The sequence below is a fragment of the Roseateles sp. genome (assembly GCF_965262435.1).
In the GTDB taxonomy this organism is placed as follows: Bacteria; Pseudomonadota; Gammaproteobacteria; order Burkholderiales; family Burkholderiaceae_C; genus Paucibacter_A.
Genome location: NZ_OZ253537.1, coordinates 973682 through 1029883 on the forward strand (window position 1 = coordinate 973682; position 56202 = coordinate 1029883).

Here is a 56202-nt window from a genome sequence, read left to right on the forward strand (position 1 = left end):
ACCTTCGTCTCTTTCCTGGTGATGATTTTCTTCAGCCCGGGCATCGGCATGCTGGTGCCTTTGAAAGTCCAGTCCCTTGGCCTGTCCGGCGCCTGGTTGGGCGTGTGTGAAGCGGGGCTGTCGGCCGGCATGCTGCTGGGCTCGCTGGGCGGCTCGGTCTGGGTGGCGCAGCGCATCGGGCGCTTCAATGCCAGCGTCTGGGCCATCTTGATCGAAGGCATCAGCATGCTCGGTATCGGCCTGACCCATCAGCCGCTGCTGATCGTGCTTGGTTTTGCCGTGTTCGGCGCCTGCATTGCCACCGTGCAGATGGTCGGTCATACCCACCGCATGCTGGCCATCCCGCAGGCCTACCGCTCACGCATGACGGCGGTGAACATGATGGTGATGCAGGTTTCCGGCGTTCTGGGGCCAGGTCTTGCCGGTGTGGCCCTGCTGCAGATCGGCGTCGACTGGATCTACGCTGTCTTCGGTCTGGGCCTGTTCCTGGTCGGTCTGGGCTATCGCTGGGTGCCGGGCTACCGCGATTTCCTCAACCTGCCGCATGAGCAGGCCGAGGGCCTGTATGCCCGGCAGCACCCAAGTTTGTTTCGCTGAGTTCAGCTCTTGGACGCCGGCAGTGTGCTCATGATGAGTTCGCTGCTGCTGTTGTCGCTGACACGCAGCGACTGCTGATCCTGTTGTTGATGATGCTGCTGCAGCGCGGCCGGTTCGGCCTGGCTCAAGGCCAGCACGGCGGAAGCGGCGACGGCGCCCAGGGCGGTCAACAAGGTGGTCAGAAGGCTGGTGTTGCGGGTGTCCATGATGCATAACTCCTTGGGTGTGAGGGGGCTCCTCTGTTTCGATGTTTGAAGTGTCGGCATTGCGGCCGCGGCTCGCCAGCCTTAGGCGATGAGTTGCGGCTTTGGCCGCGCGAATCGCCGGCGGCCGCGACGAAAGGTGGCCTCCTCCTTAGAAGTCCCGAGGACAGAAGCGCGGCCAGACCCTATGGTCTGCGGTGCGCCCGGGGCTTGTCATCGGCCTGTCGTGCGCAGCCACCAACCTCGCTTTTTTTCAGGGAGCGCGCATGCCAGCCAGCCGCCAGGACACCCAGTTGCAGGGCATCACCGATCTGTGCCTGCTCACACCGATCAAGCCCGGCTTCGTTAACGCCTTCGAGACCATTACCCACCTCGACCGTTTGCGCCGCGTGCTCAAGACGCTGAACGCCTTGCGCCAGTCGGCGCGCGAGTCGAGCGAGACGCCCGAGCTGTTCACCGATGTGGTCAGCCGCTTCCGCATCGTCCATTCCTTCCGCTGGGCCATCGTCGAGCCGCGCCCGGGCATCGATGCCGAAGGCACGCCGCACAAATTCCTGCTCAATGTCTGTTTCGACGGCGGCTGGGAACCCTATATGCGCGTCATCTGGGATGACCTGGGCAGCATGCTGGATCTGATGCTCTGCCACTGCGAGGGCTACCGCCTCTCGCGCGAGACCTCGTTCGAGCGCTACATCGAATGGGTGCGGGCCAACGAGTTCTCGGCCGACTTCCTCTACCTGGAATCGGGCCGTAGCTGTGGCGACCACGACTACCTGGCCGAGCTGGAGCGCCAGGGCCGCCTGCATCCCGAGGGCGGTGATCTGGCCGTGACCCGGCTGCGCCGGCCGCTGCCGGGCGAGAGCAAGCCCCTGCCCAGCGACCCGCGTGCGGCTTTCGACATGGCGGTGCGCGGCCTGCCGGCGCTGGCGGCGCTGTACTCGCTGGAGCGCTACTTCCTGCCGAGCGCGCCGGATGGGTATTGCCTGCTGCGCGCCAGCCGCGATGTGCTGTTCGAGCTGCGCGGCCTGGACACCCTGCAGCGCTTCCCCCTGCTGCCGCCCACGCCCGAGCAGGCCCAGGCCAACCCGCTCTTGGCCGCCGGCTATGCCTTGCGCGCCACGCATTACAAGATGCTCGCCTGGTTCGAGACCGTGCCGCCGCAGCCCGAGGTCAAGCCGCGCGCCCTGGCCTACCGTGATGCCGACATCCAGGGCGGCATGCTCAGCGCCTACCCCGATCTGGTCGGTGGCGCCCTGGTGCTGCTGCGCGTGACCCATCGCAGCCAGGCGGTGGCCTGGCTCAGCCAGCAGTTCAAACCCAGCAGCGAGGCCCAGACCCTGCTCGGTGAAGCCCCGGTCGGCGGCTTCTACCGCAATGTCGCCCTGAGCCTGGCCGGGCTGCGCGCCCTGGGCGTGCCGGCCTCGCGCCTGGCGCGCTTCCCGCAGGCCTTCCAGGAGGGCATGGAGTCGCGTGCCGGCGTGCTCGGCGATCTGCGCCACAACCACCCGCGCTACTGGAAGCTGCCCGAGCGCAACTGGCCGCGCGGCGCGGCCGAGCGCGCCAGCCCGGCGGCGCGTGTGGACCTCAATACCGTGCACCTGGTGGTGCAGCTGCGTTTCGGTGCCGGTATGAACGCAGCCACGGTGGATGCCGAGATCGCCAGCCTGGAGCGCGACAGCGGCCTGCAGGTGCTGGCCGTGCAGGACATGCGCCGCAATTCCGACCCGAGCAGCGGCGCCACGCGCGAGAGCTTCGGTTTCGTCGACGGCATCAGCCAACCCCAGGTGGACCCGCAGCGCGCCGGCGGCCCGCTGGCCAACCCGCCCACGGCCCCGGGCAAGCTCTGGTCGGACGCGGTGCCGCGCGGCGAGGTGGTGCTGGGCTTCCCCACGTCGCGCGACCGCCATGCCGTGCCCGAGAAGGCCGATGCCCTGCTCGACCTGGGCAGCTTCCTGGTCGTGCGTAAGCTGCGCCAGCATGTCGGCCGCCTGCAGCGCCGCGTGCAGGAGCAGGCCCAGATCCACGGCCTGGACCCGCAGCGCGTGCTGGCCAAGATGATGGGCCGCAGCCTGGATGGCGAGCCCCTGGCCGCGCCCGGCAGCGGCGCCAGCAATGGCTTCACCTACCAGCAGGATTCAGCGGGCAGCGCCTGCCCCTTCCACGCCCACATCCGCCGCGTCAACCCGCGCGAGGGTGCGGTGCCGCGCGTGCTGCGCCGGGGCATGTCTTACGGCCCGGTCTATACCGGCAGCCCGGCGCAGCCGGCCAGGGAGGACGATGAGAAGGATCAGGACCGCGGTCTGATCTTCATGGCCTACAACGCCCATCTGGCCGAGCAGTTCGAAACCCTGCAGCGCTGGATCGCCGGTGGCAATGCCAGCGGTGGCCTGGCCGAGCAGGCCGACCCCTTTCTGGCCGTGGCCACCCAGGGCAAGCCGCGCATCTATCGCTTTGAGGAGCAGACCGAAGCCGGTCCCCGCAGCGTGCACCTGGACCTGGGCGAACAGCCTTTTGTCGAGCTGCAATGGGGCGCTTACTTCTTCGCGCCCTCCCTGCCCGCCCTGCGCCATCTTCCGGCCTTGGTGGAGCAGCCCCTGCCGGCCGCCGCCCTGGCGCCGCAGCGCGCGCCGGCTTTGGACAACGCTTCCGCCTGGCAGCAATGGATGGAAGACCCCAGCAGCCGCGACGCCGCCTGGGCGTACGTGCGGGCCCAGCCCGGTGGCGTGCTGCGCACTGCCTACGGCGTGCTGGTCGGCGAGGCCTCGGCCGTGCTCGAAGTCTTCCGCGACACCCAGCAGCGCTACTCGGTGCGCGGCTATGGCGAGCGCATGCAGCGCTCCATCGGCCTGGGCTACCTCGGCATGGACGAGGACAGCGGCCACCGCGAACAGGCGCCAGCCATCAATACGGCGATTGAGAGCATCAGCGAGCCCGAAGCCTTTGCCGCCAGCTACCGCGTGGCGCGCGCCTACCTGGCCGCGCTGAAAGAGGGCAACCAGAAGCTGGGCCAGCGCGAGGCCTTGCTGGACACTGAGAAGCTCTCCGAGGTGGTGCTGGACAAGCTCTGCACCGTCTGGTTCGGCCTGCCCAATGATCAACAGATGCTGGGCACCGGCTATGTGCCCGGTGCGGCCAACAGCGCGCCGCGCTGCCCGCGCGACTTCTTCGCCGTGTCGCGCTATGTCTTCGGCCCGCAGCCCGGCCCGGTGGTCGAGCAGGTGGCCAGCGCCAAGGGCCAGGGCCTGCAACGCGCCGTGCGCGAGTGGCTGGAGACCAACCCCGCCTTGCCGGCCATCAGCCAGGCCATCAAGGACTCGCTGAGCGAAGCTTCCAAGCTGGACCCCGACATCATTCCGCGCACCCTGGCCGGCATCATGCTCGGCTTCCCGCCCACCGTGCATGGCAACCAGGTCTCCAGCCTGGCTGCCTGGGTGGTGAGCAAGAAACTCTGGGATCTGCAGCAGGATTGGCTGGGCGGCGCGCCCGCGGCTGCCGATCAGGTCTACGCGCGCGCCGTGGCCACCCTGCGGCCCACCCTGCTTGCCACCATGATGCGTCAGCCGGTACCCGCCGCCGTCTGGCGCCGCGCCCGCGTGACGCACCGTCTGCGCGGTGTCGAGGTGCAAGAGGGCGACAAGATCATCGTCGGCATCGTCTCCTGCGCCGCCCAGAACCCGGGTGACCACACCATCATGTTCGGCGGCGACCGCTACGACGCCGTCGACCCCGCGCCCCTGCACGCCTGCCCTGGCTACGCCATGGCCGTGGGCGTGATGCTCGGTGTCGCTGTCGGCCTGCTGGAAGCCGGCGTGCTGCGGGCGACGCCGTCGCCGACGGTGTTGGCGGTGCAGCTGGGTTGAGATCGCGCGGATTGGGGTCCCTCAGCGTCCAGCCCTTCAAAGCTGCTGCCGCAAGCCCCGCGCCTTCGCCAAATGCCAATCCATGTCCATGGTAAAAAGCGCCGATTCGGCTTCATCGAGCAGGCCGCGGGCGGCCGCTGATTCGCCGCGCTGCAGGGCCAGCTCGGCGGCGCAGAGTTCGGTCACGGCGCGTTCGTGCATGGAGCCGCGGCGTTGCGCCACGGCTTGGGCGGCAGCCAGGTAATGCGTCACTCGCTCGGTCTGGCCCTGGCTTTGCGCCAGGCGTGCGGCGGCGCGGTAGGCCATGGCCACGCCGATCCAGTCGCTTTGCCGGCCACGGCGCAGGGCCAGGGCCATGTGCCGGCGGGCCAGATCCGCCTCGCCTTGCTGCACCAGGATTTCGGCCAGCCAGCCGTGGTTGAGTGAGCTGAACAGGCCGCCGCCGCGCGGGGCCAGCCAGGCCACGGCTTCTTCCAGGGCCTGGCGCGCGAGCGGGCAGCGGCCGCCCATCCAGGCGCCGTAAGCCCCGGCGGCGTGGCCCATGGCAAAGGTGAAGAGGCTGCGCACCTGGGCGCCGATGCGGTGGGTCTCGGCGGCGCAGACTTGGGCCTCGGCCCAGCGACCCTGCCAGAGCAGCACGGCGGCGCGCCAGCCCTGGATGGAAGCCTCGACGGCATGATTGCTGCCTTGCATCAGACTCAGCGCTTCGTCGAAGGCCGCTTCGGCGGTGCGGAAATGGCCTTGGTCGCCCAACACATAGGCGCGGCAGGCCAGGGAGTAGGCCAGGCCGATGGGCGGGCGGCGCGAGACATGGCCGTTCTGGCGCGGGCGAAGCTGAGCGATGGCCTGATCGAGCAAATGAAGCGCCGGCCCGTACTCGGCCGTGGCGGCGCGGATCTGGCCCAGGGTGCCGGTCATCTGTGCCAGCAGGGTCTGGTCTTGCAGGCGTTGGGCCTGGTCCAGGCTGCGCAAGCAAATCTGCAAGCCGGCGCGGGCCTCGCCCAGGGCATAGCGCACATAACCGAGCCAGTACTGGGCACGCGCCATGGCCGCGGGGTCGCCGCTGAGGGCGGCCAGGCCGGTGGCGTGCTGCAGCACGCGCAGGTCGGCTCTTGAAGCGTCGAACACGCAGGCCATGCCGAAGCGCTGGGCGATGGCGATCCAGCGTTGGTGCACCTCTTCGCTGGGTGGCAGGTGCTCCAGGGCGGCCAGGGCGGCGCGGTATTGCTTTTTGGCCCGGTCCAGGGCCGAGCTGGCCAGGGCCTGGTCTCCCGCTTGCTCGGCATGGTGGGCAGCGTCTTGCCACTGTCCGGCAGCGCCCCCGTGGTAGGCCAGCAGCTCGTGCGCGGGCTCCTGGCCGCCCAGGACCAGCTGGGCGCGCAGCTCGGCCGTGATGTGTCGGTGCAGGGCCTGGCGCTCATGCAGGCCGGTGCTGTCGTAGATGACGTCGCGGGTGATGCCGTGCTTGAAGCGCAGCAGGCCCGGTTGTTCGGCCGGGAAGATGAAATCCAGCTCGGCCAGCTCCAGCACCACCGGGTCTTTCTCGCAGCAGCCGCTGATGCGCTCAAACAGCCAAGTCGGGATGACCGCACCGATCACCGCCGCCACACGCAGCAGCTGGGCTTGCGCCGGCGGTAAACGGGCCACCCGCGATTCGATCAGCGCGGCCAGCCAGGCATGGCCGCCACTGGCCGGATTCAGGGTCGACGGCGCTTGTTCCTCGGCGGCACGCAGGCCGGCATGGCCGCGCTGGTGTGCCAGGGCGTGGCACAGCTCTTCGATGAAGAGCGGGTTGCCGCCGGCATGGCGCTGCACCTCGGCGCTGATGAAGGGGTCGGTGCCGGGCAGCAGCTGGGCGATGGCCTGGCCTGCCTCCTCCTCGCTGAGGGGCAGCAGCTCGTGGTGGTGCAGGGCCTCGGCGGCCTCGTGGCCGTGGTGGATGGGCAGCAGCAGGGCCGGGGTTTCGGTCACCACCGCAGGCCGGGTGGCGCTCAGCAGCATCAGCGGCAGGCTGCGACGCTCGGCCTCGGCACGCAGGCGGTGCAGCAGGGCCAGGCTGGCGTCATCGGCCCATTGCAGATCGTCGATCAGCAAGAGCAGCGGCCCCTGGCTGGCCAGCTGGAGCAGCAGCTGCAGCACGGCCTCCTGCCGTTCTTTGGCCGGGCCTCGCAGCACAGCGTCGGCCTCGGCGGAGCCTTGGCGCTGCAGGGTGCGCAGCATTTGCAGATAGGGCTGCAAGGGCTCGGCGCTGAGGTAGCTCTCGCAGTAACCGCGCAGCACGCGGCAGTCGCGATCGGCGGCGCGGCGCAGGAATTCTTCGGTCAGCCGGGTCTTGCCGACGCCGGCGCTGGCGCGCAGGCTCAGCCATTGCGGCTGGCCGGCGCAGGCTTGATCGAGGCGCTGCTCCATCAAGGCGAGCTCGGTGGCGCGTCCGACAAAAGGCGCCAGGCCGCGGCGCTTGCTGGCCTCGAAGCGCCGGCCGATGCTGACCTGGCCCAGGATGCTGTAGACCGCCAGCGGCGTGGCGCGGCCTTTGAGCGGCACCAAGCGGCGCTCGCTGGTCTGGAAAAAGGGGTGCAGCGGGCCCAGGGTTTCGGCGCTGACCAGGATCTCGTCCGCGCAGGCCTCGTCGGCCAGTCGAGCGGCGACATTGGGCGTGTTACCGAGCAGTTCGAAGCGGCCGCGCATGGCGTCGCCCTCCTCGATCAACACCATGCCGGCATGGATGCCGGTGTGCAGGCTCAGGCCCTGCGCGTCAGGCCAGGCGGCAGCGGCCGACTGGGGTTGCATCAGGCGAACCGCCTTGTGCAGTTCCAGGGCAGCTTCGGTCGCGCGCCGGCCGTCGTCTTCGCGTGCCTGCGGGTGGCCGAAGATGGCCAGCACACCATCACCCTGGATGCGTACCACCGTGCCGCCATGTTTGGCGATCAAGTTCTGGTAGAGGCCGCGCACCTCGGCCAGCATGGCGGCGTAATGCTCTGCCTCCATGGCATCGGACAGCCGGGTGGATTCCGACAGGTCCGAAAACAGGACGGTGAGATGGCGTCGCAGGCCCAGCGCGGGTGGCGTGGGCGTGCGAACGGAGGTGTCGGTCATGGCCTGGGCGCTCTTCGACGTCGCGGGTTCAGGCCATCCTACCGCTTGAGGATGATCCGCAGTTAACAAACCGTAACAGGTGCAGGGAATGCGGGCAGGTCTTCCTCGCGCAGGCCCAGGTAAATCGGCTCGCCGGCGCGCCGGTGGATGTTGATCTTGGCGTTGTAGACGCGGTGGGCCCGGCCATGCTTGTCGAGGATCTCGAACTCGCTGATGCCGAACTCGCCCTGGGCGTTGCGGCGGCCGGTCAGGTAGCAGGCGATTTCGTCGATCTCGGCGCCGGCCAGGCTCAGGCCATTCAAGGCCTTGAGCGGGCGGCGGGTGCGCTCGACGAAGTCGATGCTGGCGATGCGCTGTTCTTCGCCGCTGTGCTCGTCGCGCATCAAGGTGTTGAACTTGCCCAGCAGGATCTGGCCCGGCAGGGCGCGGTCGATCATGCGCGCCAGCTCGATCGTGACCTGGCCGACCAAGTAGCTGAAAGAGGTCGGATTCAGGCCCTCGGATTGGTAGAACTCATAGTGCGAGCCGACATGGAAGGCCGCACGCAGCAGGGGCACCGAGTCGGGCCGGCTGGCGCGCTCACGGGCCAGGGCGTTGTCGGCCAAGATGAACTGCAGCAGCTGGTAGAGCTCGACATTGGCCTCGATGCCGCGCATGCGGTTCCAGATGTAGAAGCCGTCGCCGGTGGTGGTGCGGGCGAAGTTGATGTTGATCTCGCGGTCCAGCAGCTTGGCATAGGCCGCATTGACCGAGCAGGACAGGCTGTTCAGCTGCACCACCTGTTGCAGCGGGCTGAGCAGGGAGAAGCCGACCGCGTCGAACAGGATCACCGCCCGGTCTTCCACCAGACGGATGCCGTAGCGGGCAATGATGGCCGCCACCAGATCCAGGCCCAGACCCGCGTCGGGGGCGAAAGGCAGGCTGATGTGCTGGGGCGTGATGCCCAGCTCGGTCGCGGTCTGTGCGAACTGTTCGGCACTCAGGTGGTTCTGGTGGGCCAGCAACTCGTCCAGCAGCTGGGCCCGGCGCTGTACTTCGGCCGCGGCTGTGCCGGCGGCTTGGGTGAATTCGGTCAGCAGGGGGTGAGGTGCGACCAGCAGGCTCAGGCCTTGTGGCTGTGGGGTCCAGGCGAATACCAGGTTTTCGCCCAGATTCCACAGGGCGTAGAGCAGCTGGTCGAGCACGACGATGTTGTCGCGCACCTGGGCTTCGGCCAGCCCAGTGGGCAGGGCATAGGCCATGAAGCCGTCAAGCCATGATCTGCGCTTGCGGGATTCTTCGCTCACTCCATCACCTCCAACGATTGTTGGCGGCATTGTCGGAGATGTGGCTCGGCAAAACGCCAAGCCGAGGCAGAGAAACACGGTTCGCGGACGTCCATTCAGGGGGGACGGCGGCGTTCCATGCGTCTATGGCTCGGCTCGGCAGGTTTCAGAACGGGGGGTGGGGCAGCTGCCTCTGGCGGGGCATCGCTTCTGCATCACAAGCGCCCGTCTCAGCTGTTGCGGCCTGCGGTCTTGCCATCGCTCTTGGCGGCGGCCAGCATCAGCTGTTGCATCTGGGTGTTGATGCTCAGGCCCGAGACGACGACGCGCGGCAGTTGCTGCACGACCGGGGCGGGGCCGGCGGACTTACCGGTTACGACGACGCGCGGCAGTTCGGTCTTGACGGCGCTGTCGGCAGCGGAGGCGGCCGTGGCGGCGAACAGCAGGCTGGTGGCCAGGGCGGCGCCGGCGATACGAATCAGGTTGGTGGTGGTCTTCATGATGTGGCTTCCTTGCGGTTTGCGAAGCGGCCCATTGCTGCTTCGATGGACTCAGTATCGAAAACCCGGGGGCCATCGGCCATGGCAGTGCGACGAACTGCGGGCGCGAGCGATTGAATCGCCGCCGGCGCCGACAAGGGGTTAACCCTAGGCGTGAAAGACGGACGCAATCGGGCTATTTCCGGCCTGGAGTCGCCCGCCCAGAACGCAAAGGGGCTGTTTTGACCCGCCCGACCTATGATGGTGGGTTTTCCCGTACAGCAGCCGCCTACCATGACCCACGCACACGACCCCGCCGAGACGCAACGCCTGGCTGCCGAAGCCCCGGCCGAGGCCGGCGGCGTGCTGGACGGGCCGCTGATCCGCGTGCGCGGCGCCCGCACCCACAACCTCAAGAACATCGATGTCGACCTCCCGCGCAACAAGCTGGTGGTCATCACCGGCTTGAGCGGCTCGGGCAAATCCAGCCTGGCTTTTGACACCCTCTACGCGGAAGGCCAGCGCCGCTATGTGGAAAGCCTGTCGGCCTATGCCCGGCAGTTCCTGCAGCTGATGGACAAGCCCGATGTCGATGTCATCGAAGGACTGTCGCCGGCGATTTCCATCGAACAGAAGGCGACCAGCCACAACCCGCGCTCGACCGTCGGCACGGTGACCGAGATCCACGATTACCTGCGCCTGCTCTACGCCCGCGCCGGCACGCCGTTTTGCCCCGACCATGACTTGCCGCTGGAAGCGCAAAGCATCGGCCAGATGGTGGACGCGGTGCTGGCCATGCCGGAAGACAGCAAGCTGATGCTGCTGGCGCCGGTGGTGCGCGACCGCAAGGGTGAGTTCCTGGACCTCTTCGAGGCCATGCAGGCCCAGGGCTATATCCGCTTCCGCGTCGATGGCGCGACCATCGACGCGCCCGACTTCCCGGCGCTCAAGAAGGCCGAGAAGCACGACATCGATGTGGTGATCGACCGCATCAAGATCCGCGCCGACAACGCTGACCAGCTGCGCCAGCGCCTGGCCGAGAGCTTCGAGGCGGCCCTGCGCCTGGCCGAGGGCCGCGCCCTGGTCGTCAATATGGACAGCGGCGTTGAGCAGATCTTCTCCAGCAAGTTCGCCTGCCCGATCTGCAGCTACTCGCTGCCCGAGCTGGAGCCGCGCCTGTTCTCCTTCAACTCGCCGGTGGGTGCCTGCCCGTCTTGCGAAGGCCTGGGACAGATGACGGTGTTCGACCCCGAGCGCGTGGTCGCCTTCCCGACGCTGAGCCTGGCCAGCGGCGCCGTCAAGGGCTGGGACCGGCGCAATGCCTACACCTTCTCCATGCTGGAGGCGGTGGCCGCGCACTACAAGTTTGATATCGACCTGCCTTTTGAGGAGCTGCCCGAGACGGCCCGCCAGGTGCTCCTCCATGGCTCGGGCGCGGACGAGATCCAGTTTGTCTACCAGGCCGAAAGCGCTGCGGCGGCCGGCGGCACCAAGAAGCGCTCGGTCAAACGCTCGCATCCGTTCGAAGGCATCCTGCCCAATCTGCAGCGACGCTTCAAGGAAACCGATTCCAGCGCGGTTCGCGAGGACCTGGCCCGCTATATGGCGCCGCGCTCCTGCCCGCATTGCGAGGGCTCGCGCCTGCGCCGTGAGGCCCGCCATGTGGTGCTGCAGCCGCATGACGCCGCGCCCGGCGCCAAGGGTCGCCCCATTTACGAGGTGGAGCATTCCACCCTGCGCGACTGCCTGGACTATTTTGAAGGCCTGAAACTCAAGGGTGCGAAGGCCGAGATCGGCGACAAGGTGATCCGCGAGATCAGCTCGCGCCTGCGCTTCCTCAACGATGTGGGCCTCAACTACCTGAGCCTGGACCGCAGTGCCGACACGCTCTCGGGCGGCGAGGCCCAGCGCATCCGCCTGGCCAGCCAGATCGGCTCCGGCCTGACCGGTGTGATGTATGTGCTGGACGAGCCCAGCATCGGCCTGCACCAGCGCGACAACGACCGCCTGATCGCCACCTTGCGCCGCCTGCGCGACCTGGGCAACACGGTGATCGTGGTCGAGCATGACGAAGACGCCATCCGCGCTGCCGACTATGTGCTGGACCTCGGCCCCGGCGCCGGCGTGCATGGCGGCCGCATCATGTCCCAGGGCACGCCCGACCAGGTGGCAGCCGATCCAGCCTCGTTGACCGGGCGCTATCTCTCGGGCGCCGCCTGCATCGAGGTACCGCGCGAACGCCATCGCGTGCCGGCGACGGCAGTTCACAAGAGTCTCAAGATCGTCAACGCCCGCGGCAACAACCTCAAGGGCGTGACGGTGGAGATTCCGGTCGGCCTGCTGACCTGCGTCACCGGTGTCTCCGGCTCCGGCAAGAGCACCTTGGTCAATGACACGCTCTACACGGCCGTGGCCAAGAAGCTGTATCAAAGCCATGCCGACCCGGCGCCGCATGACGAGATCGAAGGGCTGGACGCCTTCGACAAGGTCATCAACGTCGACCAGTCGCCCATCGGCCGCACGCCGCGCTCCAACCCGGCCACCTACACCGGTTTGTTCACGCCCATCCGTGAGCTCTTTGCCGAGATGAACACCGCCAAGGAACGCGGTTACGGCCCGGGCCGCTTCAGCTTCAATGTGGCCGGTGGCCGTTGCGAGGCCTGCCAGGGCGACGGTGTACTCAAGGTCGAGATGCACTTCCTGCCCGACGTCTACGTGCCTTGCGACACCTGCCATGGCAAGCGCTACAACCGCGAAACCCTGGATGTGCTCTACAAGGGCAAGAACATCACCGAAGTGCTGGCCATGACGGTGGAGGACGCCCACCCCTTCTTCAGCGCCGTGCCTTCGCTGGCGCGCAAGCTGCAGACCCTGCTCGATGTGGGCCTGGGCTATGTCAAGCTGGGCCAGAGTGCGACCACACTCTCAGGCGGCGAGGCGCAGCGGGTCAAGCTGGCGCTGGAATTGAGCAAGCGCGACACCGGCCGCACGCTCTACATCCTCGACGAGCCGACCACCGGCCTGCATTTCGCTGACATCGCGCTCTTGCTCAAGGTGCTGCACCAGCTTCGCGATGCGGGCAACACCATCGTCGTCATCGAGCACAACCTCGACGTCATCAAGACGGCTGACTGGCTGGTGGACATGGGCCCCGAGGGCGGCTCAGGCGGCGGACAGCTGCTGCTGGCGGGCACGCCGGAGGAACTGGCGGCGCACGAGGGCAGCCACACCGGGCGTTATCTGAAGCACTTGCTGCCCAAGCACTGAGCTGAAAAAAGAAAAAGCCGGCCCATCACGGGGCCGGCTTCCGAGGCGTCAGCGCTGGATTCAGCGCTTGCGGCGCTTGGCCAGGAAAGCCAGGGCCAGCAGACCACCGGCGAACAAGGCCCAGGTGCTGGGTTCCGGAATCGCCGGCGGGTTGTTGACCACCACGCTCGGTGGCAGCGAGGGCACGCTGAAGCCTCCCGCTGTGGGGCCGGCAGTGTTGCCGCTGAAGCTGGGCGGGTTGCTCGGCATCACGCTGCCGGGGGTGGCGCCGCTGCCGCCGTCGAGGCCGCTGTTGGCGCCGCTGGCCAGCTGGGAGAAGCTGTTGCGGCCGCTGTCGGGCCCACCGCCGCCAAGCGCACCGGCCGAAGGCGGGTCCATCTCGAGCTGGCTTTGCGGGTCGTCAAGTTCCTGGGCTGCCGAAGCGACGTTGACCGCTGCTGCCGGTGCCGAGGCACGCGGGGTCAGGCGCTGGATGCGGCTGACGTTGCGGCAGACCGTGGGCACCAGAATGCACTGGCCTTCTTCGCAATAGACCAGACCGCGTTCTTCGTATTTCTGCGTCCATTTGGCGCGGCTGACCGTCTTGCAAACATTGTTGGCGCCGAAGTGCATCTCGCTGATGGCACTTCCATACATGGCCTTGCTGCCCTTGATCTCGTCGCGCTGGATGCTGACGATTTCGTCGTAGTCGCGCTTTTGCATGCGCGCCTTGAGCGTGGCACGCACCGCAGCTGGGATGTCCTGATAGCGATCCACCGCCGCGACCACATCGCCCATGAAGGGGTTCACGCCCGGCCTGTCCCATGAGCAATGGGGCAGCGTCGCGCCGGAGGCAGCAAGAGCGAGAGCGGCAATAAGGGGCATGAAACGTGGTCCGTCTGTAGGGCTGCGGGCGTTCGGTCACCGCCCGGGACTCTGCCCCGGATGCTGGGGCGGATCTCCATGTCAAGAGTGTAGTTTCCCTAGGGGCTTGTTCGGGCCATGCGGCCCCCTCAATTGCTGGGGACAGCTGATGTGGATTTCACGAACCGAGCCCGCTTGTGGGTTCTCTTCCACGGCGGGCCTGCTCGCGCCTGGATTTTTTACCGTAGCGCAGGCCCGCTGCGGGTCGCGGCCGGTTTCGCTGCTATCGTTCGCGACAGCAACGTAGTTTCTTGCCCTCCCAGCCTTCCCCATGTCGCCAGCCCCCGCCCTTCAGGTGCTCTACGTCGAAGACGATCGCATCAACATCGTCTTGATGGAAGAGGTGTTCCGGCGCCTGCCCGACTGGCGGTTGCGCTGTGCCGAGGACGGCGAGCAAGCCCTGACCCTGCTGGCCGAGTCGGCCGCGGGCGGTTTGCCCGATCTGCTGTTGATCGACATGAATCTGCCTGATATGAGCGGCCTGTGCCTGATCGAGGCCTTGCGCGCCGACCCGCGACTGGCGCTTCTGCCCTGTGTGGCCCTGTCGGCCGATGACCATGCCAGCCAGGTCGAGGCCGCACGTGCCGCTGGTTTCAGCGATTACTGGGTCAAGCCCATCGATGTGTTGCGTCTGAGCGAGGCCTTGCAGGCCACGGCTGCGCGCATGGCGAGCTGAAGCGCGGCCTCCGTCGGAGGGACGAAAAAAAGCCCGGCATGCCGGGCTTTGTCATTTTCTGCAGTGCCGCGGCGGTGGCCGGGCTTGCCGGCCGCCACCGAAGCTGCATCACTTCAGGTGGCTGTTGATCAGCTTGGTCATCTCGAACATATCGGCCTTGGCCTTGCCGAAGATTTCCTTCAGCTTGGCATCGGCGACGATGATGCGCTTTTGCACTTCGTCCTGCAGCTTGTTGGCCTTGATGTATTCCCAGACCTTCTTGGTCACATCGGTGCGCGGCAGCGGTGCTGCGCCGACGATGGCGGCCAGGGCGGCGCTGGGGGTCAGTGCCTTCATGAAGGCCGCGTTGGGCGTGCGCTTCTTGGCAGGCGCTGCAGCCTTCTTGGCCGCAGGTGCCTTCTTGGCCGCCGGTGCAGTCTTCTTCGCAGGAGCTGCCTTCTTGGCCGGCGCAGCAGCCTTCTTGGCGGCAGGCGCCGCGGCTACTTTCTTTGCCGGAGCGGCCTTGGTTGCCGGAGCCGCCTTCTTTGCGGGTGCGGCCTTCTTCGCAGTTGCCATTTCAATTCTCTCCATCAAAAGTTGTTGATGTGCCGGGTCCGGGTGAAGGCCGCATAAGCCTTCAATTCTCTCTAGCACCGAGCAGGGATGATGGTACTGCGCACCTATGGCATTGAGAAGGCTTTGCCAGGGGCTGGCACTCGGTTCTCACGCGGAAATGCCGCTTGTTTACCCTTGGTGTCGCGGCCTTGCGTCACTCATGACCCGCCAGTGCGCGTAAACCCGGCGTCGAGCTCGGCGCGCCAGAGCTGCGCAGGGCCGATGTCAGCGAGGGTCTTGCAGCCGCACAAGGCCATGGCGATCTCGAATTCATCGCGCAGCAGACGCAGCGCGCGCGCCACGCCGAGCGCGCCGGCGGTGGCCAAGGCATGGATATAAGGTCGGCCCAGCAGCACCGCATCCGCCCCCAAGGCCAGGGCTTTCAGCACATCGCTGCCGCGGCGGATGCCGCCGTCGACCAGCAGGGGCAGCTCGGGCCCGACCGCAGCGCGCACACGCGGCAGCAGCGCGGCCGTCGGCGGCAGCGTGTCCAGCGTGCGGCCGCCGTGGTTGGAAACGATCAGGCCGGCCACGCCGCGCGCCACCGCTTCGCACGCGTCCTCCGGGTGGTTGGCGCCCTTGAGCAGCAGCGGCAGATGGCTGTGCGCGCGCAGCCAGTCGATCTCAGCCCAGGTGGCGGCGCGCGGCATCAGGCCGTCGAACAGCTCGCTCTGGCCCGGCTGCAGGTTCAGCGGCTTCTTGATGCCGCCGAGGTTGACCGCTCGGATCTCGGCCGGCAGCTGAAAGCCGGCGCGCCGTTCGCGGTCGCGTGCGCCATGCACGGGCGCGTCGACGGTCAGCACCAGAGCCTGAAAGCCGGCCGCCTCAACCCGGCGCAGCAGCTGCAGCATGAAGTCACGGTCATCGCGCCAGTAGAGCTGGAACCACAGCGGGCCGCTGCTCGGCTCGTCGTGAAAGGCTTTGGCGATGGCCTCCATCGGCATGCTGGACTGGGCGCTCAGCACCATGCCCGCTTGCTGCGCGGCCGCGGCGTAGGCGCTGGCCAGCTCGCCATCGGCATGGGCCAGGCGCTGGTAGGCGATGGGCGCCAGCAGGATGGGGTGGGCCAGCGTGCGACCGAGCAGCTGGCTGCGTGTGTGTCCGCCTGCCAGATCGCGCAGCACGCGCGGCTGCAGCTGGATGGCATCCCAGGCGCTGCGGTTGCCGCGCAGCGTGATTTCATCGCCAGCGCCGCCGTTCAGATAGGCCCAGTGCTCGGGCGCAACGGCGGCCTGGCCATGGGCTTCGAAATCGGCCAGGTTGGCGATGCCGGCGGGAATGTCTTGCAGCGGCGAGAGGCTGGGTTTTGTGTCGCTCATGTGTCGGCCCACATGCGCAAGAGGTTGTGGTAGGTGCCGGTCAGCTGGACGGCGGCGTCACCATCGCCGTGCTCGCTGCGCAGCTGCATCAAGGCCTGGTCCATGTCGAAGAGCAGGCGGCGCTGTTCGTCGCTGCGCACCATGCTCTCGATCCAGAAGAAGCTGGCCAGGCGGGCGCCGCGCGTGACCGGCTCGACCCGGTGCACGCTGGTGCCGGGGTAGAGCACGGCGTCGCCGGCGGCCAGCTTGACGCGCTGTTCGCCGTAAGTGTCGGCAATCACCAGCTCGCCGCCTTCGTACTCCTCGGGGCCGCTGAGGAAGACGGTGCAGGAGATGTCGGTGCGCACCCGCTGGCCCGTACCGGGCACATAGCGAATCGCCTGGTCGATGTGGTCCCCGTAGGTGTTGGCCGCGCCGGCGTAGCGGTTGAACATGGGCGGCAGCAGGCGCTTGGGCAAGGCGGCGGAGAAGAAGGTCGCGTGGCCCTCGAGGGCCTTCAGCAGCAAGGCTTGCAGCGCACGCGCCGATTCGCTGCCAACCGGCAGCTGCTGGTTGTTCTTGACCTGTGCGGCCTGCGCGCCGGCCGTGAGGCGGCCGTCCTGCCAGTCGGCCTGGTCCAGCAGATCGCGGGCCTGCTTCAAGTCAGCGGGGCTGAGGAGCTCGGCGATTTTCAACAGCATGGTGGTCAGGGTAAAAATGAAAAAAGGCCCGAGCGAACCCGGGCCTGTCAGATCACAAGCGGACCATCGGTCAGAACTTGTAGCTGCCGGTCAGGGCAAAGGTGCGGCCCTCGCCTGGCACATAGTGTCCGGTGTAAACCGTTTCGGCGTAGAGCTTGTCGGTGACATTGTTGACGTTGGCGCGCAGCGTCAGTTTGTCCTTGAGCAATTCGTACTCAGCCAGCAGGCTCAGGGTGGCGAACTTCGGCACGTAGAAGCCCGGGTTGCGGTTGGGTTGGTAGCCGCTGCGTGCGGTCACGCCACCGCCGACACGGATCTGCGGCGTGATCTTGTAGGTCGTGAACACGGTGCCCGAGTGGCGCGGCGTCATCGAAGGGCGGGTGCCCTGGCCTTCGGCGCCGGGCGCGCCGATGTCGATGTTGGCGTTCGGGATGAAGGTGTAAGACGCGAAGATTTCCCAGTCGTTGTTGATGCGTCCCATCACGTCGTACTCAAAGCCCGAGGCATGGCGCTTGCCCGACAGCGTGACCAGATTGGTCAGCGGGTCGGTGTTGCGCTCATGGGTTTTGGTGCTGCGGAACAGGGCGAAACGATGGCTGAGCTTGCCGTCGTTGGTCTCGATCTTGGCGCCCAATTCGATATTGACGGCCTTCTCGGGCGGGATGCTGGCGTTCTGCGCGCTCAGCGAATAGGTGTCACCCGAGGTGTTGAATGAGGTCGCACCGCCGAAGTGGAAGGACATGGTTTCGGTCGGCTGGAACAGCACGGCCGCACGCTGGCTCCACTGGCTGATGTTCATGCGGTAGCTGGCCGTCGTTTCCGGGCCGGCGGCCTGGCCGGGGATGCTGAAGGTGTCGTAGTCGCCACGTACCTTGTCGTAGCGCAGGCCGGCCAAGAGCTTCCATTGCGGGGTCAGCGCCAACAGATCCTGGGCGTACACACCGTAGGCACGCGAGGTGTACTCGTTGGCCTTGCGCATCACGCGTTGCGATTCGTCGATCCAGGCGCCGTCATTGGGCTTGCCGATGGTGGTGTTGGGCTTGCTCAGATTGACGCCACCTTGTGCGGCGCTGCGGGCGGCGAAGACTTGCTTCTTCTCTTCCGCGGCGTCCGCACCGGCTTGCACCTTGTGCTCCAGGCCCAGCCATTTGAACTTGCTGTCCAGATCGCTTTGCACGCTCAGGGTCTGCATGTCCTGGGTTTTCAGGAAGGTGCCACGACCGACCACGGTGTTCGGACCGAAGGTTTCGAGCGTGGCAGGCTTGCCACCGGGCTGCAGGCTCGCGCCGGCAAAGCGCACCGTGCCCGAGCGCTGGTCGCGGGTGTAGTCGGCCTTGCGCACGGTGGTCACCAGCTCGGTGTTCTGGTCGAAGCGGTGGATGTGCTTGAGCACGGCCCAGCCGGCGCTGCCCTTGTTCACATCGCTGGCCATGCCGTAGTAGGAGGCGGGGTCGATGGGCAGCAAGGTGGTGTCTGCCGTCGGCGAGGTGGCGGTCGGGCGGATCCAGGGCATGCCGTAGTTCATGCCGTTCTCGTTGTTCAGGTAGTAGGCGCTGAACGAGAACTCGTCGCGCTCGCCAATGCCCATGCGGTAGTTGCCGGCGATGCCCTGCTTGTCGATCTTGGCGCCGGCGCCGTCGTTCTCGGCGGCGTTGAACATCACGCCGACCCGAGCCGCGGAAGAATCGCCCAGGCGGACGTTGAAGTCGCCGACCGTGCGGACCAGGCTGTTGCTGCCAAGGCTGGCGCTGATTTCGTTGGCGTCGATCAGGCGGGCTTCCTTGCTGACCTGGTTCACTGCACCGCCGGTGGAGCCGCGGCCGAACAAGAGCGAAGCCGAGCCGCGCAGCAACTCAACGCGGTCCTGGAAGAAGGTGTCGCGCTCGTAGAAGGCCGGGTCGCGCATGCCGTCGATGAACACATCGCCGCTGGCCTGCAGCGAGAAGCCGCGCAGCTTGATGTCCTCTTCGCCACCCTCGGCGGCCATGAAGGTGATGCCAGCCGTGTTCTTCAGCACGTCCTTCAGATTGTCCAGATTGCGGTCATTCATCAGCTTCTCGGTCACCACGGTGACGGATTGCGGAATGTCGCGCAGCTCTTGCTTGCCCTTGCCGATGCGGGTGTCGGTGGCTTGGTAGGCGTCCTTGCCGGTCGGTTCGGCGCTGGCCTTGGTGCGCACGATGGGCAGGGCGTTCTCGGCCTTGGCGGGCTCGGCCGGGGCGGCGGTCTGGGCCAGGCTGGCGCTGGCCAGGCCGAAGCCGGCGGCCAGGGCACCCAGGGGCAGCAGCGCTTGACGGGACTTGAGGCGGGTCATGGGAGGTACTCCTGAATCAATCGATCAATCAATGTGGAACATGGCGCAGCCCAGACCCGAGGCTTGTTGGCCTCGGGCGAGCGGCGAATCCGTGAGGTGTGGCGGGCTGGCTCGCAGGCGCGAGTTGGCTGGCTGCAGAAAAGAAAGCAAAGGGGTGGCGCCGCAGGCTGCGGGCCGGTCGAGCGGCGCTGCTGCGGGCTAACGCTCCAGCTCGTAGGACAGCTGGGCGGTGGTCTCCCACTCGACCGGCTGGCCTTGCAGCAGGTAGGGCGAGAAGCGCGCGCTCTTGATGTCTTCCAGCGCCGCCTTGTCCAGGCGCTCGAAGCCGGAACTCTTCTTGACGGAGGCTTCCTTGAGCCGGCCTTGGGCGTCGACCAGGATGCGCAGCTGCACAAGGCCTTGCTCACCCGCGCGGCGCGACAGCAGGGGCATGTTCAGCCGCGGCTCGGCCAGGTAGCGCACGGCGTTGGGGGGAATCTGGTGCACGGCGGGTGGCGCTGGCGGGGTGACCACAGCCAGCACCGGTGCCGGGTTCGGCGCGGCGGCGGGCGCTTGCGTCGGCGTGCGTGCGGCCGGCGGCTCGCTGCTGATGACTTGTGCGGCCATGGGCGCCGGCGCGGTGATGGGCGGCGTCACCAGGGGTGGGATCACAGGCGCCGGCATGGGCGCCAGCTTGGGCAGATGGGGGGCCGGCGGCGTGGGCAGCGGTGCCGGGGCCGTGGGCTTGGCGGGGGTGGCGATCAGGCTGACCTGAATCGGCGCGGGCTTTTCCGGCGCGGGCAGGGCCCGGCGCACCATCAGCCCGGCGCCGAACAGCAGATGCAGGCCCAGCACGGCGAGCAGAAAGCCACGCTTGCGGCGTGCGGCTTGCGGGTCGACGGGCAAGCCCATGGACTGCAGCATGGGTGGGCCGGCCGGCTTTGTGGGCTTGCTGGCTGAGGTGCTCGACTTGTGACCCGCCACAAAGCCGGCCTGACCGGCCGACGCGGAGGCGCCGAGGGAGATGGGGCTGAGGAGGGCGGAGGTCACAAGGTGGAGGCCGCGCGAGGCTGCGGCAGATCAATCAAACTGATGAAGATCTTAACACTAATGAGAACAATTCTTATTTGATTTTGTTGATTGAATGGATTGGGCGGGCATGAAAAAACCCCGGGCGCGGGCGGCGGCCGGGGTTTTTTTGAGGCCGGCCACCGCAGGGGTGGCGCGGGCGCTCGGGCCGGGGATTACTCGGCCTTGGGGCTGATGCGTGGTGCGGTGCGCAGGCTCCAGACCATGGTCACGGCCAGGATGGCCACCACCACGCCGAGGGACAGCAGCACCGGGATCTTGATCACGTCGATCAACATCATCTTGGTGCCGATGAAGGCCAGCACCACAGCCAGGCCGTAGCTCAGCAGGTGGAACTTCGTGGCCATGGCCGCCAGCAGGAAGTACATGGCGCGCAGGCCCAGGATGGCGAAGATGTTGGAGGTCAGGACGATGAAGGGGTCGTTGGTGATGGCGAAGATGGCCGGGATCGAGTCGACCGCGAAGATCACATCCGTCATACCGACCAGGGCGATCACCAGCAGCAGCGGCGTGGCCATGCGCTTGCCGTTCTGCACGGTGAAGAAGCGCTCGCCGTCAAAGCGGTCGCTGACCGGCATGGTGCGGCGCAGCAGCTTCAGTGCCGGGTTGGCTTCCAGGTCCGGCTCTTGGCCGGCGGCCCACCACATCTTGATGCCGGTGATCAGCAAGAAGGCGCCGAACAGATAGAGCACCCAGTGGAACTCGGCAATCAGCCAGCCGCCCACCAGAATCATGACCGTGCGCAGCACGATGGCGCCGATGATGCCGTACATCAGCACCCGCTTCTGATACGCCGGGGGCACCGAGAAGTAGGTGAAGATCATCAGGAAGACAAAGATGTTGTCCACCGCCAGCGACTTCTCGATCAGATAGCCGGTCAGGAACTCCAGCGCCTTGGTGTTGGCCATGGCCACATCGCCGGTGGTGTCCTTGACGGCCCACCAGAACAGGCCGTTGAAGGCCATGCTCAAGGCCACCCAGACCAGAGACCAGTTGATGGCCTCCTTGACCGAAACTTCATGCGCGCCCTGCTTGCGCAGCACCACGAAGTCGACAAAGAGGGCGACCAGGACGGAGCCGCCAAAGAAAAACCATAGCCACAGGGGCGCAATCGTGCTCATGAAGAAGAGACTCCCGCAAGAAATGTTGAACTCAACTGCTCACCGCTTCGGTGGGGCCCAAGAATAGAGCCAAACCAAGGCTGGAACAGCGCGTGTTGCACCGGAAGGTCTTGCGGGACGGGAGGTGTTTGTTGGACCAGGGCGGTCTCACCTTCCAGCTGCGGGGCCCGGGTGTTCTTGGCAGAAGCACCGTACTGACGGACCGTCGCCACGGCATGGCGCCGTGTAGCTACTCCCCTTGCGGATGGCCACATTGTGCCAGGGTTGGGCAAGATCTGACCCCACCATGTGGACATTGCCTGTACAAAGTCATGATTCTTGCGTGGCAATGGGTTTAATCTCGCGGCCATCGCAGCTTGCCTGCCTCGGCCTCACCCTCGTACCCAGACCATGTTCAAAACCCTGATTCGCTGGCTCCTGCTCGCTGCTGCCCTCTTGCTGGTGGCGCATCTCTACCCAGGTGTTGTGGTCAAGAGCTTCAGCTCCGCCCTGATCGCGGCTTTGGTGTTGGGCTTGCTCAACACCTTGTTGCGGCCGATTCTGGTGCTGTTGACCTTGCCGGTGACGGTCATCAGCCTGGGGCTGTTCCTCTTCGTCATCAATGCGCTGATGTTCTGGTCGGCCGCACATCTGCTGGAAGGGCTGGCGGTCGAGAGCTTCTTCGCCGCCCTGGTCGGCTCCTTGATCTACAGCCTCTGCGGCATGGGCATTGATGTTTTGATGGAGCGCATCTTCCCGCCCCAGGATTGAGAGGGTCAGAACTTTTTGCTGCGCGGCCGCCATACGTCGTTGGCCGAATGCTCGGAATCCTCACGTACACAGAGTACGTTCCGGTTCCTGCGCTCCGCCCGACTCGGCCAGAGGCTGAGTCCTTCGCCAGGCAGATCCAGTCCTCAGGACTGGATCAGTCCGGGCTCAGCCTAGTCTGACTGCCGCTCGCTACAAAAGTCCTCACCCTCTGTCAGGGCAACTCGGCGCCGGGCGGAATGCCGCGCGGGTACATATCGATGAGTATCTGCCGCCGTTCGTACAACATGGTGCGCAGGCGTGCATCGATGACGGAGGCCTCCACCGGGTCGGCGTCGCGGCCGCGCGACTGGCGCAAACCCGAGCGCATGCGGTCGATGGCGCCGCCCAGGTCGCCCATGGCATAGCGTGCTTCTCCCAGGGCACGCACGGCGCGCAGGGGCTGCTCCAGCTTTTCCCACAAGAGGCCCAGCTGGCTCCAGGCCAGCACATCCTTGGGGTTGAGGCTGACCCAGGTTTGCAGCGCATCGGCCACTTCGCGGGCTGATTCGGGCCCGCGCGGGTCCACCAGGGCCAGGCGGCTGCGCTCCATCAGCAGCGGCCGGCTCTTTTCCCGGGGCAGCGTGTCCAGCGCCGCGAAGCCTTCGCCCGTGCGCGCCTGGGCTTGGGCCAGTTCGGCCCGCAGATAGCGCAGCAGGCGCAGCGCTTTCGGGTCGTTGCCCAGCAGCTGCAGCTGCTGTTCGGCGCTCTCCAGGGCGCGCGCGGCGCGCGGGAAATCACGCATCTTGATGGAGGCCAGGCAGCTGGTGTAGCGCGCACTGAGCTGCTCGAAGCCCCGGCCCACGGTCGGGCCGCGCTGCTCGCGCGCACCGGCGTCGAGGTTCTGCAGCTGCGCCCAAACCTCGGCGCGCGGATCCATCAGCACGCGCGAACGCGCGGCCATCAGCGCATGCTCGGCCAGGTTGATCGGGCGTTGAAAATCGCCCGCCCCCAGGCGGGTGCGCGCATCGCCGATGCGTTCGCTGGTCAGGGGGTGGGTGCGCAGATAGGGGTAGCTGCCCGAATCCATCAGGTGGTGGGCCTGCTCCATCTTCTCGAACATGCTGAACATGCCCGAAGGTGTGTATCCGGCCGAGCTGAGCACCTGGAAGCCGACGCGGTCTGCCTCGCGTTCCATATCGCGCGAAAAGTTGAGCGAGGCCTGTGCGGCCAGGGCTTGCGGGCCGACGATGGCGGCATTGGCCGCATCGATGCTGCCGCTGCGCGAGGCCGCGATCAGGCCGGCCAGCATGGCCGCCATGGCCAGCATGCTGTTGCGCGAGTCGCCGGCAATGCGGCGGGCGATGTGGCGCTGCGTCACATGCGAGAGCTCATGGGCCAGCACCGAGGCCAGCTCATCGCGCGAGCTGGTCATGGCGATCAGCCCCAGGTGCACGCCGACAAAGCCACCCGGCAGAGCGAAGGCATTGACCGAACGGTCGCGCACCAGAAAGATTTCCCAGGCGAAACGGTCGATGGTCTCGTCGCTGATATTGCCGAGCAGCTTGGCCGAGACGACCAAGGGGTCCCAGATGCCGAGCAGGTATTCCTGCAACAGCGGGTCGTCGAGGAAATCGGGGTCCGGCCGGATCTGCCGCATCACCTGGTCGCCCAGATTGCGCTCGCTGCCGACATCGAGGTCTTGCGACACCGAGTCGCCCAGCGAAGGCAGCGCCACCTGGGCCTGGCCGGCAGGGCTGCTGCACAGCAGGCAGCTGGCGGCGATGGCGAGCAGGCTGCGCCGCAGGGCGGAGCCGCGGGGCGAGCGAGAGTCGGTGCGGATGCGCATGTTCAACAACAGAAGTCTCCGGGGGCCGCGATACGGGAAGCGGCTCACTATGATGCCGCTTTATCGCCGCGCCACATTGCCGCATTGTTGCCGGTGCTGCGGCCTGCGCCCATCTGGTCTTTCCCTCGCCTCTACCGAATCCGCTGCCATGAGCTCTCCACTGACCCATTTCGACGCCCAAGGCCAAGCCCATATGGTCGATGTCGCGGCCAAGGACGTGACCCACCGCATCGCCCGCGCCAGCGGCCGCATCGTCATGCAGGCCGCCACCCTGGCCCTGATCACCGGCGGCACGGCCAAGAAAGGTGATGTGCTCGGCATCGCCCGCATCGCCGCCATCCAGGCCGCCAAGCGCACCGCCGACCTGATCCCCTTGTGCCACCCCCTGCCCCTGACCCGCGTGGCTGTCGAGTTTGAAATCGACGCCGCCGAGAACGCCGTGCACTGCAGCGCCCAGGTCGAAACCCTGGGCCGCACCGGCGTCGAAATGGAGGCCCTGACCGCCGTCCAGATTGGCCTTCTGACCATTTACGACATGTGCAAAGCCGCCGACCGCGGCATGGTCATGGGGCAGATCCGGGTGCTGGAGAAGCACGGGGGGAAGAGTGGGGATTGGGTGGCGGGGTGAGTTCCCCCCTGTCGACACAGCACTTACAGCCTGTGTTGAAGTAGCAGCCGACTCCATAGCCAGTCTCGGCAAAGCTGCTGGATAAATTGGACGTGCAGATATCAAACAACAGGCCGCATATGCCCGCTGACCTCGACGTGGTGTGGATCGTTGACCCGAACTTTGGTGAGCGCGGTTTGACTTGCGCTCATTCAACACCCGTCTGGATTGTCGAATCAGAGGCCAATGCCGCTTTCATTCAGCGATGTCAGCGCTCTGGCCGCAGCGTCATTTCCTTGACCACAAATGGGCCAACAGCCGAAGCCTGGCTCTTGAACCACATTGACACGATTGACCAGCACCACAACGAATTCTCTCCGGCGCCACCCTACCGACATCTCCAGGTCATTGGTGGCCCGCTAACCTCAAGGGTCGAGGCCTGGTTCCGAGAGTTTGGATTCGATGTCTTCACGGAAGGGATCGACGGCTTTCGATGTAGCAAGGCTGCGCCTGCTGAGATCTCGCCCCTTGGACAGGGTCAGGCCTAGCTCCGGTGCCAACTCCGCATGCGATTTCGTGCTGACTACTGCGAGTGCTCTGTATGAGCCGCCGCCGCTTCCTTCTGTCCACCTTTCTTCTTGCCGCCGCAGGACTCAGTTATGCCGTTCTCGGCCCCGGCTTGCGCCCCGAGCTGCGCTTGCAGGTGGATGAAGGCCGGCTGGGCCAGCTCAAGGCTTTGCGGGCCGAGCCGAAGTTCCTCGATCTGCCTGGAGCGCCCGTGGCCGAGGAGCGGCGCCGGCTGGAACCCTTGATCAATGAGCTCCTGGACCGCCTGATCTCGGGCCTGCAAGCGAACCCCAGCGATGCCTGGGTGATCGCGCAGATGGAGCCGACGGTTGAAGCCTTTCACCTCGAGGACACCGAGGCCCGTGAACGCTGCCTGGGCTATATCGAGGCAGTGTTCAAGATCTTCGCCATTCCCGATGATCGCGGCGCGTTTCGCAAATTCCTGATCTTCTGGTGAAGGCGGCAGGGCTCTTCAGCGCATCTCCCGCCAATCCACCACCCGGCTCGGCGCCTGGCACTGGAAAGGCTGTTCGGCTTCGCTGAGCCCGGCTTGCTGGCATTCGGCCAGCCACTCGTCGGAAACCGCGTAGTGGAACTCGCGCAGGCGCTGCACCACATGGCGTGCGCGCTCGTCGTCACCGACGGCGTGCAGGGACTTGGCCCAGGCCATCATCAGGCGCACATCGATCAGGTTGTGCGCGGTGCTGCGCGTGGCGGCCAGGGCCGCTGCGCCCGGCGGGCCGCTGGTGGCGGCAGCGTAGTCGGCCTGGGTGGCAAAGAAGATCGAGCGCCGGCCCTCTTCGATGCGCGTACTCAGCGGCCGCGCATCGGCGCCCGGCAGGTAGATGGCGACCACGCGCAGATAGTCCCAGCCCGCCAGCAGGCTGCCGCCCAGCAGCAAGGCACCTGCCAAGCCGACCGCCGGCAAGGCCTTGCCTGGGCCGGCACCGTCTGGTGCTGTTGCTTGCGTTGTTGCCGGTGCCGGCGCGCGGCCCAAGGCCAGGCCGAGCATGAAGGCGGTAGGCAGGAGGAAGTAGGCGTACCAGAGCGGGTACTCGAGCAGGCTATGCAGGCCGATCATCAGCACCAGCATGAAGGCGCAGCGGCGCGCCACGCCGTCCTCGCCAATGGCCGCGCGGCTCAGGCGCAAGGCTTGCCACAGCGACCAGACCAGCAGCGCCAGGATCAGGCCGGCCAGCGGCAGGCCCAGCTCAACGGCCAGTTGCATGGCGATGTTGTGGGTGTGGTCAAAGAAAGCCACCGGGCGCTTGGGGAACTCGCTCATGCTCCAAGCCAGGTTGAATTCCCCCCAGCCCACGCCGCTCAAGGGGTTGAGCTTGAGCAGCTCCCAGGCATTGAGCAGGATGGCGATGCGCGAGGGCGAGCCCGCGCCCTCGCTGAGGCGAGACTCAGCGCCGAAGGCATGGGCGCCGTGGCTGGCCCAGATCGACATCAGCCACCAGCTCAGCACCAGCATCAGCGGCGTGGCCAGCAGGCTCAGGCGGGCATCGCGCTCCAGCTTGCGGTCCAGGATGCCCCAGAGCGCCAGGATCAGTACGCCGACCATGCCGGTGCGAGACGCCGTCAGCACCACCGCAAAGACGAAACCGAAGAGCAGCAGAGGCAAGGCCAGGCGGCCGCCGGCAAAGGCGAAGCGCCGCTGGTTGCCGAGGAACACGGCAGCCACGCTGGCCCACATCAAGAGGCTGGCGAGGTGGTTGGGCTGGCGCATATTGCCGACGGCGCGGCCAGGCACACCCGAGCGGGCAATCAGCGTGCCATCGGCCAGGCTGGGCGCGAACACCTGCACCACGCTGACCAGCAGGCTCAGCAGGCCGGCCATCAGCAGGCCCCAGCACAAGGCCTCGAACCAGGCCGCGCGCTGCCCCTCCCGCAAGCCCTGGCCGACCCAGAGCAGGGCCAGGGCCGCGGCGATCATGCCGCTGTTGGCCAGGGCCAGGGAGAGCGGCAGGCCGGCCCAGGCCCAAGCCTGCCAGGGCGCCGCCAGCAGCAGCAGCAGGGCCCAGACGGCCGGCCCATGCTGGCGCTGCAGCGCGCCGGCCCCGAGTTCGCTGCGCAGGGCCAGCAACACCAGGCCCCAGGCGCCGAGTGCGGCCAGCTGGTTGAACAAGGTCGCGGACGGCGTCAGGCTGAAGGCCACCAAGGGCGGCACGGCATTGGCCAGCAGCAGGGCGATCACGCAGAGCGGGCCGATCGGCGCCGCCAGCGTGGCGGCTTGGGGAGTGGAGTGGGCGGACGACATGGGGCCGAATCATCACATGAGTCGCTGCAGTGCCCCTGGCTAAGATGGCGCGCTCGGCGGGCGCTTCGTTTCGGCGCCTGCTCCTCGTCTTGCAAGCCCTCATGCACATAGCCTGGTCTTCCTTCACTCCGTTTCATGCCCTGCTCGGCGGCCTGCTGATCGGCCTGGCCGCGGCCTTGTTCCTGCTGGGCAATGGGCGCATCGCCGGCATTGCCGGCATCGTCGCCAGCCCTTGGCGGGCGCTGCGGCAGCGCGGCTGGGCGGGCCTCAGCAGCGCGGCCGAGCGTTCTCGCCTGATGTTTCTGGCCGGCTTGCTGCTGGCGCCCTGGGCCTGGCGCTTGTTCGCGCCCTGGCCGGGCCTGACGGTCGATGTGGGCCCGCTGGGCCTGGTGCTGGCCGGCCTGCTGGTGGGTGTGGGCGTGCGCATGGGCAATGGCTGCACCAGCGGGCATGGGGTCTGCGGGCTGAGCCGGCTGTCGCTGCGCTCCCTGGCCAATGTCCTGGTCTTCATGGCCGCGGGTTTCGCCACGGTGTGGCTGATGCGCCATGGCCTGGCTTGATTGATCGGTCGTTACTGGAGCTACGCCCATGTCTTCTGTATTGATCCGTCACGCCCTGGCTTTGGCCAGCGGCCTGCTCTTCGGCCTCGGCCTGATCGTCGGCGGCATGAGCGACCCGGCCAAGGTCAAAGGCTTTCTCGACCTCTTCGGCGCCTGGGACCCCAGCCTGGCCCTGGTCATGGGCGCGGCGGTGGCCGTGGGTCTCGTTGCCTTTGCCCGCGCCGCGCGGCGCGAGCGCGCCTGGACGGGCGAGGCCATGGAGCTGCCGCCGCCCGGCCGCATCGATGGCCGGCTGCTGCTGGGCGGCCTGCTGTTCGGTGTCGGTTGGGGCGTGGCGGGCTTTTGCCCGGGGCCGGCCTTGGTGGCCCTGGGGGCCGGCAGTGAATCCGCTTTGATCTTTGTCGCCTCCATGCTTGCCGGCATGTGGTTTCATGACCGCTTCCTCACGCCAGAGAGCTTGTGAGTTTTCTACTGCGCGACTGCCAGGAGTCCTTGGTCCGGTGCTCCGTCCGCCTCGGCCAGAGGCCGAGTCCTTCGTCAGGCAGATCCAGTCCTCAGGACTGGATCAGTCCGGACTCAGCCTAGCCTGGCAGCCGCTCGCTACGAAAACTCACAAGCGCAGGGTCGTCGCTTGATCCGATCCATCCAGTTTCAAATCGCGTTTTCCACCAACCCACACCGGGGGTGTTCCCATGCTTGTCTTCCGTCAACTCTTTGACCCCGTCTCCTCCACCTACACCTACCTGCTCGGCGATGCCGAGTCCGGCGAGGCGGTGCTGATCGACCCGGTGTTCGAACACTACCGCCGCGACAGCGCCCTCTTGCGCGAGCTGGGCCTGCGCCTGCTGGCCACTCTGGACACGCATGTCCATGCCGACCATGTCACCGGCGCCTGGTTGATGAAGCAGAGCTGCGGCAGTCAGATCCTGCTGTCCGAGCATGCCGGCGCCAGCCCGGTGGACCGGCCGCTGCGCCATGGTGACCGCATTGCTTTCGGCCGCCGGTATCTGGAAGTGCGCGCCACGCCCGGCCACACCAACGGCTGCCTGAGCTATGTGCTGGACGACTTGAGCATGGCCTTCACCGGTGACAGCCTTTTGATCCGCGGCTGCGGCCGCACGGATTTCCAGCAAGGCAGCCCCGGCCAGCTGTTCCGCTCGGTGCGCGAGCAGATCCTGAGCCTGCCTCAGACCTGCCTGCTCTACCCCGGCCACGACTACCGCGGCCTCACCGTCACCAGCGTGGCCGAAGAGCTGCGCTACAACCCGCGCCTGGGCGGCGATGCCAACGAGGGCGATTTCGCCGGATACATGAACCATCTGGGCCTGCCCCACCCCAAGCAGATGGACATCGCCGTGCCGGCGAACTTACGCTGCGGTCAGCCCGGCGCGCATGGCGCCGAAGGCCAGGACAGCAGCTGGGCCTCGCTGACCTTCAGTTTCAGCGGCATCTGGGAAATCCAGGCCGCCAGCCTGGCCGAGCGCCTGGCCGAAGCCCGCAGCGGCGAGCTGCAGCTGATCGATGTGCGCGAAGCCCCCGAGTTCACCGACGCCCTGGGCCACATCCCCGGCGCCCGCCTGCTGCCCCTGTCCGAGCTCAGCGCCCGCATGGCTGCTGAGATCGACCCCACCCGCCCCGTCGTCGCCGTCTGCCGCTCCGGCACCCGCTCGGCCCAGGCGACGGTGCTGCTGCAGAAATCGGGCTGCAAGCGTGTGGCCAATCTGGCGGGGGGTATGTTGCGGTGGCGGGCGGAGCAGTTGCCGGTGGAGGGTGGGGTGGATTGAGTTGATCGGGTGCCGCGCCCAGGAATTGCGCTCACAGTCGATTTCTCAATACAGGAACCGACCCTGCCCCAATTTCTTTGCTAGAAGGCTTCCTTGACAACTGGGTAGCGACTTGAGATTTGTGGTTCGAGTCTAGAGCGCCTAGTTCACTCGCATTTACCCCTGACCCTGAAGCCTCATAAGAAATGACCGCCCTGCGTCTTGTATCCAGATGATCTGCTTGTCTGGACCAGTTTCGATGTAACCCAGGGAAATCGCTTGGTCGCGCGCATGGTCGTAGAAGAGCTTTGACGAATTCATTGCTGAGCGAATCCACTCAGAGCGCAACGCTCCGGCATCGCTGGACTTGTCGTAGACGGTCGCTACTGCTTGCATGAATTGCGTGACTGGCGATGGATTGCTCGGTTCCGGCGCTTGAGCGGACAGAAGTGGATCGGAGCCAAGCGGCGGTTTAGCAAATAGTGGCGCATTCAACAACTCCCGGAGGAGTTGATCCATTCCCGTTTCAAAGCGATCGTCGGTAGAGAGATCGATATACAGCTTAGAGCTTAGAAAAGTAGGCAAGTGAATCGATCCACCTTGGCGAACGATGGGAATGATTCGATTGGAGCCAATCTGCTTGAGCAAATCCGCAGTGACGATCATTTTTTCGTAGCCAACACCGCCCAGCCCTGCATTCGCTTTTTCCACATACCGCTCTGTACAGATCATCAAGACTCGAACTGAGCGAGCGATGCTTTGCTCCATGAAATGTGGCAGATCGCCTCCGGGTCCTATGTCCCACTGGTCAAGAATCGCGTCGATCCCACTCTGGCGAAGTCGAATGGCTAGCTCTAACACCCATCTCTTGTGTTCCTGAGAGTCGTGCGAGTACGAGACAAAAACAATGGGCGACGACAAGATCTACTCCAAGTTAGTTCTGGTTGTGGCGTTTGAGCCGCGGGCGGAGGTTAGAAATGGTGGCCCAGAATGAAATGAGGGCCTACAGAGGCGACCTGGTGCGAGTTGGCTGGAATGCAGGGCTAGCCCACATCGCCGGGGAAGATGATCGGAACTGAAAACTTGATCCGGGAATTCGACAATGACTCACTAGGCGAAGCTCCCTGGGCCCCGAGCCCCACTGCACCGAGAAAGACGCCGATTCCGTTTTTTGGATCTGTTGCCTTGGCCTCCGCAAGTGCAATATCAAACTCGACGCGAGACACCGGCTTGCCATCGTTGTCCGTGACGATCTGAGCTTCCTTAAGGTGCCCGTAGACCGCGTTTGAACCGACACTTGCACCGTGCTTCTTGCACTCTTCCTTTGCCTCAGCGACCCCAGCGACGATCTCGGTTAGTGCGGTTCTGATGAATTCTTGAAGATTCAAAGCTTCTCCTGCTGTTGATAGGCGTGAAATGGCAAGCCCGGTCCGGGTAGGCGTATGGGCTGGCGAGGCAATCTAGAAGCCCACAATCAGAAATTACTCCCAAAGCTCGGTGCGGGCGAATGATCGCGATTCTTGGCTTTTGGATTTATGAGTGAATATGGAGCCGTTGGCAGCCATTTTGCGCCGACTGAGCTCCATTGTGCCGCTTGTTGGTCGCGTTATCTCCCTTGCTCTGGCAAGCTTCCGGTTGTCGAGAGAGTTTCAATGTTGCGCGCCTCGCAGACCAAGCCTCACGCTCTGCCTACCAAGGCCGATGCCCTCAAAACGCCCCACGCTCCGGCGCCTCTCCCCATAGCTCTGGCCTCGGCAACCACGATGCGTCCCGCTCCCGCTCCAGAATCGCGCAGACTGCCGCCCCCAGATCGATGCCGAGGTGAAGTTGAGCGGCTGCCGCGCCACCATCCGCCACGTCAGCGGCCAGCGCAAACTGGCGGAACGTTTGCCAATCGGCGGCGAACTGCGACACCAGCACTTTGGCCAGGTCGTAGGACAGCTCGTTCCCCTCGTCGTTCCGGAGGAAGGATTTGCCGGACCAGAACTCTTGAATCTCCGCAGCTCCCCAGAACTTCAGATGGCGGGCATGCAAGTCCCAAGGGTTGCTCGGGGCTTGGGGCGGAGGGCAAAGCCGCAGTTCGGTGTTGACGGCCAGGCCTTCGTTCAGCCACGCGGGGATGGGCAAGTGGCTCAAGCAGGCATGGGTCAGTTCATGCGCGATGACCGGCTCCACCGAGCGAAGGTCGGCTTTGACGGTCACAAAGTGGCCGCAGCCTCCGTCGATGTACATGCCGCTGCTGGCCGCAAACTCTCCGGCCTCGGGGTAGTAGTGCGCGACATAACGGTAGTAGCTGTCGTCATCATCGAAGACGATCAGGATGTCATGGCCCCACTCTGGCGCTGCAGCCAGCCCCTGCAACAGATGGACGATGCGCTGCACGGTCTTGTTCACGAAGCTCAGCGTGGCCGCCGCCACATGCTCGGGCAGGGCGGAGATCAGCAGGGCGGAGCCTTGTGAACGCAAGCGGTAGGCCGGCCCCAGGGCGCGGCAGAGGTTCTGCAGCCAAGCCTGTTCGCAAGCGGCCCATGCCTGCGCCTTGGCGGCCTCGGTTGGCACGGTGGCAATCCAGCGATTCACCGCGTCCCAATCCGTGAGCGGGAAGCCGCCAGCATCGATCAGCGCTGCCGACAGATCGAAAGGTTCTGCGCCCGGCGCGTGGATCACAGCAAGCGGCGGCGCCTGCGCATCTGTCTCCGCATCGGATACAGCTCGCACTGCAGCTTTGTTTTTCGTGGTGCCGATCAGGGATTTCAGAAGTTTGAGCATGGGTGCGAAAGCGCTGAGTTCCTCGGGCGCGGATCATGCCTGCTTTGGGGGCCTGCTCATCGCCGCTCTTTCTTTCCTTCTTCACACCCTCGCCGCCGGCATCGTCCGATAGAAGGTCACCGGCTCAGCCTTCAGCTGTTTGAGCACGTTCTTGTGCATCGCGCCGACCACATGCATCTCGCAGGGCTTGCAGTCGAAGCGCAGAGTGAGGCGGTCGTCGCCATGCTGCAGCACCAGGGGCTCGGCGCGCACCGTGCCTTGCACGCCGGTCACGCCCTTGGCCTGCTTGGGGCAGAGGCTCAGGCTCCAGCGCACGCAGTGCTTGGTGATCATGAGGCTGACTTCGCCCAGCTCCTCGTGGCTCTCGTAGGCCGCGCCAACGACCTTGACGCCATGTTTGGCGTAGAAGGCGGCGGCCTGGCCGTTGTAGACATTGGCCAGGTAGCTGAGCGTGTCTTCGGGGTAGGGCACGGGCGGCTCCACCGGCGTGGCGCGGGGCAGGCGCTCGAAGGCTTGGGCGCGGGCTTCTTCCAGTGCGCTGACGGCTTCTCGGCGCAGCTGATTGACCAAAGAGGCGGGGAGAAAACAGCTGTCGCGCCAGGCCAGGCGCACGCGCCGGGCTTCGAAGATGGTGGTGCCCAGCTTGCTCAGCTGGTCCTTGAGCGTGGCATCAGCCTGCTTGGCATCGCGCGCGGGCTCGTGGGCATGCTGGACGCGGGCCACGCCGCGGTGGCCGTCTTCGTCCTTGAGGCTGAGCTCGAAGCCGGGCTGGCCGTTCACCCAGGTCTGGGCCAGACTCAGGTCCACGGCGATGCGGCGTTCGGCCGAGGGCTTGGCGAGCAGGCGCTCCCAGGCCATGTCGCGGTTGCGGCTCAGGGCCAGATCGCGGCGCAGGTCCTTGAGGTCCGCCACGCATTGGGCCTCCTGGTTGCCGTGCAGATTGGGCGTTACTCTCCAACGGGTACCGCCCAGGGGCTCCACCGTGTTGATGGGCACGCCTTGCAGCTCGCCCTGGCGGTCCCACCAAGTGAGGGCGTCGCCGTTGTTGAGGGCGATGGTGGCGTCGCCGGTGTCCACATCGAAATGCTGCTCGGCCACGGCCACCACATGGCCCACCGGCAGGCCGGCGTGTTTGGGGCTGTCGAAGGCGCCGATGTCGATCTTGCGGCCATTGACGAAGTAATCGGTGCCGCCGCGGTTGAAGCCCTGCTCGGGCTGCGGCGTGAAGGTGAAGCGGCAGCGCCCGCTGCTGCTGCGGCGGTAGTCGCTGCGGCGCTCCATCAGCCCATCCAGCAGCAGGCGGTAATGCGCGGTGACGTTCTTGACCGTGGCCATGTCCTTGTAGCGGCCTTCGATCTTGAAGCTGCGGATGCCGGCATCGGCCAGCAGCTCCAAGTTGGCGCTCTGGTCGTTGTCTTTGAGGCTGAGCACATGCTTGTCGTGCGCGATCACGCGGCCTTGCGCATCGGTCACGGTGTAGGGCAGGCGGCACTCTTGCGAGCAGTTGCCGCGGTTGGCGCTGCGGCCGCTGTGGGCATGGCTGATGAAGCACTGGCCGCTGTAGGCCACGCAGAGCGCGCCGTGGATGAAGAACTCCAGCGTGGCCGCTTGCACCTGGGCGCGGATGGCGCGGATTTGGCCCAGGTCCAGCTCGCGTGCCAGCACCATTTGCGAGAAGCCCACGTCTTGCAGAAAGCGCGCTTTCTCGGGCGTGCGGATGTCGGTCTGGGTGCTGGCGTGCAGCTGCAGCGGCGGCAGGTCCAGCTGCAGCAGGCCCATGTCCTGCACGATCAGCGCATCCACACCGGCCGTATACAGCTGCCAGGCTTGCTGGCGCGCACCCTCCAGTTCGTCATCGCGCAGGATGGTGTTCATGGTCACGAAGATGCGCGCGCCGAAGCGGTGGGCATGGCGGCACAGGCGCTCGATGTCGGCCACGCTGTTGGGCGCCTTGTCGCGCGCGCCGAAACCGGGGCCGCCGATGTAAACGGCGTCGGCGCCATGGTTGATCGCTTCGATGCCGATGTCGGCATCACGGGCCGGAGCCAGGAGTTCGAGTGGGTGGCATTGCATGATGGGCGCTGATTCTAGAGACGACAAGCCGGCTAAGCTGCGGGCTCAAACCCGCATGAAAGAAGCACCCCCATGAGCCTCACCGCCTTGCAAAGAGCCGAACTGCGCCGCCGCTGCACGACCGTGGTGCCTGGCTATCCAAGCCTGAATGCCGCCGAGGAATTTGCCGCCCTGGCCGACTGGTGCCGCGCCCGCGAGGTGCAGGGCGACAGCTATGGCCAGGGCGGCTTGCTGGCCGAGTTTGAGCAGCAGATCGCCACCCTGCTGGGCAAGCCTGCCGCCTGCTTCATGCCCAGCGGCGTGATGGCGCAGCTGATCGCCGTGCGCTTGCACACCGAAGCGGCGCGCCTGAATCGTTTCGGCCTGTCGCCCAACTCGCACTTGGTCCTGCATGAGGAGCAAGCTTTTGAGAGCCTCTGGGGCCTGCATGGCGTGCCTGTGGGCTCGCGCCTGCGGCCCATCGTCGCGGCGGACTTGCAGGCCGTGGCCCAGCCCCTGGCCTGCCTGCTGGTGGAGCTGCCCATGCGCGAGATCGGCGGCCAGCTGCCCAGCTGGGACGAGCTGACCCAGTTGCAGGCCCTGGCGGCCGAGCGTGGCCTGCCTTTGCATCTGGACGGTGCCCGGCTCTGGCAATGCCGCAGCTTTTACGAGCAGCGCAGCTACGCGGAGATCGTGGCTGGCTTTGCGTCGGTCTACGTGTCTTTCTACAAGGACATTGGCGGGCTGTCGGGCGCCATGTTGGCCGGCGATGCCGATTTCATCGCCCAGGCTCGGCTTTGGCTGCGCCGCATGGGCGGCAATCTGGTGCAGCAGACGGCGCCCGCAGCCTCGGCCTGGATGCGCTTTGAGCAGCGCCTGGCCGTGCAGGATGCCTGCTATCAGCGCACCCTGCTGTTGGCGGAAGGGCCGGCCGGTTTGGCTGGCGTCCGTGGCCTGCGCCTGAATCCGACACGCCCGCACACGAATATGCTGCGCCTTCATTTCGACGCACCGGCCGAGGCCATCAACGACGCGCGTGACGCGCTGGCCCAGGCCGAGGGAGTTTGGCTGTTCGGCAACGCACGGCCCAGCGAGGTGCCCGGCTGGAGCTGTGCCGAGCTGACCGTGGGCGAGCATCTGCTGGCCTTGGACAACGCGCGGGTGCGCGCCGGGTTTGAGGCGGTGCTGGCGGATGCCCAAGGGCGCCAGCCTTGAGTCGCCCGGCACACGCGGCGGCGGGTGGCTCATCGCGGGCGGCGTCAGGCCGACCCTGGGGACTGTGGGCCTGGGAGTTCTGGGGCTTCGTCAGCAAGGAGGCGCAGGCCTGCCTGTTCGCGGGCCTGTTTTTCGCGGCGGTGTTCTGCGTACCGCGCGCCGGCTTGTGGGGCCTGCCGCGCTATGACCTGCTTTTGCTGATTGCCTTGCTGATCCAGGCCGGCATGGTGCTCAGCGGGCGCGAATCCCGCGACGAGCTCAAAGCCATCGGCCTGTTCCACCTGCTCGGCTTTGCCCTCGAGGTGTTCAAGACCTCGGCCGCAGTGCAGTCCTGGTCCTACCCCGACTTCGCGTACACCAAGCTGTTCGGCGTGCCGCTGTTTGCCGGCTTTATGTACGCGGCGGTGGGCAGCTACATCATCCAGGCCTGGCGCTTGCTGCAGTTGCGTGTCATCCACCACCCGCCATACTGGATGGCTGGCTTGATGGCCCTGGCGATCTACCTGAACTTCTTCACCCAGCATGTCTGGGTCGATGTGCGCTGGTACCTGGCCGCTGGGGCTATGGGGCTGTATGCCCGCAGCCAGATCCTGTTTCGACCGCAGCAGCGTGAGTTGAGCATGCCGCTGTGGCTGGGCCTGGTGCTGGTGGCCTTCTTCATCTGGCTGGCCGAGAACCTGGGTACTTTCTTCGGGCTGTGGTCCTACCCGCACCAGCTGGGCGCCTGGGCACGCGTGCACATGAGCAAGTGGAGCTCCTGGAGCCTGCTGGTGCTGATCAGCTTCACCCTGGTGGTGCAGCTCAAGCACATTCGTGAGCGGGTGCAGGTGCCGGATTGATGGATTGATTGAATGATCGATGGGCGGGTGGCGCAGCCGCTGGCCAGCTTCGCGGTCTTCGCCGTCATCGACAATGCGGGCCCTTGCCCGGCGCCGGCTCATTCCCGGCGGCGCTTTCGATGCCTTGCCCTGTTCGATGTTGTCTTCCCCCAAGTACCTGATCCGCCCCATGCAGCCCACCGACCTGGCCGAGGTGCTGCGCATCCAGGCGGCCTGTTTCACCGAGCTGCTGCCGGAGTCCGAGGCCTCGCTGGCGGCCAAGCTGCAGGCAGCGCCCTCGCACTGCTGGGTGGTGGCAGCAACGGCTGAGCCCGCACTCGCTGCCTACCTCTTTGCCCTGCCTTGGCGCGCCGAGTCACCGCCGGCGCTGGATGCGGCCGAGTGCCGCTTGCCCGAGCAGCCGGATTGCCTTTATCTGCACGACCTGTCGGTCGACCCGCAGGCGCGCGGACGTGGCCTGGCGCAAGCCCTGGTGCAGCGCTTTCTGGATGGGCTGGCCGCCAGCGGCCTGGACCGGGCCTGCTTGATTGCCGTGCAGAACTCGGCCGAGTTCTGGGGCCGCTGGGGCTTTCAGCCCGCGCCGCAGACCCCGGCGCTGCGCGTCAAGCTGGCCAGTTATGGGCCGCAAGCGGCGTATCTGGAACATTGGCGCTGAAGGGCGGGTCACTGCCCAGTCGATGCGGGGCCTTGCGCGGGGAGAGTTGGGAGCAGAAAAGTGGGGTCAGAGTGCCATTGAAAATGCACTCTGACCCCACTTTTCCTCTGACCCCCTGACCCCGCGGCGTTGAGCGCGCCGTGCCGCCCGCAACAAATCCGCTTGCGCCCCTCCGTCCGTGTGTACTACGATACTAGTACACGTTGACAGGCAGGGCCTGCCGGCGTGCTTGCAGCAGCAGCAGCGGAGGTCACTTGTCGCAGTCCCAGAATCACGGCCCGTTCGCGTTCCGCATCAACACCGGATCGACCGAGCCCATCTATCGCCAGATGGTCGAGCAGCTGCGTCGCTGCGTGGCCAGCGGGCAACTCGTGGCCGGCCAGGAGATTCCCTCGGTGCGCGAGGTGGCCTTGCAGCTGGCCGTCCATCCGATGACGGTCTCCAAGGCCTACAGCCTGCTTGAGGCCGAGGGCTTGCTGGAGCGCCGCCGCGGCCTGGCCATGCGGGTGGCGGCCCAGCACCAGCGGGCCCAGCCGCGGGCCGAGCGCATCGAGCTCCTGCGCCCCGTGCTGGGCCAGGCGGCCGATCAGGCGCGTCAGCTGGAGCTGCCCGCCAGCGCCGCCTTGCATTTGTTCGAAACCATTCTCAAAGAGGGAGAGTCCCAATGAGCGCAGTCCTTTCTTCGCAGGCCCTGCCTGGCGCCACCAGCCTGGCCGCGGACCTGCCCGGCGCCACGGCCCGACTCGACGATGTGTCTCTGAGCTACGGCAGCAAGTCGGTGCTGCAAGCGCTGAGCTGGCAGCTGCTGCCGGGCCAGGTGGTCGGCCTGCTGGGCCGCAACGGCGCGGGCAAGACCACGCTACTGGAAGCTTTGCTGGGCCTGCGCGAGCCGCAGGCCGGCCAGGTGCAGCTGTTTGGCCAGTCGGCCACGGCGCTGGACGACGCCGCCCGCGCCCGCATCGGCTATGTGCCGCAGCACAGCGATCTGTTCGAGGGCTTCACGGCGCGCCAGCTGTTGGCTTACTTCAAGAGCTTCTACCCACGCTGGAACGAGGCCAAGGTCGAGGGTCTGCTGTCACGCTGGGACATCCCACGCGATCAGATGATCTCGCGCCTCTCGGGCGGCCAGCAGCAGCGCCTGTCCATCATCCGCGCTCTGGCCCATGAGCCCGATCTGCTGGTGCTGGACGAGCCGGTCGCCAGCCTGGACCCGGTCGGCCGGCGCGACTTTCTGCGCGAGCTGGTGGACCAGGTGCTGGACCGCGGCACGACCGTGGTGTTCTCCACCCACATCCTGTCCGATCTGGAGCGGGTCGCCTTCAACCTGGCCTTTCTGCAGAACGGCCGCATCGCCGTGCAGGCGCCGCTGGACAGCTTGATCGAAGAGGTGCGCCTGGTCAGCGGCCCCAGCGCGGCGATTCAGTCGCTGCTGGCCGGCAGCGGCGCTGAGCTGCTGCGCCGCCAGCCCGAGGCCGCCGGTCGAGAGCGCTGCGTGCTGCGCTTTGCTCCGGGCCAGGCGCCGCTGGGCCATGGCGAGCTCAGCGTGGCCGAGCTCAATCTCGAAGACCTGTTCGTGGAGCTGACCTGATCATGGCCGCGCTCTGGTCTCTCTATCGGCCCTTGCTGGCCGCACCCTGGCAGATGCAGCGCAATGCCTCGCCCTGGGGCTTCTATCTCGGCTGGGGTTTTTGCCTGCTGGGCTACGGCGTCGCCCTGGTCCTGACGGCCTGGTTTGCCGATGCCGCCAGTGCCGCCAAGCTGGCCGCCGTTTTGCTGGCCTCAGCCTTCTTGCTGCCCTGGATCACCGGCTTTGCCGGCCTGCTGGCCCAAAACCACCCCCATGCCGCCCGCCTCGTGCCCGGCCATGTGGCGCGCTTGCGGCACGTGGCGCTGTTCAGTTATGGCCTGACCACGGTGCTGGCGGCTGCGGTGCTGGCGAGCCAGTTCGGTGGCGGCCTGGCCTGGCTGCATGGCGTGGCCCTGCTGCTGTTCGGTATGGCTTTGCTGGCGCGCTGGTACCGACTCTGGGTCGTGGCCAGCCTGGTCCTTTTCTCGATCCCCTGGTGGAGTCAGTTCATGCCCGTGCTGTTCGTTTGGAGCGCCTTGCTCAGCTGGCAGAACAGCCAGCCGTGGAGCTTGAGCCTGGTGTTGTTCCTGCTGCTGCCCTGGGGGCTGACGCGTTTGATCCAGACCGGCGGCAGCGAGCACCTGGCCTACTACCAGGCGCGCCAGAAACTGCGCCGCCTGTTCGAGGCGCAGTCACAAGGCCACTCTTCCTTCGTCGAGCTGAGCGGCCCGGCCGAGCGCCTGGCCCATCTGTTCCGCTGGATGCAGCCGCGCTGGATGCGCCATGTGCTGCGCCAGGCCCAGCCGACGCCGGCCAGCGTGATGGCCCGTCTGGATCTGGTGACCCTGGGCCAGGCGCATTGGAGCTGCCAGCTCAGCTCGGTCTCGGTGGTGCTGCCCTTGCTGTTTCTGGTGTTCCTGGCGCTGGGCTGGAACCGCGGCGAATTCTGGGGGGAGTTCATCAGGCATGGCTCCATGGGCTTGTCCTTCGGGCTGGCCAGCATCTGCCTGGGTGTCTTGCTGACGGTGCCGGCCAATCTCTACCGCAGCCGGCGTGAGCAGGCGCTGCTGATGCTGCTGCCCGGTGCGCCGCGCGGCCGGCAGCTGAACCAGCTGCTGGGGCGCCGTCTGCTGAGCCAGCTGCTCTGGGGCGTTGGCGTGGCCACGCTGCTGTGCCTGGGCCTGCAGCTCCTGCCCGGGCCGCGCGCCTTGAACTGGCTGGGCGTGCATCTGTGTCTGGCCTACCTGATCATCGGCGCCTTGGTGCTGCTGCGCGACTGGTCGCGCCAGAGCAAGCCCAATAGCAATGGCAGTGTGCTGCCCCTCTTGCTGGCGCTGGTCTTGGTGGGAAGCCTGCAGGGCCTGCAGTGGCTGGGCCTGCCCATCCTGGGCCAGCTGATGCTCGTGGGCTTGCTCTTTGTCGGCCTGGTGGCCTGGCGCTGGCAGCGCCTGGTCTTGCAGGCGCCAACGGCCATGCCGGTGGGACGCTGGGCTTGAAGAGGCGAGGCCTCAGTCGCTTCAGCCGCGCTGGATCCAGCCCAGGATCTGCGCGGCCGAGAGCGCCCCGCTGACGCGCTGCAGCTCGCGCCCGCCTTGCAGCTGGATCAGGGTCGGAATGCTCCGGATCGCGTAACGCTGCGACAACTGCGGCGCCTCGTCGCTGTTGACTTTGACAAACAAGGCGCGGCCTTTGAGCTGGCGGGCTGCTTCGGCGAACTGCGGCGCCATCTGCCGGCAAGGCCCGCACCAAGGCGCCCAGAAATCCACCAGCACGGGCAGCTCGCTGCCGCTGACGACGCGGTCGAAGTTGGCTTCGGTCAGCGCCAGCACCTCGCCGCTGAGCAGGGCTTGGCCGCAGCGTCCGCAGACCGGGTCTTGGGCCGCGCGCTCGTCGGGCACACGGTTCTTGCTCAGGCAGTGGGGGCAGGTGATCAGCATGATGCTTGCAAGCTGAGGACGAGGGTGAGGCTTTCAAGCCCTGGGGCAGCTGTACCTTTGCCGGCACTGATACAGCGCATGCCGCGGTGGGCGCAGCTGTGTCTTGGCCGCGCACGGCGCGCCCCCTACGCTGGCGCCAGGCCTTTGAGCCTGGCCCGAAACGTAAGAAAGCGAAGCCCCCGCCATGCTGTTGTCCCCCACCGAGCTGCTGCCCCTGGCCAGCTACTGCTTCCTCATGTCCAGCACGCCCGGGCCCAACAATCTGATGTTGGCCACCGCCGCGGCCAATGCCGGCTACCGCCGCACGGTGCCGCAGATGCTGGGCAGCAATCTGGGCGTAGCGGTGCAGACCTGGCTGACTTGCCTCGGCCTGGGCAGCCTCTTCCTGGCCTACCCGGTGCTGCACCAGCTGCTGCGCGTGCTGGGCACGCTCTACCTGGTCTATCTGGCCTGGCAGCTCAGCGGCCTGCGCATCGGCGCGGCGCAGCAGGATGCGCGGCCCTTGAGCTTTGCCCAGGCGGCGCTGTTCCAGGCGGTCAATCCGAAGAGCTGGGTCAAGGCCATCACCCTGGCCACGGTCTTCATGCCCAGTGGCGTGGACACCTGGGTCGGCGCCAGCCTGGTGGCGGTGGTGGGCGTGCTGGTCGGCCTGCCCAGCTCGACGATGTGGGCCTTGTTCGGCCTGGCGATCCGTCAGCTCCTGCAAGACCCGGCCAAACGCCGCGTGTTCAACCTCTTCATGGCTGGCTCTTTGGTCGTGCTGGCCTTGAGCCTGCTGCGCTAAGCTCAGGCGATGTTGATTCCTCTGGATCGGAACTCCCCCATTGCCCTGGGTGACCAGATCGAGCTGCGCCTGCGCGAGCTGATTGCTGCGCGCCAACTGCCGCCCGGTGCCCGGCTCTTGTCGATCCGCCAGCTGGCCAGCAGCCTGGCGGTCAGCCCCAACACCGTGGTCGGCGCCTACGACCGCTTGGTGGCCTCGGGCCTGATCGATGCGCGCGGCACGTCCGGCTATTTCGTCAGCGAGCCGCGCGCTGGCATGAGCCAGCTGCCCGATGCGGCGGCGCTGGAAGCCGGTGATGAGCAGGAAGGCGTCTGGCTGGCCCAGCAGGCCAATGACCAACGCAGCGGCGTGCTGCTGGCCAGCAGCGGCGCCCTGCCACCGAGCTGGCTGGCCGATGCCATGCCGGCCAGCGTGGTGCAGCGCGCCTTGGCCCGCAGCACGGCCGGCCTGGCCTCGCGCTGCCCGCCGCAAGGCCTACCGGAGCTGCGGGAGCAGATCGCCCTCCTGATGCGCGGCCAGGGCCTGGCTGTGGACGCCGGCCGCATCCTCACCACCTACGGCGGCACCCACGCCATCGACCTGATCTGCCGCGCTTTTTTGCGCCCGGGCGACACGGTGCTGGTCGAGGACCCCGGCTATTTCCTGATGTTTGAGCGCCTGCGCCAGGAAGGCTTGCGGGTCGTGCCCATCGCCCGCCGGCCCGACGGGCTGGACCTGGCCGAGCTGGAAGCCGCTTGCCGCCTGCACCGGCCTCGCCTGCTCTTCATCCAGACTGTGCTGCACAACCCGACCGGTTGGAGCAGCAGCGCCGCCAATCTGCACCAGGTGCTGGTGCTGGCGCGCCAGCATGGCGTGCTGATCGCCGAGGATGATGTGCAGGGCCATTTCCACCCCGGCCATGCCACCCGTCTCGCCGCCCTCTCGGGCCTGGACGGCGTCATCTACTACTCCAGCTTCTGTAAGGCCTTGAGCCCCGCTTTGCGAACCGGTTATGTGGCGGCCGACCCGGTCCTGCTGAAGGCCTTGCTGCGCGAGAAGATTTATGCGGTGCTGACCGGCGCCGCGCTCAACGAGTGGGTGATGCTGGAGATCCTGCTGGCCGGCCGCCTGCGCAAGCATCTGGAGCGCTTGCAGGGCCGCCTGCTCCAGGCCCGCACGCTGAGCGCGCGCCAGCTGGGCGAAGCGGGCATCGCCATGGACCATCCTGGCGAGGGCGGCCTTTTCCTTTGGGGCCAGGTGCCCGAGGGCGTGGACATGACCCTGCTGCTGCAGGACGCCTACCGCAACAAGATTCTGCTGGTCGGCGGCCCCACCTTCTCCAGCACCGGCCAGGCGCCGCGCCATCTGCGTTTCAATGTGGTGTTCAGCCAGCAGCCGAGGCTGGCGGACTATCTGCGCGAACGCCTGCAGGCCGTGGCCGACAGCAGCGCGCTCTTGCGGCGCCTGCCAGGCGGTTCAGCGAAGCCACTTCAGAGCGGCAGTTCGGTGTAGTAGCGGCCGCCGTGGAAGATCAGGGGCAGGGCGCCTTCGCGCCAGCTGCAGCTTTCCACTTCGCCGACGAAGATGACATGGTCGCCTTCCTCGTACTGGCTGCGGTTGGCGCACTCAAACACCGCGGCCACACCGTCCAGCACCGGCGCGCCACCGGCACCTTCGCGCCAGGCCACGCCGGCGAAGCGGTCGATGTCTCGGGTGGCAAAACGTTGGGCCAGGTCTTTTTGTTCGGCCGCCAGGATGTTGATGGCGTAGTGCGAGCCGCGGCTGAACACCGGCATGGAGCCGGCCTTCTGGCCCAGACTCCACAGCACCAGGGGCGGGCTGAGCGAGACGGAATTGAAGGAATTGGCGGTCAGGCCGACCAGGCTGCCGTCGGGCGCGCGGGCGGTGACGATGGTCACGCCGGTGGCGAACATGCCCAGGGCGGAGCGGAACTGCGGGCTGTCAAAGCCGGGGCCGCTGGGGGCCTGGGGAGGGATGGGCGTCACGGGCATGGCGCATTGTCTGCCAAGCGGCCGCTTGGCAGCGCTTGCGGGGTCATTCGTCTTCGCTCGGCCTCAGAATAGGCGTCTGCACCGCTTGCAAATCCGACTGCTGCACCTACTTGAACACCATGTCCCACGCCCACGCCCACGACCTCGGTTTCGACCCCGCCGCTGACCCCCATCTGCCCAGTGCGCCCGGCTATGGCTTCGGCCGTTGCTCCGACTGCGCGGCCGGCCGCTGCCGGCCCAGCCAGGGTTCGCGCCGGCTTTTCACCGGCCTGCTCGGTGCGGCGGCGCTGTCGCCCGCGCTGACGCCGGCCTGGGCACGCGAGGGCGTGGAGGTCGGTGGCCCGAGCAAGATCAGCAAGCTGGTGCCGGCCGAGCAGGTCGAGCAGGCCGGCGCTCAGCAATACCAGCAGATGATGCGCGAGGCCGCCAACCAGCGCGCCATGCTGCCCAACAACCACCCGCAGCTGATCCGTCTGCGCGAGATCGCCAAGCGCATCATTCCGCAGTCCGAGCCCTGGAACCCGCGCGCCAAGCAGTGGCGTTGGGAGGTCAATGTGCTTGTCAGCCCGCAGCTCAATGCCTTCTGCATGCCGGGCGGCAAGATCGCCTTCTATTACGGCATTCTGGAGAAGCTCAAGCTCGACGATGACGAGGTCGCCTCCATCATGGGCCATGAGGTGGCGCACGCCCTGCGTGAACATGCGCGCGAGCGCATGGCCAAGACGGCCGCCACCCGGCTGGGCGCCAATGTGCTGTCCAGCCTGCTGGGCCTGGGCAATGTCGGCGACACCTTGCTCAATATGGGCAGCCAGCTGCTGACCCTGACCTTCAGCCGCGAAGACGAAAGCGAGGCCGATCTGGTCGGCATGGAGCTGGCCGCGCGGGCCGGCTACAAGCCCAGCGCCGGCGTCAGCCTGTGGGAAAAAATGGGCCAGGTGTCCAAGGGCGCGCCGCCGCAATGGCTGTCCACCCACCCGGCCGGGCCGACACGCATCCGCGACATCCAGTCCAATCTTCCCAAGGTCGATGGGCTTTACGCCCGGGCCGACAAACCTGCGCAGCGCTTCGAGGTGGCGCCGCCGCTGCAGACGCGCCCGGCGTCCTGAAGCGGCACCGCAGTCCGGTTCACCAGCGTGCCGGCAGTGACTTGAGCTGCCGGTAGCGGCCGTTGGCGATGCGCTCGAGATAACCGCCCAGCTCCAGGTCCTTGACCAGCTTGGACACCATCTCGCGCGAGCAGCCCAAGCGCTGCGCCATCGCTTGGTGGGTCAGCAGGATCTCGTCCGAGCTGGCGGTGGTCTGCTCCAGCAAGGCCTTGAGCCGGCCATAGACATCGTTGAGCGCCAGCTGTTTGGTCGACAGCGTGGCCGCGCGGGCGCGGCGAATCACCTTGGTCAAGAGCTCGAAGGCGAACTCGGGGTGCTCGGCAATATGGGCATGCAGGCTGGCGCGGCTCAGCAGCACGCAGCGCGAGGCCTGCTCGGTGATGACGCTGGCCGAGCGCTGGCCGCCGTCCAGGCTCATCTCGCCGACATACTCGCCGGGGCCGTAGACGCCGTAAGTCACTTCACGGCCGCGTGCATCGCAGCCATAGGCGCGCAGGCTGCCACTGAGGATGAGGTAGAGGCTGTCGCCTTGCGAGCCTTCCTCGATCAGCACGGTGCCGCGCCGATAGCTGCGCGCCGTGCCACGCGCGGCCAGCAGGCGCAGGCTCGGTGGAAGGTCGGCGGTCGAGGATTCGGTGGTGGGCGCTTCGATGCTGTCCATGCGGGCTCGTCGAGCGGCAAAGGTGCCGCCAGCAGGGCCGGATATTACGAGAGCCGCTGGTCTTTGCGCATGACCCCCCGCTAGGGGATTGCGCCTGTGAGATTTTTCCGGGCACTGCCCGGTGCCAGCGTCAATTGATGTCCATGCGCAGCGCCGAGATCAGCGGCGGAAGCACGGCCAGCTGGCGCAGCAGTTCGCTGATGCTGTCGGCGCCCGACTTGGCGCGGATGCTCTGGATCTGCGTGCGCACGGTCGAGATGGCCACGCCTTGCTGCTCGGCCACCGAGCCCGGGCGCGCGCCGGCGCTCAGGGCCTTGAGCACCTCGGTTTCGGTCGGCGTGAGGCCGTAGCGCAGGGCGAACCACTGGGTGGCCAGCTCACCGCAGAGCTGGCGCCGCTCCAGCACCAGCAGAACGGCGGCTTGGTTGACGTTGCGGTTCAGCGGCACCACCACGACATTGCTGCTGTGCTCCTCTGAGCCCAGGCGCAGCAGGCAGCGCCGGCCTTCCTGTTCAGCGGCAGCGAGGGCGTCGCTGAGCGGGCCGCTGTCTTTGAGCTCGCGGCAGCGCAGCTGGTTGCCGCTGATCTGCAAGGGGTGGGATTCGTCCAGGCTGCGCTTGGCGGCGAGGTTGCAATGGAGCACCCGGCCGGCGGCGTTCAGCAGCACCACGCCGTAATCCAGTTCTTCGAGCACGAGGCTCAGCCAATGGCTGCTCAAGGATTCGGCCTGGCGGCGTTCGGTGGCTTGGCTGCGTGGCGCGGCGTCGAGCGGCGCGGTCGAGGCCAAGGCGGGGGGCGTGTTGCTGGTCCACATGCCGTTCTCCTGGTGGGCTGCGTGCCCATGGCTGGGGCGCCGACACGCTGAGGACAGAGGGTAGGCAGATTGCAGGAGGGCGGGCTGTGAATCGTGGTCGGTGCATTTGTGAAAGATTCACGGCCTGCCGTCACCGGCCATGAAAAAAGGCCCTGCTGAGCAGGGCCTTGGGCAGGGGCAATACAGCCGCAGGGCTCAGAGGGTGAGAACTTTTATAGCGAGCGGCAGTCAGACTAGGCGGGCGGAGCGCAGGAACCGGAACGTACTCTAGGTACGTGAGGATTCCGAGCATCCGGCCAACGACGTATGGCGGCCGCGCAGCAAAAAGTTCTCTCCCTCTCAGTGCACGCCGTGCATCTTCTTCTTCATCCAGGGCGACAGAGCCATCAGCACCAGGCCGGCGGCGGCCGGGATCACGGTGAAGATCAGGAAGAAGCTGGACATCGAGTAGGTCGAGGAGATGTGGTCGATGTAGGCACCGGTCTTGCCGCCGATGAAGTTGGCGATGGCCGAGTTCAGGAACCAGACGCCGAACATCAGGCCCAGCAGGCGCGCGGGGGCCAGCTTGGAGATGTAGGACAGGCCCACCGGCGACACGCACAACTCACCCATGGTGTGCAGCAGATAGGCCAGGCACAGGAAGAGCATGCTGACCTGGGCAGTCTTGGCGCCGGAGGGGATGCCGGCGGCGCCAAAAGCCAGGGCGGCAAAGCCCAGGCCCAGCAGTACCAGGCCGACGCCGAACTTGACCGGGCCGCTCGGGTTCCAGTGCTTCTCCCACAGCTTGGAGAAGGCGGGCGCCAGGATCACGATGAAGAAGGAGTTCAGCACGCCGAACCAGGTGGCCGGCACTTCGCTTTGGTCCATGGCGAACTCGCGGCCCAGCATCCAGATCACCAGGCCCCAGATCAGGGCGAAGGCCAGGACCAGCAGCAGATTGCCCAACCATTGGCTCTTGCCCGTGGCGCGATGGAGCTGGAACAGCAGCCAAGTCAGCACAGCCGCCGGGATCACCGTCATCAGCGTGTTGACGATCTTGAAGATCAGCCCGCTGGTGCCGACCAGGGTGCGGTCGGTGTAGTCGGCCGCAAAGATGGTCATGGAGCCGCCGGCCTGCTCGAAAGCAAACCAGAAGAAGATGGTGAAGAAGGCGAACACAAAGACAGCCTTCAGGCGATCGGCCACCACATGGGCGGGCGTGTCGTCGACGGCGTGGGCGGCGGCGGTCTTTTCCTTGCTCGGCGCGGTGCCGATGTCGCCGAACACTTTCTGGCTGAAGAAGAACTGCAGGGCGCCCAGGATCATGAACACGCCAGCCAGACCGAAGCCGAGGTTCCAGGACACTTTTTCACCGATGTAGCCGCACAGCGAGATGCCGAAGAAGGCACCGGCGTTCACGCCCATATAGAACAAGGTGTAGCCGCCGTCGCGGCTGCCTTCGTTGTCCTTGTTGTAGAGCTGACCGACGATGGCCGAGATGTTCGGTTTGAACAGACCCGTGCCCGCAATCACCAGGCCCAGGCCGAGGTAGAAGGAGGGGATGGTTTCAAAGAACAGCGAGACGTGACCGGCGGCGATGATGAAGCCACCCAGCACCACGGCGCGGCGCGTGCCCAGGTAACGGTCGGCCAAATAGCCGCCCAAGATGGGGGTGAAGTACACCAGCATGGTGTACCAGGCGTACAGCGAGGTGGCGTCGGCACGGCTCCAGCCCCAGCCGCCCTTGGTGGTTTCCGAGATCAGGAACAGCACCAGCAGGGCCCGCATGCCGTAGTAGGAGAAGCGTTCCCACATTTCTGTGAAGAACAAGACAAACAGGCTGTTGGGGTGGCCGAGGATGGTGTTGGGCCCCGCGGTTTGAATTTTGGTGTTCAAACGACTCTCCGTTCTTGGTCTGATGGATGAGAAGTCCTTGGCCGGCCCCGATCCCTCTTGAGCGGCGCTAGAAAGGACAAGCCGCCGGGAGGGTGCTCACGGCGGCTGCAGCGCGTATTGTCGCCGCGGCTGCCTTGGCCTCTGGTGCGGGTTCCCACCAGGGGGCAGCGAACCGGGGGGTGCCATTTGGCATGGAGATGGCATGGACAAGGCAGGATTTGTCTGTAGTGACTCCAGGCATTTGCCTCTATGCTGGCGGCTTTCATCCCGGCTTCTCAGCACCTATGCGCATCGGCGAACTCAGCAAAGCCACCGGCGTGGACATCGAAACCATCCGTTTCTACGAGAAAAGCGGCCTGTTGCCCGGCCCGGCACGTAGCGACAACGGCTATCGCGACTACGCACACGCGCATCTGGAGCGCCTGGCCTTCATCCGCCATTGCCGGGCGCTGGACATGTCCTTGGCCGATGTGTCCCAGCTCTTGGCCAGCCTGGATACCGAGGACACGGCTCAGTTGGCCCAGGTGGATGGCCTGGTCGAGGCGCAGCTGGCGCGGGTGCGCGCCCGGCTCGCGTCCATGCTGGCGCTGGAGCAGCAGTTGGTGGCACTCAAGGCGCGCTGCGACGGGCGTCACCACCTGCACCCTCACACCGCCGGCAGTCAGGCCTGCGGCGTGCTGCAGGAGCTGGTCGCGGCGGCCCATGGTGAGGCTTGTGCTTGCCATGAGGCCTTGAAACCATGAAGCGCTGTGCACTATCAATGCCACGCCGCCTGGTCTGGCTGTGCTTGAGTTTGGCGTTGGCCCCGGTGCAGGCCGGCGAGATCTGGAAATGCCAGCAGGGCAATCAGGTCCGCTATTCCGACCAGCCTTGCCCGGCCCAGGGCGACACCTTGCCGGCCCGGGCCCTCCAACCCAATGTGGTGGCCGCCGAGCTCCGCGCGTCGGGCGCGGCGAGCTCCGGCACTCGCCTGGCCGGCAATGTCTGTCCGGAGCAGGTGGAGATCGCCGCGATGGAAAGCCGGGCCACGGCCAGCAGCCTGGGGCCCGCCGAGCAGCAATTCTTCAAAGGCGAGATCGCCCGCGCCCGTCAATGCCGCCAGGGCCGGGTCCGCTACTCGGCGTCCGATTGGGCGCTCAGTCGCCAAGCCCAGGCCGATCAGTTCCGCCCGGGTGCCGAGGCCGAAGCCCGGCAGCGCGCCGAGGCCATGCACCAGGCGGCGGCGCGGGCCTCAGGTTTGCGCTCGGCGCCGGCCGCTGCGGGGGCGTCTTCCCCGGCGGGTGCAAGCCGCTGATCCTGATCCTCAGGCCGCAAACAAAAAAGGCATGACCTTGCGGCCATGCCCTCGCGGCAGAGCGCCTGAAGCGCCACACTCCGTCTTACTTGCTGCTGCGGAACTCGCCGAACTCTTTCAGCTGCTCGGTCACCGCGCTCGGGTCGCCGACCACGATCAGGCTTTGCGTCTCGGGCGAGAAGTACTTCTTGCCGATCTCGCGCACCTGCTCGGCCGTGACCTTCTGGATCAGCGGCACATACTGGCCCAGGTACTCGGCCGGCAGGCCGACCAGCCAGTTGTTGGCCAGGGTCTGGGCCACGGCGCCTTGCAGCTGGGTGGTCAGCAGATAGCTGCCGGCCACATAGCGCTTGCTCATGTCCAGCTCGTCCGCCGGCACCAGCTCGCTGCCGATGCGGCGGTACTCCTTGATGAACTCCTGCAGCGATGCACCGGTCACCTCGTTGCGCACATCGGCGCCGCCGGTGATGGCCCCGCCCACGCGGTAAGAGCGGCCGCCGGCGCTGGCGCCATAGGTGTAGCCCTTTTCTTCACGCAGGTTCTGGTTCACGCGGCTGGAGAAACCACTGCCCAGGATGGTGCTGGTCAGGCGCAGAGGCACCTGCTCGGCGCCGCTGGCGGCCATGCCGGGGCGGCCCAGGCGCAGCGTCGACTGCACGCTGCCCGGGCGCTCCAGCAGCAGGCGTTGCGGCGTGGCGCTGACCGGCGAGGCGGCGATCTCGAGCGGGGCCGGGCCCTGGGCTTGCCAGTCGCCGAACACCGCCTGCGCCTGCTTCAGCGCCTCGGCCGCCGTGATCTGGCCGGTGATGACCAGCAGGGCACGGTCCGGGCGGAAGCGCTGCGCATGCTCGGCACGCAGGGCCGCGGCCGTCGTCGATTCGATGCTCTCGGCGCTTTCCTGGCTGCGGCCGTAGGGGTGATCGCCGTAGATGGCCTGGCTCAGCGCCTTCTCGGCGCGGAAGCCGGGTTGGGCGCTGGCCACCTTCAGGGCCTGCAGGGCATTGGCCTTGGCCAGGGCCACTTCACCGTCGGGGAAGGAGGGCTGGCGGGCCACCTCACCCAGCAAGCGCAGCATCTCGCTGGCATGCGATTTCAAGGCATAGGCGTTGAGGGTGATGCCGTCGTTGGAGGCTGCGGCGCCGACGCCGCCGCCCATGCCTTGGGCCGCCTCGGCGATGGCGCGCGAGTCGCGTTTTGCCGTGCCTTCATTGAGCAGGCCGGCCAGCAGCTTGGCGCGGCCCGGCGTGGCCGCGGCGTCGGCGCCGTAGCCGGCGCCGCGCAGGGCCAGCACGAAGTCCACGCGCGGAAGGCCCTGGCGCGGCAGCACCCAGACTTCCAGGCCGTTGGCCAGGGTCTTTTTGCTGATCTGGGGCACGGGGATGGGCTTGTCCTGGCCGTACTTGGGCAGCTCGGCCGGCAGCTTGATGGCCTCGGCGGCGCCGGCGGCCAGAGGCAAGGCCAGCAGAGCGGCGAGCATCAGGGGAGTGAGCTTGAGTTGTTTCATGATGATGAAGGGCTCCGTCTCGCGTTCAGGGCTTGGCGGCGCTGGCAGCGCCTTGGGCGGCGGCCGGGGCGGCCAACATGGCGGCTGGCTTGCGGTCAATGACCGAGCGGTTGGCCACGGTCAGATAGGTCTTGGCGGCGCGCTGCACGTCGGCGGACTTGACGCCTTCGATCCAGCCCGGGATCTTGTTGACCACCTGAGCATCGCCCCACAGGGTCTGCAGCTTGGCCAGGGTGTCGGCGCGGCTGAGGAAGCTTTCCAGGCCGTTGTACCAGTCGGCCAGCAAGCGCGTCTTGACGCGCTTGAGCGTCGCTTCATCGACACCGTCCTTGACCACCTTGGCGATTTCCTCGTCCATGGCGCTCAGCAAGGCGTCGGCGCTGCTGTCCGGCTTGTAGAGGGCGAACACGGTGAAGATGGTCGGGCCGTCGTATTCCCAGATGCTGGTCAGGCCGTAGAGCGAGTCGAGGTTGAGCGCCAGTTCGCGGCCCTTGACCAGGCCCTGGTAGAAGCGTGAAGCGTCGCCGCCCGCCAGCAGCTCGCCCAGCACGGCCATGGCCGGCTGGTCCTTGCTGCCGCGATCGGGCATCTTCCAGGCGGCGGCAATCGCCGGCACCTGGGCCAGCTTGTCGCTCTGCACCAGGCGGCGCTCGGCGGTGTTCAGGCCTTCGCTGAAATCGCTGGGCGCGGGCGTCGGGCGCTTGGGGATGGCGGCGAAATACTTCTCGGCCAGGGCGAAGGCCTTGGCCGGCGTGATGTCGCCGGCGATGGACAGCACGGCATTGTTGGGGCCGTAGTAATCGCGGTGGAAGGCGCGCACATCGTCGAGGCTGGCGTTTTCCAGGTCCTTGAAGCTGCCGTAGCCGTCGTGGTTGTTCTCCCATTTCTGGAAGGCCAGGCCGCCGATGTCGATCCACATGAAACCGCCGTAAGGCTGGTTTTGCACATTGACGCGGATCTCTTCTTTGACCACGTCCTGCTGGTTCTTCAGCGTGGCCGGGTTGAAGTCCAGGGTCTTCATGCGGTCGGCTTCCAGCCAGAGGATGGATTCCAGGGCCGAGACCGGGGCGGTTTCGATGTAGTTGGTGAAATCGGGGCGGGTGGAGCCGTTGTTGTTGCCGCCGCCGCCGGTGATCACCTTGTCGAACACGCCCTTGGGCGCGGTCGGCGTGCCCTGGAACATCAGGTGCTCGAACAGGTGAGCGAAGCCGGTGCGGTTCTTGGGCTCCAGCCGCATGCCCACGTGGTAGACGACGCTGACGCCGACCGTGGGTGAGCTGTGGTCGGGCGAGACCAGCACGGTCAGGCCATTGGCCAGCTTCTTGCTGGCGACGGGCACCTGCCAGCGGTCGGCGGCTTGCGCCGCCACCGACAGGGCCAACCCTGCGAACAGGGCAATCAGGGAATGCTTGCGCATATGCACCTCGTTGAAATCAGGGGTTAGGTCAAAGTTCGCAGGGATCGCTCAGGGTGCGCTCATCTGGAAGGTGTTGGCGAAGAAGGCCAGCATGTCGGCACGCTCCTCGATGATCTTGGAGGTGGGCTTGCCGGCGCCATGGCCGGCTTGCGTCTCGATGCGGATCAGCTTGGGCGCCGGGCCGGTGTCGGCGGCCTGCAGGGCTGCCGTGTACTTGAAGCTGTGCGCCGGCACGACGCGGTCGTCGTGGTCGCCGGTGGTGACCATGATGGCCGGGTATTTCACGCCCGACTTGATGGTGTGCAGCGGCGAGTAGGCAGCCAGGGCCTTGAACTCCTCGGCGTTCTCTGACGAACCGTAGTCCGGCACCCAGGCCCAGCCAATGGTGAACTTGTGGAAGCGCAGCATGTCCATCACGCCGACCTGGGGCACGGCCGCGCCGAACAGCTCGGGCCGCTGGTTGAGCACCGCGCCGACCAGCAGGCCGCCGTTGGAGCCGCCGTTGATGGCCAGCTTGGCCGGCTGCGTGTACTTCTGCGCCACCAGCCATTCGCCGGCGGCGATGAAGTCGTCGAACACGTTCTGCTTCTTCAGCTTGGTGCCGGCTTCGTGCCAGGCCGAGCCGTACTCGCCACCGCCGCGGATCGAGGCCAGCACATAAACGCCGCCCATCTTCATCCAGGCCGCCGAGGTGATGCCATAGCTGGGTGTCATCGAGGCGTTGAAGCCGCCGTAGCCGTAGAGCAGGGTCGGGTTCGTGCCGTCCAGCTTCAAGCCCTTTTTGTGGGCCAGGAAGATGGGGAAGCGGGTGCCGTCCTTGCTGGTGACGAATTCGCGGTGGGTCTCGAACTGCTCGGCATCGAAGGCAGTCTGGGGGCGCTTGAACAGGCTGACCTTGTTGGCAGCCACGTCGTAGCGGTAGACGGCGCTGGGCGTCGTCAGGCTGGTGTAGTTGAAGAAGGTCTCGCGGTCCTGCACGCGGCCGCCGAAGCCGCTGGCGGTGCCAACGCCGGGCAGCTGCACCTCGCCCTGCAGCTTGCCGTCCAGGCCGTGGCGGCGCACCAGGGTGGAGGCGTCGCGCAGATAGCTCAGCAGCAGGCGGCCGCCCACGGCGGAGGCGCCGGTCATGGCGTCGGGGCCTTCAGCCACCAGGGTCTTCCAGGCTTCCTTGCCCGAAGCCTTGAGGTCGACGGCGACCAGGCGGCCGCGCGGCGCGTCCTTGTCGGTCTTGACGATCAGGCTGTTGCCGTTCAGGCCCACGGCCTGGTACTGCGCATCGAAAGCCAGGCTGATGGCCTTGGGCTCGCCGCCGGCAAAGCCACCCTTGACCAAGGGCAGCACCATCAGGCCGTTCTTGGAGCCGCCCTTCCAGACATTGATGATCAGCAGCTTGCCGTCATCGGAAACGCTGCTGCCGAAGCCCCATTCCTTTTCCTGCGGGTTGGCGGCCACCAGCACATCGGCCGACTGCGGCGTGCCCAGGCGGTGGTAGAAGTGCTTCTGGAAATAGTTGGCGCCGGTCAGGGCCGCGCCCTCGGCCGGGGCGTCGTAGCGCGAGTAGAAGAAGCCCTTGCCGTCCGGCGTCCAGGTGGCGCTGGAGAACTTCACCCATTCGATGGCATCGGGCAGGTCGCGGCCGGTGGCGAGATCGCGCACCTTCCAGGTCTGCCAGTCAGAGCCGGCTTTGGAGCTGCCGTAGGCCAGCAGCTTGCCATTGGGCGAAGGTGCATAACCGCTGATCGACACGGTGCCATCCTGGCTCAGGGTGTTCGGGTCCAGCGCGATGCTGGGCTGGTCCTTGAGCGACTTGGCGGTGTAGAGCACCGATTGCTGTTGCAGGCCGTTGTTGCGCGTCCAGAAGTAGCGGCCGCCTTCCTTGAAGGGCACGCCGAACTTTTCGAAGTTGTAGAGCTCGGTGTAGAGCTTGCGCACCGCCAGGCGCTGCGGCATGGCCGCGAGGAAGGCGTCGGTGACCTGGTTCTGGGCTTTGACCCAGTCCTTGGTCTGCGGGCTGTTGTCGTCCTCCAACCAGCGGTAGGGGTCGGCCACGGCCGTGCCGTGGTAGTTGTCGGTCTGCTCGACCTTGGCGGTCGCGGGGTAGCTCGGCGTGCTCGTTTGCGCGAAGCTGGCGCTGCTGCTCAGCAGGGCCAGGCAGGCCATCACCAATGCCTTGTGGGCTGGCCGGATCTTGTTCGTCATGGCGTTCGTCTCTTTCCAGAACTCAGGGCTCGGCGCGGGTGGCGCGAGGCTGCGGCATTCTGGCAAGGAATCAAAACCATGACGAAAGGCATTCCTCGATTTGGCCTGCGGGGAAACCCGGGGAGGCTTTAGCGGGCCCTCTGGCTCCAGAGCACGCCGGCGGCGATCAGGCCCATGCCGATCAAGGTGGCGCCATCGGGCTGCTCGCCGAACAGCGGGATGGCCAGCAGCGTGGCCAGCACCGGGGTCAGGGCGCCGGCGGTGGCGCTGCGCTGCGCACCCAGGCGGGCGACGGCATAGCTGTAGCTCAAGGTCGAGATCAAGCCCACGCCCACGCTTTGGATGGCCAGTTGCAACAAGAGTTGCGAGCCACTCAAGCTGGGCAATGCCAGGCCTTGCGTGCCGGCCTGCCAGACCAGCAGGGGCAGGAGCAGGCCCAGGGAGACGGTGGAGATCAGGGCCGCGGCCTCCAGCGGCGCCAGCTTCGCCTCGCGCAGGGCCAGGGTGTAGGCCGACCACATCAGGCTGCCCAGCAGGAAGAAGGCATAGCCCTGGGCCAGATCGGCCTGGCCGGCCTTGAGGGCCAGCATCGTCGCCACGCCGCTGGCGATGCACAGCAGGGCCGGCCAGCGCGCCAGTGCCGCGCGGCCGTGCAGGGCGGCGGCCAGCAAGGCGGTGAACAGGGGCAGGGTGCCGGGGATCAGGGTGGCGCCGTCGGCCACCGGCGCATGGCGCATGCCCCAGCCTGCGATCAGGAAGTAGGGCAGGCCGGCGCCGGCGACGATCAGCAGCCACAAGCGCGCCGGCACGGCGGCAAAGCGGGCGCGGCGCTTCCACAGCAAGGGCGCGAAGAGCAGGCCGGCCGGGCCGAAGCGCAGCAGGGCCAGCTCCACCGGCGGCAGGGCCACGCGCGCGCCGGCACGCAGGGAGATGAAGAAAGCGGCCCAGATCGCCAGGGTCAATGCCAGCGCGGCCCAGCCCAGGGCCTCGCCTTGCTGCCAGGCCTGCTGCGGGCGGCGCCCGCCAAAAGATTGCGAGGGCAGGCCGGCGGCGGCCAGGGAAGGGCGGGAATTGGGGTGCATGGGGCGGGCAAGGCAAGGGCTACAACGAGAGGAATTTTCAAGCGCTTCCCTGGGTGAAACCCCGCAATCTGGCGTGAGAACTGGTCTGCTTGAGCGGGCTTTCGCCAATAATCATTGAAACTTTGATGGAAACAAGCCATGGACAGAATCGACCTCCAGTTGCTCGAGCTGCTGCAGCGCGACGGCCGCCTCAGCATTGCCGAGCTGGCCGAGCGGGTGGCCTTGTCGGCCAGCCCCTGTGCGCGCCGACTCAAGCGCTTGGAGGACGAGGGATTTATCTCGGGCTATCGCGCGGTGCTGGACCGCAAGGCGGTGCAGCTGGCCACCACGGTCTTCGTCAATGTGCGCTTGATGCACCACCGCGAGGACGCGGTGCAGCAGTTCGAGGCCGCCATGGAGGCAATGGCCGAGGTGGTGGCCTGCCATGTGGTCAGCGGTGCGCATGACTACCTGCTGGAGGTGGTGGTCGGCGAGCTGAGTGCTTACGAGCAGATCGTGCGGCGCCTGCAGGCCCTGGCCATGGTGCAGGACATCACCAGCAATTTCGCCATCCGCTGCGTCAAAAGCGGCGCGCCGCTGCCTCTGAAGAGCGCCTGAGCGCGGCAGCGGGCCCGGCGCGTCGCGCGCCTGGGGCGCAGCTTTTCGCCGTTGAGGGCGCGCTTTG

At 66.7% G+C, this 56202-nt stretch carries 48 protein-coding genes (1 of these 48 running past the window's edge); 22 read left to right on the forward strand and 26 right to left on the reverse strand.

The features are described 5' to 3' along the window. Positions 1–597 carry the 3' portion of an MFS transporter gene (locus tag ACQY39_RS04325; RefSeq protein WP_428503735.1) on the forward strand. The gene continues 678 nt to the left of window position 1, outside the view, so the window shows 597 of its 1275 coding nt (coding positions 679–1275); its start codon lies off the left edge, out of view; the stop codon is at positions 595–597. A gap of 2 nt (positions 598–599) precedes the next feature. On the opposite strand, the gene ACQY39_RS04330 is transcribed toward ACQY39_RS04325, so the two are convergent. Continuing rightward, positions 600–803 (reverse strand): hypothetical protein, encoded by a 204-nt coding sequence (locus tag ACQY39_RS04330; RefSeq protein ID WP_428503737.1) that lies wholly within the window; start codon positions 801–803, stop codon positions 600–602. Positions 804–1066: 263 nt separating this feature from the next. Here ACQY39_RS04330 and ACQY39_RS04335 point away from each other — a divergent pair, with 263 nt between their 5' ends. Next, positions 1067–4660: a Dyp-type peroxidase gene (locus ACQY39_RS04335; RefSeq protein ID WP_428503739.1), complete on the forward strand. Its 3594-nt coding sequence runs from the start codon at positions 1067–1069 to the stop codon at positions 4658–4660. A 36-nt stretch (positions 4661–4696) separates the two neighbouring features. Here ACQY39_RS04335 and ACQY39_RS04340 read toward each other — a convergent pair whose 3' ends face one another. From ACQY39_RS04340 to ACQY39_RS04350, 3 genes are all read right to left on the reverse strand, one after another. Continuing rightward, entirely contained in the window at positions 4697–7756 is a 3060-nt protein-coding gene (locus ACQY39_RS04340; RefSeq protein ID WP_428503741.1) for an ATP-binding protein, read from the reverse strand. 62 nt (positions 7757–7818) lie between these two features. Further along, complete coding sequence (locus ACQY39_RS04345) at positions 7819–9042, reverse strand: hypothetical protein (protein ID WP_263516149.1); 1224 nt, start codon at positions 9040–9042, stop codon at positions 7819–7821. 209 nt (positions 9043–9251) lie between these two features. Further along, a complete protein-coding gene (locus ACQY39_RS04350; protein WP_428503743.1) occupies positions 9252–9521 on the reverse strand; it encodes a hypothetical protein in 270 nt (89 codons plus the stop codon). A gap of 273 nt (positions 9522–9794) precedes the next feature. Between ACQY39_RS04350 and uvrA the strand changes: the two genes are divergently transcribed. Continuing rightward, positions 9795–12767 carry an excinuclease ABC subunit UvrA gene (uvrA, locus tag ACQY39_RS04355; RefSeq protein ID WP_428503745.1) on the forward strand — a complete coding sequence of 991 codons (2973 nt, stop codon included), beginning with the start codon at positions 9795–9797 and terminating at the stop codon, positions 12765–12767. A 60-nt stretch (positions 12768–12827) separates the two neighbouring features. On the opposite strand, the gene ACQY39_RS04360 is transcribed toward uvrA, so the two are convergent. Next, positions 12828–13631, reverse strand: coding sequence for an MHFG family PEP-CTERM protein (locus ACQY39_RS04360; RefSeq protein ID WP_428503747.1), 804 nt, complete (start codon positions 13629–13631; stop codon positions 12828–12830). A gap of 310 nt (positions 13632–13941) precedes the next feature. On the opposite strand from ACQY39_RS04360, the gene ACQY39_RS04365 reads away from it, so the two are divergent. Beyond that, positions 13942–14346, forward strand: coding sequence for a response regulator (locus ACQY39_RS04365; RefSeq protein WP_428503749.1), 405 nt, complete (start codon positions 13942–13944; stop codon positions 14344–14346). A 108-nt stretch (positions 14347–14454) separates the two neighbouring features. On the opposite strand, the gene ACQY39_RS04370 is transcribed toward ACQY39_RS04365, so the two are convergent. The 6 genes from ACQY39_RS04370 to ACQY39_RS04395 form a co-directional block, all read right to left on the reverse strand. Next, positions 14455–14901, reverse strand: coding sequence for an SWIB/MDM2 domain-containing protein (locus ACQY39_RS04370; RefSeq protein WP_263516154.1), 447 nt, complete (start codon positions 14899–14901; stop codon positions 14455–14457). A gap of 197 nt (positions 14902–15098) precedes the next feature. Continuing rightward, complete coding sequence (locus ACQY39_RS04375; RefSeq protein WP_428503751.1) at positions 15099–16259, reverse strand: alpha-hydroxy acid oxidase; 1161 nt, start codon at positions 16257–16259, stop codon at positions 15099–15101. Then, on the reverse strand, positions 16256–16939 hold the full coding sequence (locus ACQY39_RS04380) for a Fe2+-dependent dioxygenase (protein WP_428503753.1): 684 nt from the start codon (positions 16937–16939) through the stop codon (positions 16256–16258). The genes ACQY39_RS04375 and ACQY39_RS04380 overlap by 4 nt, the downstream gene beginning before the upstream one ends. 70 nt (positions 16940–17009) lie before the next feature. Next, complete coding sequence (locus ACQY39_RS04385; protein WP_428503755.1) at positions 17010–19253, reverse strand: TonB-dependent receptor; 2244 nt, start codon at positions 19251–19253, stop codon at positions 17010–17012. 198 nt (positions 19254–19451) lie between these two features. Next, positions 19452–20282 carry an energy transducer TonB gene (locus tag ACQY39_RS04390; RefSeq protein WP_428503757.1) on the reverse strand — a complete coding sequence of 277 codons (831 nt, stop codon included), beginning with the start codon at positions 20280–20282 and terminating at the stop codon, positions 19452–19454. A 194-nt stretch (positions 20283–20476) separates the two neighbouring features. Further along, positions 20477–21442 (reverse strand): TerC family protein, encoded by a 966-nt coding sequence (locus ACQY39_RS04395; protein ID WP_428503759.1) that lies wholly within the window; start codon positions 21440–21442, stop codon positions 20477–20479. 390 nt (positions 21443–21832) lie between these two features. Here ACQY39_RS04395 and ACQY39_RS04400 point away from each other — a divergent pair, with 390 nt between their 5' ends. After that, entirely contained in the window at positions 21833–22192 is a 360-nt protein-coding gene (locus ACQY39_RS04400) for a phage holin family protein (RefSeq protein WP_428503761.1), read from the forward strand. Between the two features lie 211 nt (positions 22193–22403). Here the strand turns inward: ACQY39_RS04400 and ACQY39_RS04405 are convergent, their stop codons facing one another. Beyond that, on the reverse strand, positions 22404–24017 hold the full coding sequence (locus ACQY39_RS04405) for a M48 family metalloprotease (RefSeq protein WP_428510720.1): 1614 nt from the start codon (positions 24015–24017) through the stop codon (positions 22404–22406). 148 nt (positions 24018–24165) lie between these two features. Here ACQY39_RS04405 and moaC point away from each other — a divergent pair, with 148 nt between their 5' ends. Both moaC and ACQY39_RS04415 read left to right on the forward strand, forming a co-directional pair. Beyond that, positions 24166–24645 (forward strand): cyclic pyranopterin monophosphate synthase MoaC, encoded by a 480-nt coding sequence (moaC, locus tag ACQY39_RS04410; RefSeq protein WP_428503763.1) that lies wholly within the window; start codon positions 24166–24168, stop codon positions 24643–24645. A 580-nt stretch (positions 24646–25225) separates the two neighbouring features. Then, positions 25226–25648: a DUF4844 domain-containing protein gene (locus ACQY39_RS04415; protein WP_428503765.1), complete on the forward strand. Its 423-nt coding sequence runs from the start codon at positions 25226–25228 to the stop codon at positions 25646–25648. Between the two features lie 15 nt (positions 25649–25663). Here ACQY39_RS04415 and ACQY39_RS04420 read toward each other — a convergent pair whose 3' ends face one another. Next, the gene (locus ACQY39_RS04420; protein WP_428503767.1) at positions 25664–27454 is read right to left on the reverse strand and encodes a Wzy polymerase domain-containing protein; all 1791 of its coding nucleotides are present in this window, start codon (positions 27452–27454) and stop codon (positions 25664–25666) included. A gap of 101 nt (positions 27455–27555) precedes the next feature. On the opposite strand from ACQY39_RS04420, the gene ACQY39_RS04425 reads away from it, so the two are divergent. From ACQY39_RS04425 to ACQY39_RS04435, 3 genes are all read left to right on the forward strand, one after another. Continuing rightward, the gene (locus tag ACQY39_RS04425; RefSeq protein WP_428503769.1) at positions 27556–28014 is read left to right on the forward strand and encodes a YeeE/YedE family protein; all 459 of its coding nucleotides are present in this window, start codon (positions 27556–27558) and stop codon (positions 28012–28014) included. A gap of 28 nt (positions 28015–28042) precedes the next feature. Then, the gene (locus ACQY39_RS04430; protein WP_428503771.1) at positions 28043–28477 is read left to right on the forward strand and encodes a DUF6691 family protein; all 435 of its coding nucleotides are present in this window, start codon (positions 28043–28045) and stop codon (positions 28475–28477) included. Between the two features lie 229 nt (positions 28478–28706). Continuing rightward, positions 28707–29798 (forward strand): rhodanese-like domain-containing protein, encoded by a 1092-nt coding sequence (locus ACQY39_RS04435; RefSeq protein WP_428503773.1) that lies wholly within the window; start codon positions 28707–28709, stop codon positions 29796–29798. 156 nt (positions 29799–29954) lie between these two features. Here the strand turns inward: ACQY39_RS04435 and ACQY39_RS04440 are convergent, their stop codons facing one another. The 4 genes from ACQY39_RS04440 to ACQY39_RS04455 form a co-directional block, all read right to left on the reverse strand. Next, on the reverse strand, positions 29955–30698 hold the full coding sequence (locus ACQY39_RS04440) for a toll/interleukin-1 receptor domain-containing protein (RefSeq protein ID WP_428503775.1): 744 nt from the start codon (positions 30696–30698) through the stop codon (positions 29955–29957). Positions 30699–30820: 122 nt separating this feature from the next. Further along, on the reverse strand, positions 30821–31165 hold the full coding sequence (locus tag ACQY39_RS04445; protein ID WP_428503777.1) for a hypothetical protein: 345 nt from the start codon (positions 31163–31165) through the stop codon (positions 30821–30823). A 319-nt stretch (positions 31166–31484) separates the two neighbouring features. Continuing rightward, positions 31485–32546 (reverse strand): hypothetical protein, encoded by a 1062-nt coding sequence (locus ACQY39_RS04450; protein ID WP_428503779.1) that lies wholly within the window; start codon positions 32544–32546, stop codon positions 31485–31487. Positions 32547–32627: 81 nt separating this feature from the next. Further along, the gene (locus ACQY39_RS04455) at positions 32628–34619 is read right to left on the reverse strand and encodes a peptidase U32 family protein (RefSeq protein WP_428503781.1); all 1992 of its coding nucleotides are present in this window, start codon (positions 34617–34619) and stop codon (positions 32628–32630) included. Positions 34620–34691: 72 nt separating this feature from the next. Here ACQY39_RS04455 and ACQY39_RS04460 point away from each other — a divergent pair, with 72 nt between their 5' ends. The 6 genes from ACQY39_RS04460 (at position 34692) to ACQY39_RS04485 (ending at position 40370) form a co-directional block, all read left to right on the forward strand. Then, positions 34692–35813, forward strand: coding sequence for a threonine aldolase family protein (locus ACQY39_RS04460; protein WP_428503783.1), 1122 nt, complete (start codon positions 34692–34694; stop codon positions 35811–35813). A 62-nt stretch (positions 35814–35875) separates the two neighbouring features. Then, entirely contained in the window at positions 35876–36652 is a 777-nt protein-coding gene (locus ACQY39_RS04465; protein WP_428510722.1) for a DUF817 domain-containing protein, read from the forward strand. Positions 36653–36788: 136 nt separating this feature from the next. Continuing rightward, positions 36789–37307: a GNAT family N-acetyltransferase gene (locus ACQY39_RS04470; protein WP_428503785.1), complete on the forward strand. Its 519-nt coding sequence runs from the start codon at positions 36789–36791 to the stop codon at positions 37305–37307. 254 nt (positions 37308–37561) lie between these two features. Further along, on the forward strand, positions 37562–37975 hold the full coding sequence (locus ACQY39_RS04475) for a GntR family transcriptional regulator (protein WP_263516175.1): 414 nt from the start codon (positions 37562–37564) through the stop codon (positions 37973–37975). After that, positions 37972–38895 (forward strand): ABC transporter ATP-binding protein, encoded by a 924-nt coding sequence (locus ACQY39_RS04480; protein WP_428503787.1) that lies wholly within the window; start codon positions 37972–37974, stop codon positions 38893–38895. Before ACQY39_RS04475 ends, ACQY39_RS04480 begins: the two co-directional genes overlap by 4 nt. Positions 38896–38897: 2 nt before the next feature. Beyond that, positions 38898–40370 carry a hypothetical protein gene (locus ACQY39_RS04485; RefSeq protein WP_428503789.1) on the forward strand — a complete coding sequence of 491 codons (1473 nt, stop codon included), beginning with the start codon at positions 38898–38900 and terminating at the stop codon, positions 40368–40370. A 21-nt stretch (positions 40371–40391) separates the two neighbouring features. On the opposite strand, the gene trxC is transcribed toward ACQY39_RS04485, so the two are convergent. After that, positions 40392–40811: a thioredoxin TrxC gene (trxC, locus tag ACQY39_RS04490; RefSeq protein ID WP_428503791.1), complete on the reverse strand. Its 420-nt coding sequence runs from the start codon at positions 40809–40811 to the stop codon at positions 40392–40394. Positions 40812–40995: 184 nt separating this feature from the next. Here trxC and ACQY39_RS04495 point away from each other — a divergent pair, with 184 nt between their 5' ends. Then, positions 40996–41595: a LysE family translocator gene (locus ACQY39_RS04495; protein WP_428503793.1), complete on the forward strand. Its 600-nt coding sequence runs from the start codon at positions 40996–40998 to the stop codon at positions 41593–41595. 9 nt (positions 41596–41604) lie between these two features. Further along, entirely contained in the window at positions 41605–43086 is a 1482-nt protein-coding gene (locus tag ACQY39_RS04500; RefSeq protein ID WP_428503795.1) for a PLP-dependent aminotransferase family protein, read from the forward strand. Here ACQY39_RS04500 and ACQY39_RS04505 read toward each other — a convergent pair. Continuing rightward, entirely contained in the window at positions 43065–43586 is a 522-nt protein-coding gene (locus ACQY39_RS04505; RefSeq protein ID WP_428503797.1) for a flavin reductase family protein, read from the reverse strand. The two genes, ACQY39_RS04500 and ACQY39_RS04505, sit on opposite strands and share 22 nt — an antisense overlap. Positions 43587–43705: 119 nt before the next feature. Here ACQY39_RS04505 and ACQY39_RS04510 point away from each other — a divergent pair, with 119 nt between their 5' ends. Continuing rightward, entirely contained in the window at positions 43706–44692 is a 987-nt protein-coding gene (locus ACQY39_RS04510) for a M48 family metallopeptidase (protein ID WP_428503799.1), read from the forward strand. Between the two features lie 19 nt (positions 44693–44711). Here ACQY39_RS04510 and ACQY39_RS04515 read toward each other — a convergent pair whose 3' ends face one another. The 3 genes from ACQY39_RS04515 to ACQY39_RS04525 form a co-directional block, all read right to left on the reverse strand. After that, the gene (locus ACQY39_RS04515; protein WP_428503801.1) at positions 44712–45353 is read right to left on the reverse strand and encodes a Crp/Fnr family transcriptional regulator; all 642 of its coding nucleotides are present in this window, start codon (positions 45351–45353) and stop codon (positions 44712–44714) included. Positions 45354–45483: 130 nt separating this feature from the next. Continuing rightward, on the reverse strand, positions 45484–46167 hold the full coding sequence (locus ACQY39_RS04520) for a helix-turn-helix transcriptional regulator (RefSeq protein WP_428503803.1): 684 nt from the start codon (positions 46165–46167) through the stop codon (positions 45484–45486). Between the two features lie 339 nt (positions 46168–46506). Beyond that, positions 46507–48042 carry a peptide MFS transporter gene (locus ACQY39_RS04525; protein ID WP_428503805.1) on the reverse strand — a complete coding sequence of 512 codons (1536 nt, stop codon included), beginning with the start codon at positions 48040–48042 and terminating at the stop codon, positions 46507–46509. 284 nt (positions 48043–48326) lie between these two features. Between ACQY39_RS04525 and ACQY39_RS04530 the strand changes: the two genes are divergently transcribed. After that, positions 48327–48785: a Cd(II)/Pb(II)-responsive transcriptional regulator gene (locus tag ACQY39_RS04530; protein ID WP_428503807.1), complete on the forward strand. Its 459-nt coding sequence runs from the start codon at positions 48327–48329 to the stop codon at positions 48783–48785. Positions 48786–48802: 17 nt separating this feature from the next. After that, the gene (locus ACQY39_RS04535) at positions 48803–49336 is read left to right on the forward strand and encodes a hypothetical protein (RefSeq protein WP_428503809.1); all 534 of its coding nucleotides are present in this window, start codon (positions 48803–48805) and stop codon (positions 49334–49336) included. 85 nt (positions 49337–49421) lie between these two features. Here ACQY39_RS04535 and ACQY39_RS04540 read toward each other — a convergent pair whose 3' ends face one another. The 4 genes from ACQY39_RS04540 to ACQY39_RS04555 all read right to left on the reverse strand — a co-directional run bounded on the left by ACQY39_RS04540 (position 49422) and on the right by ACQY39_RS04555 (position 55538). Further along, positions 49422–50840: a M16 family metallopeptidase gene (locus tag ACQY39_RS04540; RefSeq protein ID WP_428503811.1), complete on the reverse strand. Its 1419-nt coding sequence runs from the start codon at positions 50838–50840 to the stop codon at positions 49422–49424. A 25-nt stretch (positions 50841–50865) separates the two neighbouring features. Beyond that, positions 50866–52257, reverse strand: coding sequence for a M16 family metallopeptidase (locus tag ACQY39_RS04545; protein ID WP_428503813.1), 1392 nt, complete (start codon positions 52255–52257; stop codon positions 50866–50868). Between the two features lie 48 nt (positions 52258–52305). After that, a complete protein-coding gene (locus ACQY39_RS04550) occupies positions 52306–54456 on the reverse strand; it encodes a prolyl oligopeptidase family serine peptidase (protein WP_428503815.1) in 2151 nt (716 codons plus the stop codon). Positions 54457–54584: 128 nt separating this feature from the next. After that, positions 54585–55538: a DMT family transporter gene (locus ACQY39_RS04555; RefSeq protein WP_428503817.1), complete on the reverse strand. Its 954-nt coding sequence runs from the start codon at positions 55536–55538 to the stop codon at positions 54585–54587. 138 nt (positions 55539–55676) lie between these two features. Here ACQY39_RS04555 and ACQY39_RS04560 point away from each other — a divergent pair, with 138 nt between their 5' ends. Beyond that, on the forward strand, positions 55677–56135 hold the full coding sequence (locus tag ACQY39_RS04560) for an Lrp/AsnC family transcriptional regulator (protein ID WP_263516197.1): 459 nt from the start codon (positions 55677–55679) through the stop codon (positions 56133–56135). The last annotated feature ends 67 nt before the right edge of the window (positions 56136–56202 follow it).

What these genes read in the sequence shown, in the direction of transcription:
- ACQY39_RS04330 (WP_428503737.1), bottom strand. Translation starts at nt 803, where the DNA reads ATGGACACCCGCAACACCAGCCTTCTGACCACCTTGTTGACCGCCCTG.
- ACQY39_RS04335 (WP_428503739.1), top strand. Translation starts at nt 1,067, where the DNA reads ATGCCAGCCAGCCGCCAGGACACCCAGTTGCAGGGCATCACCGATCTG.
- ACQY39_RS04340 (WP_428503741.1), bottom strand. Translation starts at nt 7,756, where the DNA reads ATGACCGACACCTCCGTTCGCACGCCCACGCCACCCGCGCTGGGCCTG.
- ACQY39_RS04350 (WP_428503743.1), bottom strand. Translation starts at nt 9,521, where the DNA reads ATGAAGACCACCACCAACCTGATTCGTATCGCCGGCGCCGCCCTGGCC.
- uvrA (WP_428503745.1), top strand. Translation starts at nt 9,795, where the DNA reads ATGACCCACGCACACGACCCCGCCGAGACGCAACGCCTGGCTGCCGAA.
- ACQY39_RS04360 (WP_428503747.1), bottom strand. Translation starts at nt 13,631, where the DNA reads ATGCCCCTTATTGCCGCTCTCGCTCTTGCTGCCTCCGGCGCGACGCTG.
- ACQY39_RS04365 (WP_428503749.1), top strand. Translation starts at nt 13,942, where the DNA reads ATGTCGCCAGCCCCCGCCCTTCAGGTGCTCTACGTCGAAGACGATCGC.
- ACQY39_RS04370 (WP_263516154.1), bottom strand. Translation starts at nt 14,901, where the DNA reads ATGGCAACTGCGAAGAAGGCCGCACCCGCAAAGAAGGCGGCTCCGGCA.
- ACQY39_RS04375 (WP_428503751.1), bottom strand. Translation starts at nt 16,259, where the DNA reads ATGAGCGACACAAAACCCAGCCTCTCGCCGCTGCAAGACATTCCCGCC.
- ACQY39_RS04380 (WP_428503753.1), bottom strand. Translation starts at nt 16,939, where the DNA reads ATGCTGTTGAAAATCGCCGAGCTCCTCAGCCCCGCTGACTTGAAGCAG.
- ACQY39_RS04385 (WP_428503755.1), bottom strand. Translation starts at nt 19,253, where the DNA reads ATGACCCGCCTCAAGTCCCGTCAAGCGCTGCTGCCCCTGGGTGCCCTG.
- ACQY39_RS04395 (WP_428503759.1), bottom strand. Translation starts at nt 21,442, where the DNA reads ATGAGCACGATTGCGCCCCTGTGGCTATGGTTTTTCTTTGGCGGCTCC.
- ACQY39_RS04400 (WP_428503761.1), top strand. Translation starts at nt 21,833, where the DNA reads ATGTTCAAAACCCTGATTCGCTGGCTCCTGCTCGCTGCTGCCCTCTTG.
- ACQY39_RS04405 (WP_428510720.1), bottom strand. Translation starts at nt 24,017, where the DNA reads ATGCGCATCCGCACCGACTCTCGCTCGCCCCGCGGCTCCGCCCTGCGG.
- moaC (WP_428503763.1), top strand. Translation starts at nt 24,166, where the DNA reads ATGAGCTCTCCACTGACCCATTTCGACGCCCAAGGCCAAGCCCATATG.
- ACQY39_RS04415 (WP_428503765.1), top strand. Translation starts at nt 25,226, where the DNA reads ATGAGCCGCCGCCGCTTCCTTCTGTCCACCTTTCTTCTTGCCGCCGCA.
- ACQY39_RS04420 (WP_428503767.1), bottom strand. Translation starts at nt 27,454, where the DNA reads ATGTCGTCCGCCCACTCCACTCCCCAAGCCGCCACGCTGGCGGCGCCG.
- ACQY39_RS04425 (WP_428503769.1), top strand. Translation starts at nt 27,556, where the DNA reads ATGCACATAGCCTGGTCTTCCTTCACTCCGTTTCATGCCCTGCTCGGC.
- ACQY39_RS04430 (WP_428503771.1), top strand. Translation starts at nt 28,043, where the DNA reads ATGTCTTCTGTATTGATCCGTCACGCCCTGGCTTTGGCCAGCGGCCTG.
- ACQY39_RS04435 (WP_428503773.1), top strand. Translation starts at nt 28,707, where the DNA reads ATGCTTGTCTTCCGTCAACTCTTTGACCCCGTCTCCTCCACCTACACC.
- ACQY39_RS04450 (WP_428503779.1), bottom strand. Translation starts at nt 32,546, where the DNA reads ATGCTCAAACTTCTGAAATCCCTGATCGGCACCACGAAAAACAAAGCT.
- ACQY39_RS04455 (WP_428503781.1), bottom strand. Translation starts at nt 34,619, where the DNA reads ATGCAATGCCACCCACTCGAACTCCTGGCTCCGGCCCGTGATGCCGAC.
- ACQY39_RS04460 (WP_428503783.1), top strand. Translation starts at nt 34,692, where the DNA reads ATGAGCCTCACCGCCTTGCAAAGAGCCGAACTGCGCCGCCGCTGCACG.
- ACQY39_RS04470 (WP_428503785.1), top strand. Translation starts at nt 36,789, where the DNA reads ATGTTGTCTTCCCCCAAGTACCTGATCCGCCCCATGCAGCCCACCGAC.
- ACQY39_RS04480 (WP_428503787.1), top strand. Translation starts at nt 37,972, where the DNA reads ATGAGCGCAGTCCTTTCTTCGCAGGCCCTGCCTGGCGCCACCAGCCTG.
- ACQY39_RS04485 (WP_428503789.1), top strand. Translation starts at nt 38,898, where the DNA reads ATGGCCGCGCTCTGGTCTCTCTATCGGCCCTTGCTGGCCGCACCCTGG.
- trxC (WP_428503791.1), bottom strand. Translation starts at nt 40,811, where the DNA reads ATGCTGATCACCTGCCCCCACTGCCTGAGCAAGAACCGTGTGCCCGAC.
- ACQY39_RS04495 (WP_428503793.1), top strand. Translation starts at nt 40,996, where the DNA reads ATGCTGTTGTCCCCCACCGAGCTGCTGCCCCTGGCCAGCTACTGCTTC.
- ACQY39_RS04500 (WP_428503795.1), top strand. Translation starts at nt 41,605, where the DNA reads ATGTTGATTCCTCTGGATCGGAACTCCCCCATTGCCCTGGGTGACCAG.
- ACQY39_RS04505 (WP_428503797.1), bottom strand. Translation starts at nt 43,586, where the DNA reads ATGCCCGTGACGCCCATCCCTCCCCAGGCCCCCAGCGGCCCCGGCTTT.
- ACQY39_RS04510 (WP_428503799.1), top strand. Translation starts at nt 43,706, where the DNA reads ATGTCCCACGCCCACGCCCACGACCTCGGTTTCGACCCCGCCGCTGAC.
- ACQY39_RS04515 (WP_428503801.1), bottom strand. Translation starts at nt 45,353, where the DNA reads ATGGACAGCATCGAAGCGCCCACCACCGAATCCTCGACCGCCGACCTT.
- ACQY39_RS04520 (WP_428503803.1), bottom strand. Translation starts at nt 46,167, where the DNA reads ATGTGGACCAGCAACACGCCCCCCGCCTTGGCCTCGACCGCGCCGCTC.
- ACQY39_RS04530 (WP_428503807.1), top strand. Translation starts at nt 48,327, where the DNA reads ATGCGCATCGGCGAACTCAGCAAAGCCACCGGCGTGGACATCGAAACC.
- ACQY39_RS04535 (WP_428503809.1), top strand. Translation starts at nt 48,803, where the DNA reads ATGCCACGCCGCCTGGTCTGGCTGTGCTTGAGTTTGGCGTTGGCCCCG.
- ACQY39_RS04540 (WP_428503811.1), bottom strand. Translation starts at nt 50,840, where the DNA reads ATGAAACAACTCAAGCTCACTCCCCTGATGCTCGCCGCTCTGCTGGCC.
- ACQY39_RS04545 (WP_428503813.1), bottom strand. Translation starts at nt 52,257, where the DNA reads ATGCGCAAGCATTCCCTGATTGCCCTGTTCGCAGGGTTGGCCCTGTCG.
- ACQY39_RS04550 (WP_428503815.1), bottom strand. Translation starts at nt 54,456, where the DNA reads ATGACGAACAAGATCCGGCCAGCCCACAAGGCATTGGTGATGGCCTGC.
- ACQY39_RS04555 (WP_428503817.1), bottom strand. Translation starts at nt 55,538, where the DNA reads ATGCACCCCAATTCCCGCCCTTCCCTGGCCGCCGCCGGCCTGCCCTCG.
- ACQY39_RS04560 (WP_263516197.1), top strand. Translation starts at nt 55,677, where the DNA reads ATGGACAGAATCGACCTCCAGTTGCTCGAGCTGCTGCAGCGCGACGGC.